Below are 55970 nucleotides of genomic sequence, written 5' to 3' on the forward strand. Positions count from 1 at the left end.
AAATAAAACGTAAGCAATAGTGTAACTACAAAGAATAATAGATAGTTTATAAAATATTCAAGTAAAAAAATCTGTAAAGACATAGAAGTATGCCAACCTTCACTAACCGAAATTAATGGAAAGCCATACATAAAAGATTTAGGAGCATCAACAGGAACAACATACCACCATTTATTAAAAATAGTAAAGCAAATTATACTAAGAGGTATTACTATTTTTAATTTATTCTTTCTGTAATTCAAAACTTATCCTTCAAAGTTTTCCTTAATATGAGCGCCATCACAATAAGGTTTATTCTGAGAAGCTCCACATCTACAAAATGCCGTTGTTCTATTCTTGGTTTCTTCACTACCATCCTTGTGTATTATCTTTAAGGTTCCAAATACCAGCAAAGGTCCATTCTCTAGGATTTCTACCTTTGTTTCTAACGATTGTGTTTCTTGGTCATCAGAAGCATTCATATAATAACTCAAAGCACCAGATGGACACTTTTTTACAGTATTAACCAAATCCTCAGTAGTTGCTGCATTTATTGTAATCCAAGGTCTATCCTTTGGTTTAAACACTTTAGGTAAGCCTCTTACACAAATACCTGAATGAATACACTTTTCTGGTTTCCAAACTATGGTAACCTCATCGTTAGAATACTCTTTTATATTTTCCATTTTATGCTGAATTTATTTCAGTAACAATTTCCCAAAAAAGCGGGAATCTTATTAATTAAACTTCATTTCCATTAAAGATAATTAAATTTTTAATAGCCAAATAAGACCTTTACTACTACATATTAAATCCCTATTTTTGTTAAGTATCATAATAATTCACAAATCCTCTAATGAATTTAAGTCTCGATTACGCCATAGAAATGGATCAGAAAGATCCTTTAAAATCTTATAGAGATTTGTTTCATATACCAAAAGATAAATTTGGCAACGACCTTATTTATTTCTGTGGAAATTCTTTAGGACTCCAGCCAAAAACTACTAAATCATATATAGAACAGGAGCTTAAAGATTGGGCAGAATTAGGTGTAGAAGGTCATATTGAAGCTAAAAATCCTTGGTTACCTTACCATGAGTTTTTAACAGAAAGTATGGCAAAAGTGGTTGGTGCAAAACCGATTGAGGTAGTGACTATGAATACGTTAACAGCAAACCTTCATTTTATGATGGTGTCGTTTTATCAACCTAATAAAAAACGCTATAAAATAGTCATAGAAAGCGATGCGTTTCCTTCAGATAAATATGCTGTAGAATCGCAACTAAGACATCATGGTTATGATGATAAGGAAGGGCTTATTCTTTGGAAACCAAGAAAAGGAGAAGAACTATTACGTTATGAAGATTTAGAACAAATCATGCAAGATCAAGGCAATGAAATTGCGCTTATAATGATTGGAGGTGTAAACTATTACACAGGTCAATATTTCGATTTAAAACGGATTACAGAACTTGGTCACAAACATGGTTGTAAAGTTGGTTTTGATTGTGCGCATGGAGGTGGAAACGTTCCTTTAAATCTGCACAACTCTGGAGCAGATTTTGCGATTTGGTGCTCTTACAAATACCTAAATTCTGGACCAGGAAGTTTGAGTGGCTGTTTTGTTCATGAACGCTATGCTTATGATAAAAATTTAAACCGATTTACGGGTTGGTGGAGTCATAATAAAGAAACACGTTTTAATATGCGACATGATTTTGATGTATTACCAGGTGCAGAAGGCTGGCAATTATCTAATCCTCCCATTTTATCTCTAGCAGCCATAAGAGCTTCTTTAGATATATTTAATGAAGCAGGTATGGATGCATTACGAGATAAATCCATAAAATTAACAGGTTACTTTGAATATTTAATGAATGGTCTTGGAGATGATGTGGTTAGAATAATAACACCATCAAACCCTAAAGAACGAGGTTGCCAATTATCAATTCAAGTAAAAAATGCTAATAAAGAGCTTCATGATAAACTTACAGATTCTGGAGTAATAACCGATTGGCGAGAACCAGATGTAATACGTTGTGCTCCTGTTCCACTCTATAATACCTTTCAAGATGTATATTTAATGGTTGAACGATTAAAAGGATTACTGTAATGTATATTCCAGAAATTTACAAAGAAGCAGATATAGATAAAGTAAAAGCTTTTATCTTAAAACACAGTTTCGGAATCATAGTAACGCATAACGAGGGCAAATCTTTAGCAACACATATACCGTTAGAGCTCGTTAATAAAAATGGTATAGATGTTATACAAGCTCATATCTCTAAAGCAAATCCTCAATGTGATCATTTAAAAAACAATTCTGAAGTATTGTGCATTTTTAATGGTCCTCATAGTTATATCTCATCCTCATGGTATGATTTTGAAGAGGTACCAACTTGGAATTATGTTGCTGTGCACATTTATGGCACACTCAAAATAATAGAAGGTGATGAATTAATGTCTGCAATGAAACATCTTATGGATAAATACGAAAAGGACTCTGAGAACCCTATAATCATAGAAGAATTATCTGAAAAAACCATGAGGCAAATGAATGGTATATTAGGTTTTGAAATTAATATAAATAGTATTGAAGCGGCCTATAAACTTTCTCAAAATAGAAATGACAAAAATCATCAGACCATTATTGATAAACTAAATCATAAAGAAAATTCAGGTTCTAATGCAATTGCAGATTACATGAAAAAAGAAAGAGAACATGGAAAATAAGAAGCAGAATATTCTCATTATTGGTGCAGGACTTTGTGGTAGTTTACTAGCTTTACGTCTAGGACAGCGTGGTTATAATGTAATAGTCTATGAAATGAGACCAGATTTAAGATCTACAGATATTTCTGCTGGTCGTTCCATCAACTTAGCTTTTTCAGACCGAGGTAATAAGGCCATGAAAATGGTAGGTATAGAAGATAAAGTAAAGGCTCTTTGCATTCCTATGAATGGACGTATGCTCCATGATAAAGAAGGGAATACATTTTTATCTAACTATAGTGGTCGAGAGTACGAGTACATCAACTCCATTTCTAGAAGTGAGCTAAATGCATTGCTTTTAACTGAAGCTGAAAAACATGATAATGTTACCATACATTTTAATAAGAGATGTCAATCCGTTGATTTTGAAAAAACAACAGCTTTATTTGAAGATTACAATACCAAAGATGAATTTATTGAAGATGCTGATTGTATTATAGCTACTGATGGTGCAGGTTCAGCACTGCGTAAAAGCTATTTCTTAGAACGAAAATTCTTGTTTAGTTTTTCGCAGCAATGGTTAACCCATGGCTATAAAGAATTAAGTATTCTACCATCAGAAAATGGCGATTATAAAACCTACAAAAACGCCTTACACATCTGGCCAAGAGGCGATTTTATGGTTATTGCATTACCTAATTTAGATGGCAGTTTTACTGTAACGCTCTTTTTAAGTTATACTGAAGGTGAATACAATTTTAATAATCTAACAACACCCAAAATTGTTACTGAATTCTTTGAAAAAGAATTCCCTGATGCTTTAGAACTCATGCCCAATTTAGTTGATGATTTTTTTGAAAACCCAACAGCGCCTTTAGGTACTGTAAAATGTTCACCATGGCATTACAAAGGCAACACACTTCTTATGGGAGACTCTGCTCATGCCATTGTACCATTCTATGGACAAGGCATGAATGCATCATTTGAAGATGTAGTAGAATTCGATAAAATTTTAGATCAAAATTTAGGGAGTTGGGAAACCATTTTCCTGACCTATGAAAAAATTAGAAAAAAAGATACAGATGCCATTGCAGATTTAGCCGTCGATAATTTTCATGAAATGAAAGACCATGTTGGGCAAGCTATATTTCAAGAAAAACGAAAAATTGAAATGGCTTTAGAACAAAATTTTCCTCAAGAGTATTCTTCCAAATATTCATTGGTAACCTTTAATGAACATATTGGATATAGAGAAGCTATGCTAAGAGGTAGAGCTCAAGACAAGGCCATTTTAAATATGTTAGCAGATAATGTCATTTCAACATCAGATGACATTGCAGCTATTTTAGATAAAGTAAAAACAGAAACCGAAGCCATTCTGGAAGATGATAGAATTGCTGGATTAAAATAACAATTATGAGTGATAAAGTAACACCAAGAGGTGCATATCCACACACCAAACGTGTAGGCGATTTTATACTCGTCTCAGGCACAAGCTCTCGCAGATCTGATAACACCATTGCTGGTGTAGATATTATTGATGAAATGGGTACCAAAAAGCTAAATGCTTACACACAAACTCAAGAAGTCTTAAAGAATATTGACAAAAATCTAGCTAAAGTTGGAGCAAGCTTAAAAGATGTGGTAGATGTAACGTCTTTTTTAGTAAACATGAATGACTTTGCAGATTATAATAAAGCCTATGCCGAGTTTTTTGATAAGGAAACAGGGCCAACTAGAACCACAGTTGCTGTGCACCAATTACCACATCCAGATTTAGTGATTGAGATAAAGGTTATGGCTTATAAAAAGCAATAATAACTTATCAATGATATCATACAAACAGAATATCACAATAACACTCATTTTATTTTTTATAATGAGCTATAGCTATGCACAAAACACAACACATAAAGTATTAGATAAATCTACTGAGCATAAAATAGACTCTTTATTATCAATTATGACTATCGAAGAGAAAGTCGGACAAATGAATCAACTCAATGGGTTTTGGGATGCAACTGGTCCTGTTCCAAAAGAGGGCTCTGCAGAAACTAAATATGAAGATCTCAAAAATGGCTGGGTAGGTGCCATGCTTAATGTTAGAGGTGTTAAACAAGTTAAAGCGCTTCAAAAAGTTGCAGTAGAACAAACTAGATTAGGTATTCCTTTACTATTTGGATATGATGTAATTCATGGATATAAAACAATCAGCCCTATACCTTTAGCTGAAGCCTCAAGTTGGGATTTAGAAATCATTGAAAAATCTGCGAGCATAGCAGCAGCTGAAGCTTCTTCATCAGGTATAAATTGGACCTTTGCTCCAATGGTTGATATTTCTCGAGATCCTCGTTGGGGACGCGTTATGGAAGGTGCTGGAGAAGATCCATTTCTTGGAAGCAAAATTGCTATAGCTAGAGTTAATGGTTTTCAAGGTACTAACTTAAAAGCTACTAATACCATTGCTGCATGTGCAAAACATTTTGCCGCTTATGGCTTTGTAGAATCAGGCAAAGAATATAATTCTGTAGACATTGGCTCTTCTACACTTCATAATATTGTATTACCACCATTTAAAGCCGCTGTTGATACCAACGTAAAAACGGTAATGAATTCTTTCAACGAACTCAACGGTATTCCAGTTACAGCAAGCAGTTATCTACAACGAGATATTTTAAAAGATCAATGGAATTTTAATGGTTTTGTGGTCTCTGATTGGGCTTCAATTAACGAGCTGATAAATTGGGGAATTGCAAAAAACAAAAAAGAAGCTGCCGAAATTGCCTCAAAAGCTGGTTCAGATATGGATATGGAAGGTAGTGTTTACATCAAAGAACTTTCTGAATTAGTCAGAAATGGCATAGTCCCTGAGAGTATAGTTGATGATGCAGCTAGACGAATTTTAAGAGTAAAATTTGAATTAGGATTATTTGATGATCCTTACAAATATTGTAATCTCGACAATGAAAAAAGCACCATTTACAATCCAAAATATCAAGAACAAGTATTAGATATTGCTAAAAAATCTATTGTACTATTAAAAAATGAAAATAGTATTCTTCCGCTTAAAAAAGAAAAACAACATATTGCAATTATAGGACCTTTAGCAAATGATAAAAATAGTCCTTTAGGCAGTTGGAGATTAGCTTCAGATGATCATTCTGCTGTATCTGTATTGGAAGGCATGCAAGAATATACTGGAAATAAACTAACCTTCAGTAAAGGAGTTGATTTAATCACAGAACCGACTCGGTTTATTAAAGAGGTTAAAATAAATACTATAGATACCTCAGGTTTTTCTGATGCTATAGAAATTGCAAAAATCGCTGATGTCGTGGTTATGGTTCTCGGAGAGCATGGCTATCAAAGTGGTGAGGCTAGAAGTAGAACAGAACTAAACCTTCCAGGTCTACAACAAAAATTATTAGAAGCCATATTTAAAGTCAACCAAAACATTGTACTAGTTTTAAACAACGGAAGACCACTTGCAATACCTTGGGCAGCAGCAAATGTTCCTGCCATTGTAGAGGCATGGCAATTGGGTTCACAAACTGGTAATGCTGTAGCTCAAGTGCTATATGGCGATTATAATCCGAGCGGAAAATTACCGATTACATTTCCTCGACATGTTGGTCAAATACCCATTTATTACAATTACAAAAACACAGGACGACCAAGTAATAACAACAACAATGTGTTTTGGTCACATTATATAGATAGTTCAAATTCACCATTGTATCCTTTCGGTTATGGTTTAAGTTACACCACATTTGAGTATAGTAATTTTAATATTAATGGTAGCACATTTAAAATTAATGATACCATTAAAGTATCAGTAGATATAACCAATACAGGAATTTGTAAAGGTAAAGAAGTAGTTCAGCTATATATAAGAGACATGGTTGGTAGTATTTCAAGACCAGTAAAAGAACTCAAAGGATTTGAACTAGTAGATTTAAAAAAAGGCGAAACAAAAACAGTACATTTTACACTAGATAAAACACAGTTAGGTTACTTTAACAATGATGGTGCTTTTGTGGTTGAACCAGGTGATTTTAAAGTCTTTGTTGGAGGAAACTCGCTTACTAGCTTAGAAATTAAATTTGAATTGATCGATTAACTAAGAGGAAATTGACACACATCTTTTTGTAACATTTTTTGTATACAGTATACTTATCTCTAGAATTACTTTATTTTTAGACCTATAACCTCAGGGACTACCATCAACCTAATTTGCTTGTTACTACTTGCAAATGATTAAATTTTTTCGTCGCGTTCGTCAACGCCTTCTCACTGACAATAAATTCAGTAAATACCTCATTTATGCCATTGGCGAAATTATTCTCGTGGTTATTGGTATTCTTTTAGCACTTTCCCTTAATAATTGGAAAGAAGACCTTGCAAATCAAGGAGAAGAAGAGCGAATACTTAGTGGCTTAAAGCAAGAATTTGAAATTAATCTTGCTGAAATTATTAGAAATATAAAATTAAATACTGGCACAAAAGAGTCTACTATTGCTCTTATCCTTCAGATACGTTCTGAGGATCCTTTTGCCAATTCAAGATATATTGATAGTCTTTTGAATGAAGTATATATGTTTGGATCCTTTGATGCGCAAACAGGACTTGTAAATGAAGTTATTAGTTCTGGAAAGTTATCAATTATTAGAGATTCTGAGTTACGAGATAGATTAACAGCGGTTTCTGGGCTTTTAGATAATCTTGAAGAAGATTATGTAATTCGTAGCGACTATTACATGTATCACATCATTCCATATACAAGCAAATATTTTTCGCTTGTTAACCAAAATAATTTTATGGATTTTTCAAGCTGGTCAGATACTTACGAAACCTTTAAACTCAATGAATCTCCATTTAAACCTAAATACGAAGAAATCGATTTACTGTTATTTGAAAATTTGATTGCAACACATAAATTGAATAATGATTTTGTAAATCTAGATGAGTATGATTTAAAAAAGTTTTATATGCAAACCTTAGAAATAATCAATGCTAATTTAGAGTCTGAAAAATAATTATTTTCAATGCTAAAATTCTTTAGACATATAAGAAAAGACCACATGGAGAAAAATAAGACTACCAAATACATTAAATACGCCATAGGTGAAATTATCCTTGTGGTTATTGGTATTCTAATTGCATTACAAATTAACAATTGGAATGAAAGCAGAAAGGACACTATAAAAGAACAACAAATATTAAGTCAACTTAAAGAAGAATACGCTGCAAATCTTTTACAATTAGAACAAAAAATTGCACATCGTAAAAAAATAATTACAGCAGCTACAAGAGTGTTACAATTTATAGATGAACCTATTACTATTAAAGGGGATAACCTTAGTTCTCAATTAAATGTGATGATTGGCAACCCAACATTTAAACCCATTGAAAACAACCTTGTAAATTCTGGGGATATTCTATTAATAAAGAATAAAAAATTAAACCAATTACTAACCACTTGGCCATCTAACGTTATGCATATAAAAGAGATAGAAAACATCTGGAATAAAGGAATGTGGGAATCCGTTATTCCTCTGTTTAATAGTTTTGGTTTACTACGAGAGAGTTTTTACAAATGGTGGAATGATGAACAAAATATAAAATGGGTTATGGAAGGCACTTTTATAAACCCATTTCAAAAACCTAAATTGAGTAACGCCTTTAATACAATTGAAATATTAGAGAATAAGGAGCTTGAAGGAATAGCCTCTATGGCTGTTTCTGTAAATTATGCGGCAAACCTGCAATCTCAGGTTTTACATAATCGGATTTTAGAAATTTTAGAATTATTAAATCAAGAAATTAAAGAATAGAGATGATTAAATTCTTCCGAAAAATACGATACAATCTTATGAGCGAAAACAAAACAGGTAAATACCTTAAATATGCTATTGGCGAGATTATCCTTGTAATGGTAGGTATACTTTTAGCTTTGCAAGTGAATAATTGGAACGAAGGAAGAAAGGATATTAAAAAGGCTCACGAAATTCTTATTGATGTAAAAGAAAATGCCGAGTTCAATATTATTCAATTTAAAAAAGACATAGAAGAAAACAAAAATGTTCTTAATTCTATAGACATTCTTTTAAATAACATAACTGTTACTAAAATTTATAATGACTCGCTTGACAGACACTTTCGTTTTGCTACATGGTGGTCTACAAGCAGATGGAAATCATCTGGTTATGAGGCACTCATTTTTAATGGTGTAGATATTATTAAATCAAAAAAGTTACGCAATGCTATAATTGATTTATATGAAATTTCTTATCCAGAGATAATAGAAAACACAAGGCTTAACGAAGGAAATTGGAGTTCAATTTTCCCTTCTTTTCTTGAGCTTATGTATAGAGAACCAAGTGACTTCAACACGGTTAATCAACACAAAGCAAAACCATTCAATTATCAAGAAATTATTGAATCAAGATTATATAAAAGCTTTTTATCCTTCAGTCGTTCACAAAGGTTTATAGATATTCAAATGAGAGAATATGCCATTGAAAAGAATGCAGAACTCATTGAGTTAATAGATGAAGAATTAAATAACAATTAGTATGATTAAATTCTTCCGAAAAATACGTCAAAACCTAATTATGGAAAATAAAACAGGAAAATATTTTAAATATGCTTTGGGCGAAATAATTCTTGTAGTTATAGGAATTCTTATAGCCATATGGATTAATAGCACCTACAACGATTACAAAGAAAAAGAAGTAGAAACAACCATTTTAAAAAAACTTATTACAGATCTAGAATCTGATTATAACCAACTTAAGGTTGCAGATTCTATAAACCAGGAATATCTAGAAAAGATAAGAACCTTTAAAAATGCTATAGTAAAAAATAATGAAGTTGTACTAAAAGAAATGATTAGCCAACAATATGGAGGCGCTCAATTTTTGGGTATAAATCCAAGAGCTACCACATTTGATGAAATGATCAACTCCGGCAAATTATATACCTTATCCAATGCAGAACTCACAGACTTCTGTATAGACTATTACGAATTAATAGATACATACAGCAACAGCCTTTCACAGATAAGAGGCGAATATAGAGCCTTGTTTTTTGGGCCAAATATGACCGATTATTGGCTCACTTATCTAGAGGAAACTAAAGATAAAGATGCTTATGTAGATAGATTTATAGAAAATAAACAATCAACAGCTTATAAAACCTTAAAACAAGGCACAGGTTGGGGCGAATTGATTATGCAAGGCACTGATGAACGTATCAAACAAATTAAACAATCTAACAGAAATCTGTATAATTTAATAGCTGAAGAAATAACTAAAAAAAGTAATGATTAAATTCTTCCGTCATATTCGCAAATCATTAATTGAACAAAACAAAATGGGAAAATACTTTAAATATGCTATTGGCGAAATTATCCTTGTGGTTATTGGTATTCTCATTGCATTACAGATTAATACTTGGAATGAAGACAGAAAAAATCGAGTAAAGGAAAAAGTCTATATCACAAATATCCAAAGAGATTTAAAAGCGCAATTAGTGATTTTAGATCGTGCTTCAAATGGGGAACTATCTAGTTTTACAAGTCTATCAAATGCTCAAAAATCATATCACCAACATAATAAGTTTATTGTAAACACGAAGAGCCTGGCCGAAATTTCTGCAATTAATGACCGCTTTACGTTCAACATTATTGATACCGCTTTAGAGGAAATAAAGTCATCAGGAAATCTAGATATCATACAAAATAGGACCGTAAAAGATAGTTTATTAAAATATTATGATGAGATTGGTTTATATGGCCAAATTATTTCTAGCAACAATCTTGGAAATGATTTAACAGCCATGGATAAGAGTATGGCTTTAACAAGTGTGATGGGTGATGATTCCAAAGCGTGGCTAGATTTCAATGCCGGAATTGCTGATACCTTTAAAAAGATGCCTGATAATATTTTAGAACTCGTTTCAAAGTCTATTAATATACCTGAAAACGCATTGGTACTTTATAACTTAATTAATTATAAAAAATCAGTTTCTTTTTTTCATTTTACAGTATATAAAGAGGTGAAAAAGAAGATCCATGATCTAAACAATTTATTACTAGAAAATTATTCTTTTCTTGAAAAATAACAAATGATTAAATTCTTTAGAAAAATAAGATATAACCTCATGGAAACAGGAAAAACAACAAAGTACTTCAAATACGCCATTGGCGAAATTATACTTGTAATGATTGGTATTCTATTGGCTTTACAAGTCAATAATTGGAATAACCAAAGGTTAGAAGTAAATAAAGAGCAAACTATATTGAAAAACTTACGTTCAGATTTTAGAGATAATCTCACCGAATTTAATAGGATTTATAATAGTTCTGCAGATAGCTACAAATCTTCAATAAAGCTATTAGAAATTATAAAAAATGATAACACCATAAATCCTGCTGAAGCGGAAATACTTTTAGACGACATTATCAATGGTTTTTATTCACTAGACCTTAATTCAGCTTCAATAGACGAAATAAAGAGTTCAGGCTCACTAAGTATTATTAAAGATCCTGAGCTAAGAAGACAACTATCTAATTGGTCATTTATAGAAGCGGATACTGAAGACGATATTGAAATATACTATAACTATATGTTCGATTTTCTTATTCCTTCTTTAACAAATAAAGCCATTTTAAGAAATATCGCAATACCAGACCGTTTAATGGAAAAAACGAATTTGCCAAAAATTTCCAGTTCAAGTTACACTCTAAATTATAGCACAACTATGAGAACTCTTGAGTTTGAAAATCAAATCTATAATAACGCCTTAAATATAGTTTACGTATTAACGGCTTATAAGAACGTAGAGATTTACTTAAATGACACTTTAAAACTTATAGACGCTAATATTAAATGATAAAATTCTTCAGACAAATAAGATTCAGATTAATGGAAACAGGAAAAACAGGAAAATACTTTAAATACGCTATTGGCGAAATTATCCTTGTTGTTATTGGTATTCTCATTGCACTACAAATTAATAATTGGAACGAAGGCAAAAAAGCTAAAGCAAAAGAACGTGAAGCACTTCTCGAAATTGTATCAGATCTAGAATACAGTCTCATAGATTTAGATGACGTTCTAAATACACAGAATAATAATTTAGCAAAAAATATTAACTCCATAAAAACCCTAATTAACGTCTTACAAACAGATCAGAAATACCATGACTCTCTAGGAAATCACTTCTACTCTACAAACTCATATGACGAACCTTATTTTAAAACAAGTGGCTATAATTCGCTTTCGTCAATTGGTATGGACTTGATAGAAGATTCAAAAATTCGTTCGGAAATAGGTCAGTTTTATAGCGCTACAGTTATTGATACTAAAGGAGCCTTTAGTGAATTAAGGCAAGATTTTCATGAGTATATGCTCGATTTTATAAGAAAAGATTTTACATTTTCAACTTCAAATAATGGACAAATAGTAATGCGTCCTAATAACTATGAAGCGCTAAAAGTCAATAAAGAATATATTCAATCTTTAAGAACTTTTTTATTCGTCAGTGAATATTATTATAATAATTTAAATGATATTAAGGCTGAAGCTATTCAATTAAAAAAAGATATTGAAACTTACATAAAAGAACATTAACTTGTCATTCCTGCGAAAGCAGGAATCTACAAAAAACATTAACCTCAAAATAGATTCCTGCTTTCGCAGGAATGACAAAACACACTAATACATGATTAAGTTCTTTAGAAAAATTAGATACGATCTTATGGAGAAAAACAAAACAGGAAAATATTTTAAATACGCCATAGGTGAGATCGTTCTTGTCGTCATTGGTATTCTCATTGCCTTACAGATTAATACTTGGAATGAAAATCGAAAAAATCATAAATATGAACGAGAAGTTCTACTACTTATTAATCAAAATTTAAAAAACGATTCTATTGCTTTGTCTAATGAATTATATAATTCTAATGAATCTAATGTCTTAACAGGCAAATTATTGGAACAATTGAGTTTGGGAAATCACAGTGATAGTTTAAATAACTGGTTAGGAAAGATTATTTCATTTGAAAGATTTAAATCACAATCCAGTGCATTTGAAATGTTAAAATCTAAAGGTATAGACGTAATTTCAGATAATGAGCTTCAATTAGCATTAATAACTTACTATGATCAAAGTGTTCATGCTGTTTATGTTGCTCTAAATGATGTAGAAGAATCTTTTAAAAAGGATTGGGAGCCATTGCTAAAAGAAGATTTTTTAGATTTCAAATGGCGCGAGTATGCTGTACCAATAGATTCTAAAGCTTTTTTTGAAAGGCAATCAACACTAAGTTTTTTAAAATTATATAGAGAAAATAGGGCTAGCTCTGCACCATTTATAAAAGCTGCATTAGATAAAATCTCTGAAATCAAAAGACTGTCCAAAAAATACATTAATGATTAAATTCTTTAGACATATTCGAAAATCCTTACTCATGGAAAACAAAACAGGCAAGTACTTTAAATACGCTATAGGCGAGATTATCCTTGTCGTTATTGGGATTCTCATCGCCTTACAGATTAATACTTGGAATGAGAACAGAAAAGAGGTTTTAGAAGAAAGTTCCATCCTTCAAAACCTAAATGATGAGTTTTCAGAAAACAAGAAAATGTATGACCAAAATATAGTCGAAACAGAAAATGCAAAACAAATAGGATATACCATAATGAATCTTATGGGAAAATCCGAGGAGCACTTAAAAAAACAAAATATAGATAGCCTTTTATTTATGCTTCTAGAACCAGGTGAGTATAGACCAAGCGAGAATACGATCAATGACCTCATACAGTCTGGTAGACTTAGGCTATTAAAAAATAAAGCTCTTAAACTATTACTCTATAATTGGCAAAGCCAACTCAAAGACTTTAAGGTTGCTATTGAACGCGCAGAACTCAAAATTGACAATGAATTGGTACCCTATTTATCCAAACATTATGCATTAAAAGATATAGACAAATATGGCGCATTAAATTGGAAAGAAAATACAAGTCTTAAAATAGATAAGTATGCTATTTTTAATGATATTGAGTTTGAAAACATTACGGACGACTATCTTTATAGAGTCGTTGCAGCTGAAAAGAGTTTAAAACGAATCGGAACTATTTTAGACGCTATTTTGGCAGAAACGAATAAATAAATCTTAGATTTATAGCTATATAATGGACATTCAAAATTACATAAACGGTAACTTTCAAAATCCAATACAAAATAATTGGATTGACAATTACAATCCATCTAATGGAGCGATATATAGTCAAATCCCAAACTCCACAACAGAAGATGTAGAAGAAGCCTATAAAGCGGCAAAGATTGCTTTTAAGCAATGGTGTACGACCACACTAGAAGAACGTAGTAGAATCATGCTCAAAATTTCAGAGTTGATAGAAGCAAATTTAGATCGCCTAGCAGAGGCCGAAAGTAAAGACAATGGCAAACCAGTAGCTCTTGCCAAAATGATAGATATTCCTAGAGCATCAAGCAACTTCCGCTTTTTTGCAAATGCTTTAACGCAGTTTGCAAGTGAAAGCCATGAGAGTGTTGGGCAAAATGCTATTAATTATACATTGCGTCAACCTATTGGTGTCGTAGGCTGTATATCGCCTTGGAATCTTCCACTGTATTTATTTAGTTGGAAAATAGCGCCAGCTATTGCAGCTGGTAATTGTGTGGTTGCAAAACCAAGTGAAGTTACGCCAATGACAGCTTATTTATTAGGTGAACTATGTAATGAGGCTGGATTACCAAAAGGTGTACTCAATATTGTTCATGGTTTAGGTACCACAACAGGTCAAGCCATTGTGGAGCATCCAGGCATTAAAGCCATAAGTTTTACAGGAGGTACAGCAACTGGAGCACATATCGCCAAAGTCGCTGCTCCAATGTTCAAGAAGCTCTCTTTAGAACTTGGTGGGAAAAACCCAAACATTATTTTTGCCGATTGCGATTATGACGATATGTTAAAGACCACAGTACGTTCGTCTTTTGCAAATCAAGGTCAGATTTGCCTTTGTGGAAGTCGAATTTTTATTGAAGAATCGATCTACGAAAAATTCAAAGTTGATTTTGTAGAGCGTATAAAAACATTAAAAGTTGGTCATCCATCTGAAGCAGATACTAAAGTTGGTGCTTTAGTTTCTAAACCACATTTAGAAAAAGTGATGCGTTATATCGACATCGCAAAAGAGGAGGGCGGAACTGTTTTATGTGGCGGAAATAAGGTGACTGTAGAAGGTTATGAAAATGGTTATTATTTAGAACCTACAGTTATAGAAGTTCCAACAGACGACTGTCGCGTAAACCAAGAAGAAATATTTGGTCCAGTCGTTACGATTATGCCTTTTAAAACAGAAGATGAAGTGTTACAAATGGCAAACAAAGTTAAATATGGACTTTCAGCAACACTCTGGACCAACGATTTAAAACGCACTATGAGAATGACTAAGCAGCTTGAAGCTGGAATTGTTTGGGTAAATACTTGGCTTATGCGAGATTTACGAACACCATTTGGAGGTGTTAAAAATTCTGGCGTTGGTCGTGAAGGTGGCTTTGAAGCCTTACGCTTTTTTACAGAAGCAAAAAATGTATGTATAAAATATTAGAATGGATTTAAAATTAAACAACAAATACGCCTTAGTTTGTGGAAGTACAGCTGGTATAGGGAAAGCCACAGCAATGGCATTAGCTGCAGAAGGTGTTCAAGTGACACTTATTGCTAGAAATGAAGCCAAGTTAAAAATTACTTTAGCTGAATTACCACAACAACGATCACATGATTATATCGTAGCAGATTTTTCAGACCCAGCAGATTTAGAAGCTAAAGTCTCTGAGTATATTAATACTAATCATGGCTTTCACATTTTAGTAAATAATACAGGTGGTCCAAAAGGAGGCCCAATATTTTATGCAGAAGTTAGTGAGTTTGAACAAGCATTTACACAGCATCTAAAGTGTAATCATGTACTAGCTCAAGCTGTCGTAACTTTTATGAAGAGTGAAAACTATGGTCGAATAATAAACGTAATCTCAACATCTGTAAAACAACCTCTAGACGGATTAGGTGTTAGTAATACTATTAGAGGTGCAGTTGCTAATTGGAGTAAAACCTTAGCAAATGAGCTTGGACAATTTGGCATTACTGTAAATAATGTATTACCAGGAGCAACTGGTACAGAACGTCTAGCTCAAATTATAAAAAATAAATCTGCTAAAACTGGTAAGACAGAAGAGGAAGCATCTAATGCCATGAAAAGTGCAGTGCCTGCAAAACGTTTTGCAAAACCAGAAGAGATTGCCAATGCTATTACGTTTTTAGCGAGCGAAGCTGCTGCCTATATTAACGGAATAAATCTACCAGTTGATGGTGGGCGAACAAAAAGTTTGTAATTTTATAACAACTAAAATTTGCGTGAAGGATTGAAGTGGTATCCTTTTTTTGTCTGGTTGAGCGCAGTCGAAACCTATTAGATAAAAAAAGATTTAACGGAAAGCCTGACCTGTAAGGGCACGCCAAAATAAAATAAACTCATGAGTAAATTAGTTTCACCCTTAAACTTCAAAGACTGGATAGAAGAAAACAGACATCTTCTAAAACCACCAGTAGGTAACAAAGTCGTATGGAAAGATGCTGATGTTATTGTTATGGTTGTTGGTGGTCCAAACAGTAGAAAAGATTATCATTATAATGAGACACCTGAGTTTTTCTATCAAATTGAAGGTGATATTGTACTCAAGGTTATAGAAGAAGGAATACCAAAGGATATACACATAAAAGAAGGCGAAATATTTGTATTACCACCAAAAATCCCTCATTCACCAAGGCGAGGTGCAAATACCGTAGGATTAGTTATAGAATATCCAAGACCAGTAGGTGTAAAGGATAAACTACAATGGTACTCTGAAGACAATGGAAACTTACTTTACGAAGAAGAATTCACTTTAGACAATATTGAGACAGATATGCCAGCAATTTTTGATAGATATTACAACACTATCCAAAAACAAAACTCAAAAGATTGAAAGACAAAAGAAAACTTAGAATAAACGGTCACTCGCACCTACTTCCCTATCCTGAGGAAATTCCTCAATTCATGAAGGATAAAGGTATTTTTTGGGTAGATAAGGACCGTAAATTTATGCTCCAAAAAGATTGGAATAGACCAATCACAGATTCTAGTTTTTTCTTAAACGAGAAACTGGCTTGGATGGAACATTTTAAGATAGATCATGCTGTAGTACTTAATCTTTCCCAACTCTATGGCAATGGATTACGTTTAGAAGAAATGAAGCAAGCTCTTCGTTTTCAGAACGATTTTAATGCTAGAGTACAACATGAGAATCCAAGCAAATTTACGTGTGGCTTTGTAGTACATCCAGGTTTTGTTCGAGGTGCTTGTTGGGAGATTGAGCGTTGTGTGGAAGTATTAGGCATGCGTTTATTATGTTTACCAACCCATTATATGGATACTATTGGTACTTGGCGCTGTATTTTTGATGAAGAAAATGAGCCTATTTTTGAATTAGCTGACAAATATAATTTAGCAGTTGAAGTACATCCTTACGATGGGGAGAAATTTATTAAACTTCAAAATACCTCGTGGCGTTTTCATTTGATATGGATGCTTGCACAATGTGCAGATGCTTATCATTTTTTAACACTAAACGGTTACTACGAAAAGTATAAGAATATGCGTATTTGTTTTGCACATGGTGGACAACTAGCACAAATTAATCTTGGACGACGTATACAAGGATTTGACGGAAGACCAGATTTATTTAAAGATAAAAGCCATCCAAGAAAAGCCGTTGGTCATAAAAACATATTCTTTGACACCTTAGTACATGATACTGGTGGTCTTGAATTACTGATTAAAAATCAAGGTTCTGATCAAGTGTTAATGGGCTTAGATGATCCTTATCCTCTTGGTGAAATGGAGAGTGAAAAGCAATCGTCTTATCCTGGCAAAATTCTTGATTTGGCTATTGAAAGAGATATTATTACCGAAACTGAGCGTGATTCAATTTGGGAGGATAATGTTATTCAATGGTTATGTGGTGATGATACTAATGCAAAGGAAAAACTGATAAATAGAATTTTAGGATAATGCAATTTATTTCTGAGACTTTAGATAACTACGTCGCTAATCACACCGAAGACGAGCCAGAATTATTACAACAACTCACCAGAGAAACCTACCAGAAAATTTTGCAACCACGAATGCTTAGTGGTCATTATCAAGGTAGGGTACTCAGTATCATTTCTAAATTGGTAAACCCTAAAACTATTCTAGAGATAGGTACCTATACTGGGTATTCGGCACTATGTTTAGCTGAAGGTCTTCAAAATAATGGAATGCTTCATACCATTGATATTAATGAGGAGCTTCATGATTTTTCTCAAAACTATTTTGATAAATCTGAATTCAAAAATCAAATAAAACAATACACTGGTAATGCACTAGATATTATACCAAAACTAAACACTAGTTTTGATTTAGTATTTATAGATGCAGATAAACCAAACTATTTAAACTATTTTAATCTAATCATAGATAAGCTTAACAAAGGAGGACTTATTTTATCTGATAATGTGTTATGGAGTGGTAAAATACTGGATACAGAATTTAAAAAAGAGGATCTCTCTACACCTGCACTTATTGCTTATAACAAACATCTTAAAGAAGATCCTAGAATAGAAACTGTGCTTTTACCTATAAGAGATGGGTTAACACTAAGTAGAAAGCTTTAAAGTATGTTAATTTCGTTTAAAAAACTATTAGTAATTGCTATTGGTATTGAAGTTATTATAGTCTCAATTTGCTACTGTATTACTTCAACTAACAATGAGCTTTTTATGTATGCTGCAAGATACTCTGGTCGGTTTTCTCTTCTCGTTTTTTTAATCACTTTTTTGAAGTATATAGAAAGTATACGAAATACTAAACTAATAAATCCAAGCTTTACAAAATTCATGTCAATTTTTGCAATTGTACATCTGATCCATTTTATGTTTTTGGCAACTAATGTTTGTCTCAATGAAATACCATTGGAGATTCCAAAAGTAATTGGTGGTGCTTTAGCTTATTTAATGATTGTAGTTGCACCTCTTAAGTTTAATCAATTATCTAAAACTTTACAAGTCATCTACTTTTACTATGTAAGTTTAGTAATGATATTAACCTATGTTGCTAGAATAAAAGGTGATTTTAAAGGTGCAGAACCTTTTTGGTTTCACTATGTAGCTTTTAGTATTTTACTACTATTTTGCATGAGTTTTGGTTTTGAATTATATCAACAATTCAAAAAAAAACCTCTTCACTAAGGAAGAGGCTATTTTTAAATTTATATTTTTTATTGAACAGCTTGTAACGCATCAATATTACCATAACCAAAATTACTGTTTTTGTAAGGGTAGAAATCTGAAGACTGCTTTAATCTATTCAACACCTGAGTTCTAGACCAACTAGGATATCTAGACCATACCAACGCTGCGATACCTGCTGTAGTTGCAGTTGCTACAGAAGAACCTCCTGTATAACGTCTCTGATTGTTGTAAAAACTTAGAACTGGTGGTGCCTTACTTGTATTATTATCACCTTCCATAATAATTGTAAAGTCAATTTTATTTCCACTATGACATGTATTACAACGCTCATAATTAGAACCATCATCAACACCAGTAACTGCTATAGTTTCACTCATAGTAGCAGGAAAAATAACACCGAATCCATTTGTAAAACTTGTGGATGTTCCGCCTGCAGCAAAAATCAGTTTTCCTCTACTGTGAGCATATCTAACTGCATCTCTAACGTTGCCTATAGACCATACATAACCAATAGACATTGATATAATCTTAACATCACTCCTATTACCTAATTGCACTAAGGCATCACTAACGCCTTTACGTTCATGATAATCATTTAACAAGACATCTTCGGTAGCTCTATACGCTACTAGATTAGAGTTATAGGCTACTCCAACAGGCATACCATTATCATTTCTTGGAGCTGCAATAGTTGAAGCCATAGCTGTACCATGACCACACTTATCATGTGGTCCATCATAATTATTAGACCACCACCACCAAGAATCTATAAACGTACCATACTTCTGAACGTAGCGTCCATTTGAATAGCCATCATTAAAACCAGAGGAATTAAGTAGCGATTGAGATAGTGAAACTCCAGTATCGATAAGCCCAACAGTAACTCCAGATCCTGTACTTACATTCCAAGCTGAAGGTATGTTGTGTTCATAAAAATTCCATGCTACTTGGGCATTGTTAGGTGCTATAGTTGAATAATGCGATGGATTTATATAATCGGCATTTTTATCACACCCAGAACTAGATCGCTGCATGTTAGCATTTGCTATTTCAAACTTATTATAACCATTTGGCTCAATATACCTCACATTAGGATTTTGTCTTAATGCAATTACTGTCTTAATATCTTTTACCTCTATATCAAAAACATTAATTACAGTATGAGATACGATTTTGATATCGTTTAAATCTAAGGCTTCGTTTTCACTTATTAGCTTAACTAAATCTTGCTTTTTAGTTTCTAAAGCTTCATCCCTAACCTCACTAAAACTCTCACCCTCATTTCCATAACCTACTGTAAGTATATAATCTCCATGTGTTAAAGCACTCCAAATAAAGTGTTCATCTGTATCTTCCCAATTAAACTCACCGTTATTAGAAAACGATTCATTAATCCTGGCATTTATTTCATCAACAGTAAGTGGATCTTTAGGGAAATCTAAAGTTTCTTCTATAAAGCTATTATCTTTTGTACAAGCATTAAAATTTAGGATAACTACTAATATAAGTAGTATCCTTACGAAAAGTTTTTTCATTAATAATTGATTTAGTTGGTTAATTTATTTTTCTAAATATATTAATTATCAATAAAATTTATAAAGTGAAAATGAAAAATATTCAATAAAGTTATTAAGAAATTACAGATTATTCAATCAGTGGATTATCGTTTTATAGATCCTGTAAAATCTCCTAAATCGTCTTTTACTTTATTAATCTCATCATTAATGTCTTTTGCGACATCTGTATCTATACCTTGTTGCTCGGCACTTTTTGTGATTTCGTGTTTAATATCGTTAGTAGCATTACGTAATGTTTTCATGCCTTTACCAAGACCTTTAGCTATTTCTGGTAATCTATCTGCACCAAATACCATAATCACAATAAAAAGGATAAAGACTATCTCTGTTCCGCCGATAAATAAAAATGTTGTTACCTGAATCACATTGCAAATATAATGAGAACCATATTGGAGATAAAAAAAGCCAGCATAAATTTGCTGGCTTTTAAAAATTATAAATTAATATTAATCTTTTACTTTGTTTTTGAATTGCTCAAACTCACTTTGCTTAATTTCTCTTGGCCAAGAATTGTTTGATGTATCAATGTCAGCTGTCTCCAAATCTGGATCAACAGTAATGGCTACAATTTCTTTATCAGAAGCTACAGATTTACTTACTTCCTTATCATTTAATCTCCAAATCTGAGCAGGATATGTTTCTTTTTTAGTTGTACCATCTGCATATGTATACTGTACAATAATTGGCATTACAAGTCCTCCAGGTTTTTCAAAAGTTACGTTATAAAAATACTTAGGCTCTTTCATTGCTTTTCGTTCTTCTTCAGAAAAGTTATCCATAATGTACTCTTTGAGAGGTTGTGAATTATCCAATAAACTCCCTTCTTTCATTTTCTCATTATATTCATCAGAACCTTCTTCTACCATATAAACTAAAGGTGGAAGGTCTTCCATTTTCATTCCTCTTTGTTTTACAATATTCTTTACATACTCATTAGGCTCAGAGGATACATAGTATTTTTTCACTTCTTTTAAGCCTACATCTACATAGTCTGTTGTGTAGAACCAACCTCTCCAGTACCAGTCTAAATCAAATGCCGATGCATCTTCCATTGTCCTGAAAAAATCTTCTGGTGTTGGGTGCTTAAACATCCATCGCTGTGCATATTCTTTAAAGGCATAATCAAAAAGCTCACGACCCATAACTGTTTCTCTAAGAATATTTAGTGCAGTAGCTGGTTTTCCGTAAGCGTTATTTCCAAATTGATACGTATTTAAACCCTTTGTCATGATTGGTGCAATATAATCTTGATCTCCTCCCATGTAAGGAACGATTTTGGCTGCTGGTCCACGACGAGAAGGATAAGTTTTATCAGATGCAGATAAAGCATCTGGATACCACTCTCCAAAATCTTGCTCAGCAACATATTGCATAAAAGTATTTAAGCCTTCATCCATCCATGTCCACTGACGTTCGTCACTATTAACAATCATTGGAAAGAAGTTATGACCAACTTCATGAATGATTACGCTCATCATACCATACTTGGTTCTATCGGAATAATTTCCTTCTTTGTCTGGTCTACCATAGTTCCAACAAATCATAGGATACTCCATACCTTGGCTTCTAGCGTGAACTGAAATTGCTTTGTGATAAGGATAATCAAAGGTCATCCTAGAGTAGGATTTTAATGTACTTGCTACTGCTTTAGTAGACCACTCTTCCCATAATGGATTTCCTTCTTTAGGATACATAGATACAGCCATAACATCTTTGTTACCAATTTTAACTGCCATCATATCCCAAATAAATTTTCTGGATGTTGCAAAACCGAAATCACGAACATTTTTGGCACTTAATTTCCAAGTTTTTTTAGCATCACTAAATCCTTTTTCAGCTGCTTCTGCTTCTGCTTGTGTAACAATTACAACAGGTTCGTTATATGATTTCTTTGCCTGTTCGTAACGCTTCATCATATCTTTTGTAAAAACTTCTTTTCTATTGGTAAGGACACCTGTTCCGTCTAAAATATGATCTGCTGGTACTGTAATATTTACATCAAAATCACCAAATGGTAAAGCAAATTCATCTCTTCCCCAAAATTGCGAATTTTGCCAACCTTCTACATCATTATAAACAGCCATCCTTGGGTAAAACTGTGCAATTACATATGCTTTATTACCATCTTCTGAGAAATATTCATATCCAGATCGACCTCCTTGATTTACGTGATCATTAATATTGTACCACCAAGCAATAGAAAACGAAAACTTATCTCCTGTTGCCATAGGCTTTGGTAGCTCAATACGCATCATGGTTCTATTAATCATGTGTGGCAGGGGCTTTCCATTGACATCAGTGACGCTTTGGATATTAAATCCTCCGTCAAATTTATCTTTCATAAAGGTACTTGTGAAACCTGAGGGTTGTTGCGCCTTTGGCACACCACTACCTTGAATTAATGGCGACTTAGAATCTTTTGCTCTTACGTTCTGATCTAACTGAACCCATAAATATTCTAAAACATCTGGTGAATTATTAGTATAAGTAATGGTTTCGTTACCTGTTAACATTGCATTTTTATCATCAAGTTCAAGATCCATTTTATAATCAGCTTGCTGCTGATAATATGCTGGTCCTGGTGCACCAGAGCCTGTTCTGTACATGTTTGGTGTAGAGAATTCATCATAAAGTTGTTTAAACTTATTCTGATTGGTATGTCCAGTTTTACGTTCTGGTTTTTCTTGATCTTGATCCTGTGCTAAAACAGCTCCAGAAAGAAACAGAAAGGAGAGAAAAAAATACTTAAAAGTCTTCATGGTTTAATTTTAAATTTTGAAGACGAAAATTACTTAAAAAATGAGGATTTATATGGGCTTACTAGAACTTTAACATTCCTTTATCATTTTGAGCAATTAGTATTAAACTTTTTCGTTTTGAGTAGATTTTAGTTCTTACAATGTTTTGCTGCTCTTCATACAACTCAAATAATACTTTATTAGAAATTTCAAAGGTTTTTAATTGCTTAATATTTTCAACTTCTAAGTAACATATAACAATATCATTATCATATTTTTTACCTATAAAGTTAAAGTTGACGTCTTGGTCATTAACTCTTAAAGAGAGTTTTGTTTTTAGATACTGCTCAATATACTTTATTGCATTATCTGTTTCTTCTTCATCTCCCAAAATAATTGAATCATCATATCGTTCTTGAAGGATACGCTCAAAATCATCAATGAAAATTCTAGAAATAATCTGAAGTGAGCTTTTGTCTTCTACATATTCTATTTGTGTAACACTAACATAATACTTATGAGCAGATGTAAAGGATATGAGGCTAAAACAAACTATTGCTACTAAGAGATATTTTATGTTTTTCATTTTAAGGTTTATATTAATGAAGTTTTCAAAAAGCGTTCCAAAAATAAATAATTTATGATCGATTATAATTAAAGTACAAGACTATAAATTATCAATTTTTTAGATTGTCTTTATAGATGGTTAATTTTTTCTGTAGTTTTTCAAAAACTTCTATATCACTTCTATTATTGCACCAAACAACAAACTCTGAATCGTCTCCACAGAAGTAGAAAAACTCTGCAATTTGCTGCTCTGAAAGTTTGGTGTCATCGAACAAAGCTTCTAAATGTAAATCTCTAATCCTAAGAATAAAACGATCTAAACGTTCTTCGGCTACAATTCGTTTTAAACGCTTGGTTCTTCCACTAATTTTATTAAGTATTTTATAAATATTAACACTCGCTGCGATTCCATAGAAATAAAAATATTTACCAGAATCTGCATCATAAAGTCGTCTCTCGTTTTGTGTCATTTGAGGACCTGTGTAGCCTGGAATACCAACATCATAAAAATTTATTTCATCTTTTACTTTGGTGTTTTTTATGTCAGAAGATAAATCTCCTGTTAAAACTTTACCAACAACAACCTCATCTAACTCGTTAATCTTGTCTTTGAGATTAATCTCTATACTTTTGTTTTTAATATGAGTGTTGTTTATGACAATAGATTCTATTTCATATTTAATAGAAGAAATTGAAATGGTATCATTTACCTTAACAGGTATAATAAATTCGCCTTTTAGGTCTGTAGTAGAATAAATAGATTGCGTAACATTAAGGATATGTATACCCTCAACGTCTCCTGACCCAATAACTTTACCTTTAAGTTCGGTATTTTGTGCATGTATAACATTCACAATAAACGTGAATATTAGACTAAAAAAAATTCTAGTTTTTATCACCCTGTGTTAATAAATAGACCTGACTTTTTTGATTAATAAACTCCAAGAACTGCATCTCTTTGCCTTGTCTTAGCAAATTATAATCAAGTCCGTTTTTCTCTAAAAAAACTACAAACTCATCAATCTCAGCTTTAGGTATTTTGAAGTTATTTGATATATAATCATCACTGTAATACGTTCTTAAATTATTAATAGGAACATCTGCTACTTGGTTATTTGATTTCTCTTTTTTCTTGAAGAAAAGTCCAATTAAATTTTTAACATTTAAACCGTTAGTAATTATTGGTTGAGACTGTGAATGCAAAGCAATATTATCTACACTAGATTTATAATCGTCTCTAAACTCATACTCATCTTGTTTTTTAATTCCAAAATAAATAGCATCCATATCTGGATTAAAAGTTTTTACATCCTCAACGTCTTTTTCTAAATAACCTGTTAGATCGTAAGGTAAAATAAGTACTTCATCAAGTTTATTTACTTCTTCTATAAGGTAAACTACCATGCGCTTGGATTCTAAAATCTCTTCAGTAATATTAGCTTCAAAGTCTTCAAACTGCAAGGCTCCAAAAACTAATATATCGTTGAGCCCAACAGTAATTTCAAAGTTTCCACTAGTATCTGTAGATGTTCCTTTCTTTGTAGATTTATTATAGACTGTAATCCCTTCTAATTCATCTGTTTTAACCACTACTTTACCAGTAATTGGCTTACGATCGGTATCTTGTGAAAAGACCGTAAAAGATGACACTAAAAACAGAAATGCAACAATTTTAATTTTCATAGTTTAAAATGATTGGTACTATAAATAACGTAGTTTATCTTCATAAATAAATTCTAAAAGGTGGTAAACTTTTGTTAAACACTACAATTACTTAAATTTACAAAAAAACTATTCATTTGAAAGATATAATAATTGCTAGTACTTCTACAGTTCATGGACAAGGCTCATTAGAATATTTACTAGACACTTTAAAAATACATTTTAAAAATACTGATTCTATATTGTTTATTCCTTACGCACGACCAAGTGGTATAACACACGATCAATATACAGATAAAGTGAGCATTCCTTTTACCAAAATAAATAAAACTGTTATTGGTATTCATGAATTTGATGACCCAAAGCAAGCCATTAGAGATGCTAAAGGCATTTTTGTTGGTGGAGGCAATACTTTTGTTTTAGTTAACCAATTGTATAAAAATGATATAATCCTAGAAATAACTAGTGCTGTTAACGATGGTACTCCATATTTAGGAACTAGTGCAGGAAGTAATATTTGTGGATTAACTATGAATACTACTAACGATATGCCAATTGTATATCCTCCTAGCTTTAAAACCTTTGGATTTGTTCCGTTTAATATTAATCCTCATTACTTAGATCCAGACCCAACAAGCACACATATGGGAGAAACACGTGAGACCAGAATTAATGAATTTCATAAATTTAACTCTCAGCCAGTCGTAGGTATACGTGAAGGTAGTTGGCTAAACGTTAAAGGAAAATCTATAACATTAAAAGGTGAATTAGATGCAAGAATTTTTGAGCTATCTAAACCACCTTATGAAGTTACTTCAGGTACTGACTTATCGGACTTAAAATAAAAATTTGTAAAGATTAAAGTGTCTTTAAAAAATGGTAGCCTAAAATTTCATAGCCTAAGTTGTAATAGAATTTATGAGACGGATAGTTTTGTACATAAGTATTTAACTCTATTGTCTTACAACCTTTATCTTTGGCATGGTTGTGGATCCAACCAAAAAAATCCTTTCCTATACCTTTACCTCTATTATTATCATCTATGTAAACATGATCTACTTCCATGGTCGTACCAGCGTAATGTCTTGTGCAATACCATAAGCCTGTGATGCCAATTAGTTTTTTGTTATCATAAACACCAGCACACTCGTAGTTTTCTTTAACCATTTGAAGACATCGTTTACTTAACGTATCCTCATTAATTTTATAATCGTTCAATTTTACTAATAGAGGAACAATAGTTAAAATATCTTTACTTGGGATTATTTTGAATGTAATTGAATCATGCATAAATTAAATACTATTGTAAACATAGTCATCAACATTTCTTTTTTTGATTTTTCTGAAAAAAAAGTCGATATTTAGATTTTAGTCAAATTTAATATTTACTCTTGAAACAACCAGAACCAAAACCAACTCATAAAAAAGACGATACAACTATAAAAAAGTCAACAGACTTAGCATTTCATTATTGGGGAAGTATTAATTATTTTGTGAGACTAATTAAATCTTCTGAGTTAAAAGCTGGATTAATTTTATCATTTTATGGTATTATTCTAAACTTTGTCTACAAGAATGTAGAGCTTACTCAAGAACATTTTTTAGGGCAAGTAGCTGATTATATTCTTTTGGGTTCGTGGTTACTATGCACGTTTATTTCTATATATTTTAGTATACGAACCTTTATTCCAAGAATAGAAAAGAGTTACGATACTAATGTGTTTTTCTTTGGAGATATTATCTCAAAATTTGGAACTATAAATGAGTTTTCGGAAACCTTTTATAATACAAGTATTAATGAAAAAGAACGTTATAACCAATTAGGGCAACAAATATTTATTAATGCTAAAATTGCAGCCACTAAATTTAAAAGTGTAAATAAGTCACTTAGGTATTTAGCTATTGGTTTAATTTTACTTTTGATTATTGTTCTAAACTATGTTATAACACCTTTAGTTTAGATTTAGACATGTAACATGAATACATCACTTACCTCTATTAAAGATATTTACAATACTCCAAAAGCAGATGTACACAGTCATTTGCATTTAAGTGGTACTAGGGTATTACTAAAAAAGTATTATCCAGATGCTGATTTGGTTTTTCCTAAATCTTATGATGGACTACCAGGTATGATTGACTTTATTTATGGTCATTTAAATACTATTATGCAAAAGGGAAAAGATGTAGAGTGTTTTATGGAAATGGCCATAATAGCGGCAATTGAAGACAATATAACACTTCTAGAGGCTAGTGTTGATGTTGGCTTAGCACGCTTTTTTGATAATTCTATTGACCATGTTATTGGTATTGTAGCTAAATTAAAAGCTAAGTACGACTCTAGAATTGACTTTAAACCAGATATTGGTGTAAATAAAGATCTTGATCTCGAAAAAATTTACTCTGATGGTGTAAAATGTATTAAAAGTGGTGTCTTTAGTAATATAGATTTTTATGGTAAAGAAGATAAGCAAGATCTTAAACCTTTTGTGAAATTTTACAATATGGCTAGGGATTACAATCTAAAAACCAAAGTTCATATTGGAGAATTTTCGGATTGTAACACTATAGAAAATACAATAAATCAGCTACAACCAAACGAAATACAGCATGGTATTAGAGCAGTAGATTCCAAAAAAGTTATGGATCTTATTTTAAAACATAACATTCGTTTAAACATATGTCCAGAAAGTAATGTTGCTCTTGGCGCTGTCAATTCATTAAAAGAACATCCTATAAAGCAACTATTTAACTATGGTATAAACGTTACAGTTAGTACTGATGATCTTTTACTTTTCAATACTACAGTTTCAAAACAATTTGAAGATTTGTACAACGAAGATGTATTTAATTTAGATGAAATCAATACCATTCGTTTAAACGGTTTTTAATATTAGTCTCTTAGTAATGGTAAGGTGGAACAGCGCAACAATCCTTCTTGTTTAGCTATTTCTGCATAAGGTACTTCTTCTACTGTTATACCATGAGAACGTAACCATGCATTTAGTCTGGTAAAGTTTGTTTCAGAAATAACAACGTTCTCAGAAATTGAAAAAATATTACTATTCATATTATACATTTCCTCTTTAGAAATTTCAAATACATTGTCTTTACCAAAGTAGTTAACGAGCCAGTTATAATCATCTTCAATCAAAAATCCGTTTTTATGAATAATAGCTTTGTTTTTTCCAACAGGCTGAAAACAACAATCTAAGTGTAGAGCGTTTTCTTTTGGGTTAGTATTAGATTTTCTTAACTCAAAGGATTTTACAGTTTTATTTGGAAATAATCTTTGAATGGCTTCAACAGCTTCTATATTGGTTCGTGCTGTGATATAGTCTGGATAATCCTTACCATAATAAGTACCAATAAATATATAATCATTCCAAGGCATAATATCACCACCTTCAACATGGCATTCTTCTGGTAACGTAATTCTATTCTCTTTAGGAACTAGTGACCAAACATGCTCTATGGCTTGGAACTCGCGATCACGATCTGGTAATATATTAGCCTTTATCATTTTATCCTCAATAACAAATGCAATATCTCTCGAAAAGATTTGGTTATAATCTTTGATAGCTTTTGGTCTAAACACCTTAACACTATACTTTTCAAAAACAGCAGCTACAGCATCCATTTCTTTAGTCATATCTTCTTCTTTTGGATAAGTACCAGCTAAAACATGTTGTCTACTCTTAGGATCGTAGCATTCCTTTGGATTTGGACTAGGTCCATTACTATCTGCAATACCAAGAACAACTGCTCTTAACCTTGAAGTTTCGTTTTTTACGTTTAATTTAAGCATAGATTAAAAAAAATGCCATTCTAAAATTAATGAAGAAGATGGTTAATAGTTCTTCCTTAATCCTGAATGACATTATCAATTGTTACCTTAAAAGTCAATTATCTTTTGTCTATAGATTTAAATGCTCTGTAAGTTTCGCCTATATATAACTGTCTTGGTCTTCCGATCGGTTCTTTGCGCAAACGCATTTCGCGCCATTGTGCAATCCATCCAGGTAAACGACCTAAGGCAAACATTACTGTAAACATTTCAACAGGAATTCCCATTGCTCTATAAATAATTCCTGAGTAAAAATCTACATTTGGATATAATTTTCTATCGACGAAGTATTGGTCTTCTAAAGCTTCTTTTTCTAAACCTTTTGCAATATCTAAGATTGGATCTTCAACACCTAAGTCACCTAATACCTCATCTGCAGCCACTTTAATAATCTTTGCTCTAGGATCAAAATTCTTATAAACTCTATGACCAAAGCCCATAAGTCTAAATGGATCGCTCTTATCTTTTGCTTTAGACATATATTTTTTAGTATCTCCACCATCGTCTTTAATGGCTTCTAGCATTTCTAATACAGCTTGGTTTGCACCACCATGCAATGGTCCCCAAAGTGCAGAGATACCAGCTGCTAATGACACAAATAATCCAGCATGTGAAGATCCTGTAATTCTAACTGTTGATGTAGAACAGTTTTGCTCATGATCTGCATGAAGGATTAACAATTTATCTAATGCATTAACTAAAATTTTATTTTGCTCGTAATCTTCATCTGGTCTTTTAAACATCATTTGTAAGACATTCTCAACATAGCCTAAAGAACTACTACCATAATTAAGTGGCATTCCATGTTTTTTGCGCATAGTCCAGGCAACAAGCACAGGGAATTTACCTAAAATTCTCACAATGGCGTTATACATATCTTCTTCTGAATCTACGTTAACTGAAGAAGGGTTGAATGCTGTAAGCGCACTAGTTAAAGACGATAAAACTCCCATTGGATGCGCTGACTTGGGAAAAGCATCTAATATTTTTTTAACATCGTCATCAACAACGGCATGCGATTTTATATCTGTATGAAATTTATCTAGTTGTTTTTGATTAGGTAAATCTCCAAAAATTAATAAATAAGCAACCTCTAAGAAATCTGCTTTTTCGGCAAGCTCTTCAATAGAATACCCTCTATATCTTAAAATTCCTTTTTCACCGTCTAGAAAAGTAATTTCACTTTCGCAACTTCCAGTGTTTTTATATCCAGGATCAATGGTAATTATTCCATTGGTAGATCCTCTTAAAGCTTTAACATCTATTGCAACTTCATTCTCTGTTCCCTTTACTAATGGAAACTCATACTTTTCACCGTTTATCTCTAAGGTCGCTTTATCTGACATATATTCTTAATTTAGATTTCTTAATCGAATTTTGGATCACGAATTTACGAAATATATAAGGATTTATAAAGTCATAAAAAAAGTAAATATTTATTATGATATATTAAAAATCTATAATAGAAAAGGCTTCACTTTTAAGAAATCAACAAAGAGGTCTTTTAAAAAGAACAACCTAAACATGTTGGCTTATTTCTAAAACTGAATACTTAAAACTAAATGAATTTTACAACGTCTGGTTGTGGCATATAAAGTTCTATTAAAAATACTAAACTATCTTTAGAAATTAAAGTGATAGAAATTAAAATCGTTGATAGTAAAATTGCTACTGCTAAATTATTACGTTTTAATTCATCAACTTCTTTTACATATTTTGTCATAGTCTTTATCAATACAAAAGCGCTAAATTGGATCATAGATGCCATTAAAAACCCAAAAAATAATGCTAAAGATGAATACTTTATTATCTTAACATACATATCATCTCCATTATTAATTTTTAACAATTCTATGGCGCTTATTATTGATGGTATTATACCACTTAACAAATATCCTGTACTAAAAATAATACCTGAAAAGAATATGCTTAATGCAAGATTATCGTTATTTAGTTTTTGATCCTTAACACCAAACAGTTTTAATAAAATCTTGTAAGAAATAAAAAACACTACTACAGATAGTAGGATAGACATAATGATTTGTAATATGGCTAAATAAAGTACATTCATGCTTTTACTAAATTATTAATTAAAACAAAATCCCAGTTATCTATTCTTGAAAAACTTTTTGGTAAAAACCCAATAGGACAGTGCTTCGATGTGGTTTCTATAAAGTAATATTTATTAGTTTTATGCTTAATAAATTTACCTGTTGAAGGTAAATTAATCCCTAACATAGAGTGGCTGTAGACTTTACTATTTAGTATTGCAACATCAAAATTAAATTTACTTAAAAGCGTAAAAAGCAATACTGTTCTAGAGTCACAATCGCCCTGAAGATTAGACACATACTCGGCTGGTGCAAAAAGACCAAACTTAATATTTGCAACACAAGGTTTAATGTCAGATATTTTACAAGAATCTGAACGAATCAAAACATAAGGGATATCCTGTATAGCAGTAATCATTAATTCTGCAAATTGTTTTCTATTAAACTTATTTTTCACTCGATAATTATCAAACTCGTTTGCTAAAGTTTCAACTAAAGGCTTATCATTTTCAATAAGTTCATTGTACAATTGACTCCAAAAAAAAGTGTAATATCGTTTTTCTATGTTGTCTTTAACTTTTGAATACTTAAAATTTGAATAATCCGCTTTAAACGATTCTCTATTCTCTTTAGACTTTAGAACATCATCATAATTTACTATAAACTTTAAGCTATGCTTTTGACGAGAAAAATCATACCAAGTCTGTCTGCTTTGATAGTATTGATTTACAGTTTGCTCTGTACTATCTGTATACAGAACTACTCTTTCAGATTGTTGCTCTTCTTCAAAATCAATAATAGTAGGATTAGGAAAGCTAATATTAGTTATAAAAAATCCTAAAAAAAATAACCCAAACGTAATATTAAAAATCTCTTTCAAAAATATTGATGAGGTATTTTCTTTATGATAGGTTCTTAGCTTTTTATTTTTAAATAAATAGACTACTATAGCAATAGCTGCTACCAATAACACTAGGGTTTTAATATTAATATCATTTAAAGACAATAGTATGGAAGCACCAACGATTAAAAATAAGATGATGGCTAAAAAAACAAGTATTCCAGAGAGAATCCTATAAACTAATTGCAGAAATTTATTAAACCCTTTTTTATAACTCATTAGCTAAATGTACAAAAAAGTAAAAGTCTTCCATTTTATAATGAAAGACTTTAGATATTAAATTTAAAATTAGTTTAACCTATCTTAAAGGCATTTGTACCTGGATAATATGCTGTATGCGCCAATTCTTCTTCAATACGTAATAGTTGATTGTACTTTGCCATACGATCACTTCGAGAAGCAGATCCTGTTTTAATTTGACCAGTATTTAAAGCAACAGCTAAATCTGCAATGGTATTATCTTCGGTCTCTCCAGATCTATGTGACATTACTGACGTGTAACCTGCATTGTGAGCCATATTTACAGCAGCAATAGTTTCTGTTAACGTACCTATTTGGTTTACTTTAATAAGAATAGAATTTGCCGTATTGTTATCAATTCCTCTAGATAATCGCTCAACATTAGTTACAAATAAATCATCTCCTACTAATTGTACGTTGTCGCCAATTTTTTCGGTTAGATATTTCCAGCCATCCCAATCATTTTCATCCATACCATCTTCAATGGAAATAATTGGATATTTAGATGCTAAATCTGCTAAATAATCTGCTTGCTCTTTACTCGTTCTTACGCTACCAGATTCACCTTCAAAAATAGTATAGTCGTACTTTCCATCTTTATAAAACTCTGCAGCAGCACAATCTAATGCAATCATAATATCATCTCCTAGCTTATAACCTGCGTTAGTAACAGCTTTACCAATAGTATCTAAAGCATCTTCTGTTCCACCTTCTAAATTTGGTGCAAAGCCACCTTCATCGCCAACAGCAGTACTCAAGCCTCTATCGTGCAATACCTTTTTAAGGTTATGGAATATTTCTGTTCCCATTTGCATAGCCTGAGAAAAGTCTTTTGCCTTAACAGGCATTACCATGAATTCCTGAAATGCAATCGGTGCATCGCTATGTGAGCCTCCATTAATAATATTCATCATGGGAACTGGAAGTGTATTTGCAGAAACACCACCAACATATCTGTACAAAGGTAAATTAAGTTCGTTTGCTGCTGCTTTAGCTACTGCTAGGGATACACCCAGAATAGCATTAGCTCCTAATTTAGATTTGTTTGTTGTACCATCTAAATCAATCATTAATTGATCGATAGCATTTTGTTCAAATACAGAAACTCCGAGTAACTCATTTGCGATGGTTTCATTCACATTTTTAACGGCTTTAGAAACCCCTTTTCCCATAAACGTATCGCCTCCATCTCTAAGCTCTACGGCTTCGTGCTCTCCTGTTGATGCACCAGAGGGCACAGCAGCTCTTCCTAAAACACCATTTTCTGTAATGACATCTACTTCTACAGTTGGGTTTCCTCTTGAATCTAAAATTTGTCTGGCGTGAACGTTAATGATAATACTCATGCTAATTTTTTTTGATTGTTAAAATTTGAAAAGCAAATTTACGAAATACATTGCCTATATTTCATATTACAGAATAGATTTACATTAAAAACTAACTATAGCGTTTTAGTAAAATAAAAATGGCAAAGAATCTTTAATTTCTTTGCCATTACTGTAATTAGTTTTTACTAATATTTTCTATAAACTGATCAAACAGATAAGAAGAATCATGTGGCCCTGGACTTGCTTCTGGATGATACTGAACTGAAAAACAGTTTTTGTCTTTTATTCTTATACCAGCAACAGTATTATCATTAAGATGCAAATGTGTAATTTCAATATCAGAATTTGCTTCTGTTTCTTCTCTATTGATAGCAAAACCATGATTTTGAGACGTTATCTCGCCTTTTCCAGTAATTAGGTTTTTAACAGGATGATTAATGCCTCTATGACCATGATGCATTTTATATGAAGATATACCTTGTGATAAGGCAATCACTTGATGTCCTAAACAAATACCAAATAATGGTAAATCTCTTTTAATAATTTCCTTAGCTACGTCTTGAGCTTCTTTTAACGGTTCTGGATCACCAGGTCCATTAGATAAAAAATAACCATCTGGTTTAAAAGCTTCTAAATCTTCAAAAGAAGCATTATATGGAAATACTTTAATGTATGCATCTCTCTTCGCCAGATTCTTTAAAATATTAGTCTTAATACCAATATCTAAAGCAGAGATTTTGTACTTAGCATTTTCATTACCAAAATAATAGGGTTCTTTAGTTGAAACTTGTGAAGCCAACTCTAAGCCTTCCATTGAAGGGACTTCATCTAGTTGCTTTTTTAAACCTTCAATATTATTAATATCTGTAGAAATAACTGCATTCATTGCTCCATTATCTCTTATGTAACTTACTAATGCTCTGGTATCAACATCAGATATTGCTAGAATATTATTGGCTTCTAAAAAGTTTTCTAAGGATTCGGTAGCACTAGCTCTAGAATATTCAAAACAAAAATTTCTACAGATTAATCCTGATATTTTAACAGAGTTAGACTCTACTTCATCTTTATGTGCTCCATAGTTTCCAATATGAACATTGGTGGTGACCATAAGTTGGCCATAATATGAAGGATCGGTAAAAATTTCTTGATATCCTGTGGCTCCAGTATTAAAACAAACCTCACCAAATGCAGTACCTTCTTTACCTATAGATTTACCATAGAAAATGGTACCATCTGCAAGTAAAACAAGGGCTTTATTACGTTTTTTATATTTCATGTTTAAAAAAGTTTTACAAAATTGCACAAAAAAAAGGATAAACTAAAATAGTTTATCCTTTGAGTTATTAATGCTTATTAACATTATTCTTCTTCGTTAGTAGCTTTAGTTTCTACAGGTGGTGTAGCAGCTTTGCTTCCTCCTCTTCTACTTCTACGAGTTGTTTTCTTCTTAGGCTTATCAGCATTATAAAGCTCGTTATAATCTACTAGCTCTATCATTGCCATATCTGCGTTATCACCAAGTCGATTTCCTAATTTAATGATACGAGTATAACCACCTGGTCGATCTCCAACCTTTGCTGCAACATCTCTAAATAATTCTGCTACAGCTTCCTTTTGTCTTAATTTAGAAAATACAATACGTCTATTGTGTGTTGTATCTTCTTTAGACTTAGTAATCATTGGTTCAACAAATTGCTTTAACGCTTTTGCTTTGGCAACAGTTGTATTAATACGCTTGTGTTCAATCAATGAACAAGCCATATTTGCTAACATTGCTTTTCTATGCGCTGTTTTTCTTCCTAAATGATTAATTTTTTTTCCGTGTCTCATGACATTTGTTTTATCATCTTGCTACCAAATCCCGAAGCTTCGGGAGAGCAAAATATGATTATTAATATTACTTATTTGAATGAGATTCCTGCCTTCACTTCGACTACGCTCAGTGAAAACACAAGAATGACAATCGTTAGTCTTTATCTAATTTGTATTTACTTAAATCCATTCCGAAGTTTAATCCTTTTACATTTACTAGTTCTTCTAGCTCAGTTAAAGACTTCTTACCGAAATTACGGAACTTCATTAAGTCATTTTTATTAAAAGATACTAAATCACCTAACGTATCTACTTCAGCTGCTTTTAAACAGTTAAGTGCACGTACAGAAAGATCCATATCTACTAATTTAGTTTTTAACAGCTGTCTCATGTGAAGCGATTCTTCATCATAAGTTTCAGTCTGAGCAATCTCATCTGCCTCTAAAGTGATACGCTCATCAGAGAATAACATGAAGTGATGGATTAAGATTTTAGCAGCTTCTGTTAAAGCTTCTTTTGGATGAATTGAGCCATCTGTGATGATTTCAAAAACTAATTTTTCGTAATCTGTTTTTTGCTCCACACGGAAATTCTCAATACTGTATTTTACATTTTTTATTGGTGTATAAACTGAATCCGTGAAGATGGTTCCCATTGGTGCTGAAGACTTCTTATTTTCTTCTGCAGGAACATAACCTCTACCTTTTTCAATAGTAATTTCCATATTAATGCTTACCTTAGGGTCTAGGTTACAGATTACTAAATCTGAATTTAACACTTGAAATCCTGAGATAAACTTTTGAAAATCACCAGCTGTAATTTGCTCTTGTCCAGAAATTGAAATTGAAACAGACTCATTGTCTATTTCATCAATTTGTCTCTTAAAACGAACTTGCTTTAAGTTTAAAATCATTTCTGTTACATCTTCTACTACACCTGAAATTGTTGAAAATTCATGATCAACACCTTCAATTCTAATAGATGTAATTGCAAAACCTTCTAATGAAGACAACAACACTCGTCTAAGTGCATTACCTACTGTTAAACCATATCCTGGTTCTAATGGTCTGAATTCGAATTTACCTTCGAAATCATTAGAATCAATCATGATTACTTTGTCTGGTTTCTGAAAATTTAATATTGCCATAGTTTCTTCGTTTTAATTGTTATTTAGTTGCGCGGTTTAAAAGTTTGAAGAAGACCAATAGACCCTTTGGCTAAATACCAATATGATTAATTATTATTTTGAGTAAAGTTCAACGATGTATTGCTCATTGATTTGTTCTGGAATTTGGATTCTTGCAGGTACAGAAACATATGTTCCTTCCTTTTTATCATTGTTCCATGTAATCCACTCATAAACTTGAGTAGAATTAGTCAATGAATTTTGAATCACCTCAAGAGATTTAGATTTTTCTCTTACACCTACAACATCACCAGCTTTTAGTTGATAAGAAGGTATATTAACCTTTTCACCGTTTACTGTAATGTGTCTGTGAGATACTAACTGTCTTGCACCACTTCTAGATGGAGCAATACCCATTCTGAAAACGACGTTATCTAAACGCGATTCACACAATTGTAATAAAACTTCACCTGTGATACCTTGAGCAGCAGTTGCTTTTTTGAACATGTTTCTGAATTGCTTTTCTAATACACCATATGTGTATTTAGCTTTTTGCTTTTCCATTAACTGGATAGCATATTCAGATTTCTTTCCACGACGACGGTTATTTCCGTGTTGCCCTGGAGGATAGTTTCTTTTTTCGAAGGCTTTATCGTCTCCAAAAATAGCTTGCCCGAATTTACGAGCGATTTTTGTTTTAGGACCAGTATATCTTGCCATTTTAATTTGATTTTAGAGTGATTATAAAATTAAGGTCTTAATCTTATCCTTCTATAATCGTTGATCTCTAGTTGATACTTGTTATTATTCTATTTTTCAGTTTGCAAATTTACATATAAAAATCAATAACAATAGATTAAAAAATTGATATTAATTTCTAAATATTGCAAATTATACACGACGTCTTTTTGGTGGACGACATCCATTGTGCGGCATTGGTGTTACATCAATAATTTCTGATACTTCAATACCAGCATTATGAATTGATCTTATTGCAGATTCTCTACCATTACCAGGACCTTTAACGTATACTTTTACTTTTTTCAATCCTGCTTCTTTTGCTACTCCTGCAGCATCTTCAGCAGCTAATTGAGCAGCGTAAGGTGTATTCTTTTTAGATCCTCTGAATCCCATTTTACCAGCAGATGACCAAGAAATAACATCACCTTTCTTGTTTGTTAAAGAAATAATGATATTGTTAAATGAAGCTGTAATATGCGCTTCACCTATTGCATCTACAATGACTTTACGTTTTTTTGTACTTGACTTTGCCATATTTTTTTAGTTTCTAGTTGTTAGCTTTTAGTTATTGGAATCCTAAACTTTTACATTTCAAACAGATTCTTCTAACGTCCAAATACTAATGACTAATGTCTATTTTAGTTTGCAGTCTTTAGTTGATAGTTGCTAGAAAATTAAATTGTAATAAATGAATCTAATCACTAACGACTATGTACTAATTACTATTGATTATTTAGTTACTTTCTTTTTATTAGCAACTGTTTTACGTCTTCCTTTTCTTGTTCTAGAGTTGTTTTTAGTACGTTGACCTCTTAATGGTAAACCAGCTCTATGACGAATACCTCTGTAACAACCTATATCCATTAATCGCTTAATGTTTAGTTGTGTTTCAGAACGTAATTCACCTTCAATAGTGAACGATCCAACAGCTTCACGGATTTTTCCGATTTCATCATCTGTCCAATCTTGAACTTTTGTACTTTCATCTACTTTTGCTACTGCTAAAATATCTTTAGCTCTACTTCTACCTATTCCATAGATATAAGTTAAAGAGATTACTCCTCTTTTTTGTTTTGGTATGTCTACACCTGCAATTCTTGCCATATTAATTTAGTGTTTAGTGTTAGTGTTTAGTTGTTAGAATCCTAAACCTTTCGATTTCGAACAGATTCGTCTAACTACTAATTACTAATGACTTTTCTTTTATCCTTGTCTTTGTTTGAATCTAGGATTCTTTTTGTTAATTACGTAAAGTCTACCTTTTCTACGAACTAATTTGCAGTCCGCACTTCTTTTCTTTACTGATGCTCTTACTTTCATCGTATTAGTATCTATATGTTATACGAGCCTTTGTTAAATCATAAGGACTCATTTCTAATTTAACTTTATCTCCTGGTAATAATTTAATATAATGCATACGCATTTTACCAGATATATGCGCAGTCACAATGTGACCGTTCTCTAACTCTACACGAAACATAGCATTAGATAATGCTTCTATAATTGTTCCATCTTGTTCTATTGCTGCTTGTTTAGCCATAGTTTAAAATTAAGCGTTAGCTTTTCTGTTTTTACCAGTTTTCATCAAACCATCATAATGTCTATTCAACAAATAAGAATTTACTTGCTGCATTGTATCGATTGCAACACCGACCATAATTAATAGAGAGGTACCACCAAAGAATAGTGCCCAACCTTGCTGAACATTCATAATCTTAACCACAATAGCAGGAAATATAGCAACTAATGCTAAGAATAAAGATCCTGGAAATGTAATTTGAGACATAATTTTATCTAAATACTCAGCAGTTTCTGTTCCTGGTCTAATACCTGGAATAAATCCACCGCTTCGTTTTAAATCGTCTGCCATTTTGTTTGTTGGCACTGTAATAGCAGTATAAAAATATGTAAATACAATAATTAATAGAGCAAAAACAATATTATACCATAATCCAAAAATATCACTAAACTCTGCTTGCATCCATTGACCAACTGTGGAGTCTTTTAGCATTGAAGAACCACCTATTAAACTTGGTACAAACATGATGGCTTGTGCAAAGATAATTGGCATTACACCAGAGGCATTTAATTTTAATGGTAAAAACTGTCTTGATCCTCCAAATACATTTTTCTCGTAACCACCAGAAGCATTACGTCTTGCGTATTGTACTGCAATTTTTCTTACGGCCATAACAAGCATTACAGAGGCTAAGATGATAATGAACCATATTACTAATTCTATTAATATCATCATGAAACCACCATTACCAGCACCACTTAATCTTGAAGCAGCATTCTGGATAAATGATTGTGGTAACGTAGCAATAATACCTACCATAATTAACAATGAAATACCATTACCAATACCTTTATCAGTAATCTTCTCACCTAACCACATAGCAAATATACAGCCAGTAACTAAGATAATTACAGAGGAAAAATAGAACGTAAATGTTTGCCCTAATAAGAATGCTTCACCAGGAATACCTAAACTGGGTAAACTTGCTAAATATCCTGGAGCTTGAAATAAACAAATCACTATAGTTAACCAACGAGTGATTTGAGTAATCTTCTTTTGCCCACTTGCACCTTCTTTCTGAAGTTTTTGTAAATAAGGAATTGCAATTCCCATTAACTGTACTACAATAGAGGCTGATATATAAGGCATAATACCTAATGCAAAAACTGAGGCATTAGCAAATGCTCCACCTGTAAAGGCATTAAGTAATCCTAAGATACCTCCATCTGTAGTTTCTGCAAGTTTACCTAATTGAGACGCATCAATACCTGGTAATACTACTTGTGCACCAAAACGGTATACTAATAATAAACCAAGCGTAAGAATGATACGATCCTTAAGCTCTGTAATCTTCCAAACGTTTTTTAATGTTTCTATTAATTTCATTGTCTATAAAATCTTATAAAGTTACAGCTTCTCCTCCTGCAGCTTCGATTGCAGCTTTTGCCGAAGCAGTAAATTTATGAGCAGACACTTTTAATTTAGCTTTTAATTCTCCGCGACCTAAAATTTTAACTAGTTCGTTCTTACCAGCTAATCTTAGTTCTACCATAGTATTAAAATCTACAGTACCCTTTATTTTTTTATCATCTACCAATTGTTGTAATGTATCAAGATTTACACCTTGGTATTCAACACGGTTAATGTTTTTAAATCCAAACTTAGGAACACGTCTTTGTAATGGCATTTGACCACCTTCAAATCCTAATTTCTTAGAATAACCTGAACGCGACTTAGCTCCTTTGTGACCACGAGTTGCGGTACCACCTTTTCCAGAACCTTGTCCACGACCAACGCGTTTCCCTTTATTTTTCACCGAACCTTCTGCAGGTTTTAAATTACTTAAATCCATTGTTTAGTAAATATTATTTTGTTTCTTCTACAGAAACTAAATGTGAAACTTTTCTAACCATACCAAGGATATTTGGTGTGGCATTATGCTCTACAACCTGACCAATTCTTTTTAAGCCTAAAGCTTCTAATGTAAGCTTTTGTCTTTTAGTGCGGTTGATTGCACTTTTTACTTTTGTTACTTTAATCTTTGCCATCTTATCCTAGATTATCCGTTAAATACTTTTTCTAAAGAAATTCCTCTCTCTTTTGCAATAGTATTTGCATCTCTTAGTTGCAATAAAGCATCAAAAGTTGCTTTTACAACATTGTGAGGGTTAGAAGATCCTTGAGATTTTGATAGTACATCATGAACACCAACTGCCTCTAATACTGTTCTTACAGCACCACCAGCAATAACTCCTGTACCAGGGGCTGCAGGAATAATGTTTACTCTTGCACCACCATACTTACCTTTTTGTTCGTGTGGTAATGTTCCTTTTATAATTGGAATGCGTACAAGATTCTTCTTAGCATCTTCTACTGCTTTAGCAATTGCTGTAGCCACGTCTTTAGATTTACCTAGTCCTTGACCTACAACACCTGCTTCATCTCCAACAACTACAATAGCTGAAAATCCGAAAGCTCTACCACCTTTTGTTACTTTAGTAACACGCTGCACACCAACAAGACGATCTTTTAATTCTAATCCTCCTGGTTTTACTAATTGTGCATTTTTATATTTCTGATACATAATGTCTTAAAATTTTAGTCCAGCTTCTCTTGCGCCTTCAGCTAATGATTTAACTCTTCCATGATATAAATAACCACCTCTATCAAAAGAGATTGTTTCTACTCCAGCTTTCACAGCTTTCTCTCCTACTGATTTACCTACTAATGCAGCTACTTCAGTTTTATTTCCTTTAGCAGAACTTATGTCTTTATCTCTAGATGATGCAGCAGCAATAGTTTTTCCTGTAACGTCATCCACGATTTGAGCATAAATTTCTTTATTGCTTCTAAAAACAGATAATCTTGGTCTAGATTCAGTACCAGATACTACTTTACGTATTCTGCTTTTTATTCTTAGTCTTCTTTCGTTCTTTGTTAATGCCATAACTTAACTATTAAGCTGATTTACCTGCTTTTCTTCTTATTTGCTCACCGATAAACTTAATTCCTTTTCCTTTGTAAGGTTCTGGCTTACGGAAGCCACGGATTTTAGCAGCAACTTGTCCTACTAATTGCTTATCGTGAGATGTTAATTTAACTATTGGATTTTTTCCTTTTTCAGATATAGTCTCAACCTTTACTTCTGGAGCAATGTCTAAAACTATGTTATGAGAAAAACCTAATGCTAAATCTAATTTTTGTCCTTGGTTAGAAGCTCTGTAACCTACACCAACTAATTCTAATTCCTTAGTCCAGCCTTTAGATACGCCTTCTACCATATTTGCAATTAATGATCTGTAAAGACCATGCTTTGCTTTATGTTCTTTCTTTTCTGTTAGACGACTAACGGTTGCATTAGCATCTTCTACTTTAATTTCAACTCCTGAGAATTCTTGAGTTAATTCACCTAATTTACCTTTTACAGTAATTACGTTATCCTTAACATCAATTGTTACACCTTCAGGAATTGCTACTGGATTATTTCCTATTCTTGACATCTTTATTCCTTTTTAGTAAACGTAACATAATAATTCTCCACCAACGTTTTCTCTATGCGCTTGTTTACCTGTCATTACTCCATGAGAGGTAGAAACAATTGCAATTCCAAGACCATTAAGGATTCTTGGCATCTCGTTAGCACCAGCATACTTACGTAAACCTGGTTTACTTATTCTCTGAATCTTTTTGATTACTGATTCTTTGGTCTCTTTATTGTACTTAAGAGCTATCTTAATAGTACCTTGAGTTGATGAATCATCGAATTTGTAACTTAAGATATATCCTTGATCGAATAAAATCTTAGTTACTTCTTTTTTAAGGTTAGATGCAGGAATCTCCACTACTCTGTGGTTTGCTTTTACTGCATTCCTAACTCTTGTTAGATAATCCGCTATTGGATCTGTATACATAACTATTTAGTTTGTGGTTTTGGTTTTCGAACCAATGCTCGAACTTCAAACCAATTTATAATTCATATTATTTTGAGATGCGATTAATCACATCTATAATTCTTACTACGAGGTATATTCTACCAAGATGCCTTTTTAACACCTGGGATTAAACCTTGGTTAGCCATCTCTCTAAACGTAACACGCGAAATACCAAACTGTCTCATGTAACCTTTTGGTCTTCCTGTTAATTTACAACGATTGTGCATTCGTATTGGCGAAGCATTTTTAGGTAACTTTTGTAATGCTTCATAATCTCCAGCTTCTTTTAAAGCTTTTCGTTTAGCAGCATATTTAGCAACCGTTTTAGCTCTTTTTACCTCGCGGGCTTTCATTGATTCTTTAGCCATATTTAATTCTTTTTAAAAGGTAAACCTAGTTCTGACAATAAAGATTTTGCTTCTTTGTCTGTAGCAGCCGAAGTCACAAAACTAATGTCCATACCAGATATCTTATTAATCTTATCAATATCAATCTCAGGGAAAATGATTTGCTCAGTTACACCTAAGTTGTAATTTCCTCTACCATCAAAACCTGTTGCTTTGATACCACTGAAATCTCTAACTCGTGGTAAAGCAGAAGTTACTAAACGATCTAAAAACTCATACATTTGTTCTCCTCTTAAAGTTACTTTGGCACCAATTGGCATTCCTTTACGTAACTTAAATGATGCAACATCTTTCTTAGAAATAGTAGCTACAGCTTTTTGACCTGATATCTTGGATAACTCCTCGATAGCATGATCAATTAATTTTTTATCAGCAACAGCAGCACCAACTCCTTTAGAGATAACTATTTTCTCTAACTTAGGTACTTGCATTACATTTTGATATCCAAATTCTTCTGTAAGAGCAGTAACAACTCTGTCCTTGTACTCTTGTTTTAATCTTGGTGTGTAAGCCATAACTAAATTACTTCATTAGATTTTTTAGAAAATCTTACTTTTTTATCACCTTCCATTTTATATCCAACTCGTGTTGTCTCACCTTTTCCTGTTAATAGGGAAAGATTTGATATGTGTATAGAGGCTTCTTTTTCTACTATACCACCTTGTGGGTTTTGTGCACTTGGTTTAGTATGTTTCTTAACCATGTTTACACCTTCCACGATGGCTCTGTTCTTATCTCTTAATACTTTAAGCACTTTACCTTCAGACCCTTTATTGTCTCCAGCTATAACTTGTACTGTATCTCCTGACTTAATTTTAAGCTTTGTCATCTTAATATCTGTATTAAAGCACCTCTGGTGCTAATGATACAATTTTCATGAATTGTTTATCACGAAGTTCTCTTGCTACTGGTCCAAAAACACGAGTACCTCTCATTTCTCCTTGCGGATTTAAAAGTACACATGCATTGTCATCGAATCTGATGTAAGATCCATCTGGACGTCTTACTTCTTTTACAGTACGAACAACAACTGCTGTAGACACAGCACCTTTTTTTATACTTCCGTTTGGAGTAGCATCTTTGACTGATACTACTATTTTATCTCCAACTGAAGCGTAACGTCTTTTTGTTCCACCAAGTACACGGATCGTTAAAACTTCCTTTGCACCAGTGTTATCAGCTACTTTTAATCTTGATTCTTGTTGTAACATAATTACTTCGCTCTTTCAATTATTTCTACTAATCTCCAGCACTTAGACTTACTCATTGGTCGTGTTTCCATGATCTTTACAGTATCGCCTTCGTTGCAGTCGTTTTTCTCGTCGTGTGCTACGTACTTCTTCGTTTTTAATACGAATTTTCCATACATAGGATGTTTTACTTTTTTAACTTCAGAAACAACAATTGATTTCTGCATTTTGTTACTTGTAACAACTCCTATACGTTCTTTTCTTAAATTTCTTTTTTCCATCTTTAAAGCAGAATTATTGTTCTCTTTTAGTTAATTCAGTAGCCAATCTTGCTACAGTGCGTCTAACAGCACGTAACTGTATTGGATTGTCTAAAGGAGAAATTGCATGTGCCATTTTAAGGTCAGCGTAACTCTTTTTGATTTCACCAAGTTTTTCTTGTAACTCAGCTGTAGATAATTCTTTAATTTCTGTTTGCTTCATAATTCTTTCTATTAAGCTTCGTAATCTCTAGCTATAATAAACTTAGTTTTTACTGGAAGTTTTTGAGCGGCTAAACGCAATGCTTCTTTGGCAACATCCATTGGCACTCCTGCTACTTCAAATAAAACTCTACCTGGTTTTACAACAGCTGCCCAATATTCTACAGCACCTTTACCTTTACCCATACGTACTTCTAAAGGCTTCTTTGTAATAGGCTTATCTGGAAAAATTTTAATCCAAAGTTGACCTTCCCTTTTCATGTAACGTGTAGCAGCAATACGTGCAGCTTCAATTTGACGCGATGTTAAGAAATTAGAGTCTAATGATTTTATACCAAACATACCATTAGAAAGTTGGTGACCTCTTCCAGAGTTACCTTTCATTCTTCCTTTCTGTTGTTTGCGAAATTTTGTTCTTTTCGGCTGTAACATGTTCTTTTTTCTTTAAAAAATTACTTTCTACGACGTTGGTTACCACCTTTTCTGGCTCCACCACGTCCACCTTTTCCTTGCTTCTTAGATAATCCAACAAGCGGAGAAAGTTCTCTTTTTCCGTATACTTCGCCTTTCATGATCCATACTTTAACTCCTAATCTACCATAAGTAGTATGAGATTCTACTAAAGCATAATCAATATCAGCTCTAAATGTTGATAAAGGAATACGTCCTTCTTTATAGTGCTCTGATCGTGCCATCTCGGCACCATTTAAACGACCACTAATTTGAATTTTTATTCCTTCAGCATTCATACGCATAGCTGCTGCAATTGCCATTTTAATTGCACGTCTGTATGAAATTCGGCTTTCAATCTGACGAGCAACACTTGAAGCTACTAAATACGCATCAAGTTCAGGTCTTTTAATTTCAAAAATATTTAACTGAACTTCTTTACCTGTAATTTTCTTAAGCTCTTCTTTTAACTTGTCTACTTCTTGTCCTCCTTTACCAATAATGATACCTGGACGAGCTGTAGTAATTGTAACGGTTACAAGTTTAAGCGTACGCTCAATAATTACTCTAGACACACTAGCTTTAGATAAACGAGCGTGGATATACTTTCTAATCTTATCGTCTTCTGCAAGCTTATCGCCATAGTCATTACCACCATACCAATTGGATTCCCATCCTCTGATGATACCTAAACGATTTCCGATTGGATTTGTTTTTTGTCCCATATCTCTATCTTAGCTTTGTGTATTATTTAATGCATCTACCACTAATGTGACGTGGTTAGATCTTTTTCTAATTCTGTGTGCTCTACCTTGAGGAGCAGGACGTAAACGCTTAAGCATTGAACCTCCATCTACTCTAATTTCTTTTACAAATAAATTTGCTTCTTCAATATCAGCATCTTCGTTTTTAGCTTGCCAGTTTGCAATAGCAGACAGTAACAACTTCTCTAAACGACGTGATGCTTCTTTAGAGCTGAATCTTAAAATTTGTAATGCTTTATCAGCCTTTTCTCCTCTTACTAAATCCGCAACTAAACGCATTTTTCTTGGAGAGGTAGGACAGTTATTTAGCTTTGCGAAAGCAATTTGCTTTTTCTCAGCTTTAATAGCATCTGCCATTTGTTTTTTACGACTTCCCATAGCTATTATTTTTTACCTTTATTTTTAGCACCTGCATGTCCACGGAATGAACGTGTTGGTGAAAATTCTCCTAATTTATGACCTACCATGTTCTCAGTAACATATACTGGAACAAATTGACGACCATTATGAACAGCTATTGTCTGACCTACAAAATCTGGTGAGATCATTGAAGCTCTAGACCATGTTTTGATTACAGTCTTTTTATTAGCTTCAACATTAGAAGCTACTTTTCTTTCTAATTTATAATGGATGTAAGGTCCTTTTTTTAATGAACGTGCCATATTATCTCAGTTATTTATTTCTACGTTCTACAATATATTTATTACTCGCTTTTGTTTTAGAACGGGTTCTATAACCTTTAGCAGGTATACCTTTTCTAGAACGTGGATGTCCACCAGAAGATTTACCTTCACCACCACCCATTGGATGATCCACAGGATTCATAACAACTGGCCTTGTACGTGGACGTCTTCCTAACCATCTGCTTCGTCCTGCTTTACCAGAAACTATTAATTGATGATCAGAATTGGATATTACACCAATTGTTGCCATACAATTTGCAAGAATTAAACGTGTTTCACCAGAAGGTAATTTTACTGTAGCGAACTTACCATCTCTTGCCATTAATTGAGCAAATGTACCTGCACTTCGTGCCATAACAGCACCTTGACCTGGACGTAACTCTATACAAGAAATTATTGTTCCTAATGGAATCTCACTTAATGGCATTGCATTTCCAATTTCTGGAGCAACTCCACTTTCACCAGACACTACATTTTGCCCAACTTGTAATCCATTTTGTGCAATGATGTAACGTTTCTCTCCATCTTGATAATTCAATAATGCGATAAACGCAGTTCTGTTTGGATCGTATTCTATAGATGTGACTTCTGCAGGAATTCCTGTTTTATTTCGCTTAAAATCTACAACACGATACTTTTTCTTATGACCACCACCTTTGTAGCGCATGGTCATCTTTCCTTGACTGTTTCTACCACCAGACCTTTTTTTCGGTTCGAGCAAGCTCTTTTCCGGCTTATCAGTAGTAATGGCGTCAAATCCATTAACTACTCTAAATCGCTGGGCTGATGTGATTGGTTTTAACTTTCTTACTGACATTTGTCTTTAATTACATGTTAGCATATAAATCTATAGTTTCACCTTCCGCCAGTTGTACAATTGCTTTTTTAATAGCATTTGTTTTACCATGTTGAACACCTGTCTTTGTAAAACGTGTTCTTCTATCTGGACGAACGTTTATTGTGCGAACTTTTTCAACAGAAACGCCATAAGCAGATTCTACTGCTTTTTTAATTTCTACCTTATTCGCCTTTGTATTCACTTGAAAGCTAAAGCAGTTTCTCAACTCGCTATCCATTGTAGCTTTTTCAGTAATAATAGGTTTAATTAAGATACTCATGACCGTTCTTATTTACTTAAATTCGTTTCAATTCCTTCTAAAGCGCTTTCTAAAAGCACTACTTTGTTTGCATTCATAATTTTGTAAGTGCTTAATTCTGAGCTTGTTAAAACCTCAGAGCCTTTCAAATTGCGCGACGACAAATATACGTTATTATTCGAGCCACCCAACACAAACAGTGATTTTTTGTTTTCTATCTCTAAGGCTTTTAATAAAGCTGTAAAGTTTTTTGTCTTTGGAGCATCAAAATTAAAGTCCTCTAAAACTACGATTGACTTTTCGTTAGCTTTGATTGATAAAGCCGATTTACGAGCTAATCGTTTTAAATTTTTATTCAATTTAAAACCATAGTTTCTTGGTCTTGGGCCAAACATACGACCACCACCTTTAAATACACCAGACTTTATAGAACCTGCACGAGCTGTACCAGTTCCCTTCTGTTTTTTAATTTTACGTGTACTTCCAGTAATTTCTGCTCTTTCCTTAGCCTTGTGTGTTCCTTGTCTTTGGTTAGCTAAATATTGTTTAACATCCAAATATACAGCGTGATCGTTAGGCTCAATAGCATACACATCTTTAGAAAGCTCAACCTTTCTGCCTGTGTCTTTTCCTTTTATATCTAAAACTGCTACCTTCATTACTTCTGAATTGTTACATAAGAGTTTTTATGACCAGGAACGCATCCTTTAACAACAATTAGGTTTTTTTCAGGAACCACTTTGTAAACTCTTAAATTTTGAACTTTTACTGTTTCTCCACCCATTCTTCCGGCCATCTTCATTCCTTTAAATACTCTTGCAGGATAAGAAGCTGCACCAATAGAACCAGGAGCTCTTAAACGGTTGTGCTGTCCATGTGTTGCTTGTCCAACACCAGCGAATCCGTGACGTTTTACTACACCTTGAAAACCTTTACCTTTAGAAGTTCCTGCAATATCTACAAATTCTCCTTCAATAAAATGATCTACTGTAATAGCATCACCTAATTTGTACTCCTCACCAAAACCTTTAAATTCAACAACTTTGCGTTTTACAGAAGTACCTGCTTTTTTAGCATGACCTAGATCAGCTTTAGTAGCACTTTTTTCTGTCGCGTCATCGAAACCAAGTTGAAGTGCATTATAACCATCAACTTCTTCGGTTCTGACTTGGGTAACGATACATGGACCTGCTTCTATAACTGTACATGGAATATTCTTTCCATTCTCGTCAAAGATGCTGGTCATACCGATTTTTTTTCCAATTAACCCAGACATAATTATTATTTATTTATTATTTACTTATTTAAAAAATTCAGGGACAAAATACTTTTCGTCCCTGAAATGTATTTATCCGTTTTTCCTTCGCTCGCAGCTCAGGACATGTTATTTTTTCTTACACCTTAATCTCAACTTCAACTCCACTTGGTAATTCAAGCTTCATTAATGCGTCTATTGTTTTTGAAGACGACGAGTAAATATCTAATAATCTCTTGTAAGAGCTTAATTGAAATTGTTCTCTTGACTTCTTATTTACGTGAGGTGAACGTAATACAGTGAAAATTTTCTTGTGTGTTGGTAATGGAATTGGTCCGGTTACAACAGCACCTGTACTCTTTACTGTTTTTACAATCTTATCAGCAGACTTATCAACTAAATTATGATCGTAAGACTTTAATTTTATTCTAATTTTCTGACTCATTTTCTTTTAGTTTTAAGCTTCTATGCCTTTAGCTGCTGCAATTACTTCTTCTGATATATTTTTAGGAGTTTCAGCATAATGTGAAAATTCCATTGTTGAGGTTGCACGACCTGAAGATAATGTTCTTAACGTTGTTACATAGCCGAACATTTCAGATAATGGTACAGTAGCTTTCACAGTTTTTGCACCAGCTCTGTCTCCCATATCACTTACTTGACCTCTTCTTCTATTTAAATCTCCTACAATATCACCCATGTTTTCTTCTGGAGTAATTACTTCCAATTTCATAATTGGTTCCATAATTACTGCCTTAGCTGCTTTTGCTGAATTTTTAAATCCAAGCTTGGCCGCTAATTCGAATGATAATTGATCAGAATCTACATCATGGTAAGAACCATCAGTTAAAGTTACTTTCATAGAATCTACTTCATAACCAGCTAATGGACCATTAATCATTGCCATTTTAAATCCTTTCTCAATTGAAGGGATAAATTCTTTTGGAACGTTACCACCTTTAATTTGAGAAACAAACTCTAATCCTGTTTTACCTTCTTCAGCTGGTTCCAAAGTAAATACGATATCTGCAAATTTACCACGTCCACCAGATTGCTTTTTATAAACTTCTCTGTGTTCTGCACGTTGCGTAATTGCTTCTTTGTACTCTACTTGAGGCTGTCCTTGGTTTACTTCAACCTTAAACTCACGCTTTAAACGGTCAACAATAATATCTAAGTGAAGCTCACCCATTCCAGATATAATAGTCTGTCCTGAAGCTTCATCTGTTCTTGCTGTAAATGTTGGATCCTCTTCAGATAACTTAGATAATGCCATACCTAATTTGTCAACATCTGCTTTAGTCTTAGGCTCCACAGCAATACCAATTACTGGATCTGGGAAGTCCATAGATTCTAAAACAATAGGATTCTTTTCATCAGATAATGTATCACCTGTTTTAATATCCTTAAATCCTACTGCTGCTCCAATATCTCCTGCTTCAATAAAATCGATAGCGTTTTGCTTATTAGAATGCATTTGGTAAATACGTGAGATACGCTCTTTTTTACCTGAACGATTATTCAAGATATAAGAACCTGCATCTAAACGACCAGAATAAGCACGGAAAAATGCTAAACGACCCACAAAAGGATCTGTTGCAATTTTGAATGCTAATGCAGAAAATGGCTCTTTAACATCTGGCTTGCGAATTATTTCTTCATCTGTATCGGGATTTGTACCTACAATACCTTCTTTATCTGTTGGAGAAGGTAAATAACGACATACAGCATCTAATAAAAATTGTACACCCTTATTTTTAAATGCAGAACCACATATCATAGGAATGATAGACATATCCATAACAGCAGCTCTAAGTGCAGCATGCACTTCGTCTTCTGTGATAGAATCTTCATCTTCCATAAATTTCTCTAGAAGATTTTCATCGTAACCAGCTACCTCTTCTATAAGTAAAGCTCTGTATTTACGTGCTTCTTCTTTCATATCTTCTGGAATATCGATAACATCAAAAGTTGCCCCTTGAGTTTCGTCATGCCAAACGATAGCTCTATTTTTTACTAAATCTACAATACCTTTAAAATCTGCTTCATCACCAATGTTTAAAACAATTGGTACTGCATTAGACTTTAGCATATCTTTTACTTGCTGACATACAGCCATGAAGTTAGATCCTTGACGGTCCATTTTGTTAACGAAACCTATTCTTGGAACTTTATAGTTATCAGCTAGTCTCCAGTTAGTTTCTGATTGTGGCTCAACACCATCCACAGCACTAAATAAGAATACTAAACCATCTAGCACACGTAATGAACGGTTTACTTCTACCGTAAAGTCAACGTGACCAGGAGTGTCTATTATATTAAAATGGTATCCTTTTGTATCTGCTATAGGATTACCATTTTCAGTAGGGAATTTCCATTCACAAGTTGTAGCAGCAGAAGTAATTGTAATACCTCTTTCCTGCTCTTGCTCCATCCAATCCATTGTTGCAGCACCATCATGTACTTCACCAATTTTGTGAGAAACACCTGTATAATAAAGAATACGCTCTGTAGTGGTAGTTTTTCCAGCATCAATATGTGCTGCAATACCTATATTTCTTGTATATTTTAAATCTCTTGCCATCTTAAATTAAAATCTAAAGTGTGAGAATGCTTTATTTGCTTCTGCCATTTTGTGAGTGTCAACTCTCTTCTTAACAGCTGCACCTTCTTCTTTAGAAGCTGCTAATATTTCTGCTGCCAATTTCTGAGCCATTGATTTTTCGTTTCTCTTACGAGCATAACCAATTAACCATTTCATTGCAGTAGATACTTTACGATCTGGACGAATTTGCATAGGGATTTGGAATGTTGCTCCACCTACTCTTCGGCTACGAACTTCTACATGAGGCATTACATTAGATAATGCATCTTTCCAAGTTTCTAAAGCTGATTTTTCTTCGTCAGTTTTCTTTTCTTCTACAATGTCAATTGCATCGTAAAATACTTTGAATGCCACAGACTTTTTTCCGTCCCACATCATCATATTAACAAAACGAGTTACTAACTGATCGTTAAAACGTGGATCTGGTAAAAGCGGTCTTTTTTTCGCTGCTCTTTTTCTCATGTCTTCTTCTTAAAGTTTTTTAAAAATTTACTTCTTTGGGCGTTTTGCACCATACTTAGATCTACGTTGCGTACGTCCTTCAACACCTGCTGTGTCTAAAGCACCACGTACAATGTGGTATCTAACTCCTGGTAAATCTTTTACCCTTCCACCTCTAACTAATACTATCGAGTGCTCTTGTAAATTATGTCCTTCTCCTGGAATGTATGCGTTTACTTCGTTACCATTTGTTAATCTAACCCTTGCTACTTTACGCATAGCTGAATTAGGTTTCTTAGGTGTTGTAGTATAAACACGCGTACAAACTCCACGTCTCTGAGGACAAGAATCTAAAGCAGCCGATTTACTCTTCTTAGTTATTTTGGCTCTTCCTTTTCTTACTAATTGTGAAATTGTTGGCATATATGTTTATATATAATTTTAATAATCCCTTTATAAAAGGGCTGCAAAGGTAGAAATTATATTCAATTATTCAAACACTAAGAGGTTAATTTTAAAAACAATATTTTTTTATTATTCTACTCACATATTTTAAGCCAATTTTTTCCGTTAGATTTGAAGTTTATTCTTTAGAATTAATATGTCTAAGAGACCAAAATACATTGTATTAATTTTTATCTTTTCTATACTTACTATAGATAGTTTTTCACAATCTATTTACCTTGAAACGGTTGGAGCATCCTCTGAGGAAACTAAAGTCATAGATTCAATTGGCTATAAAAATAATTTTAAGGACTATAAATCTCTAGATACTGAATTAAACGCTTTGACTCTAAAATTGCAATATTCTGGTTACTTAGAAGCCATTATTTCGGAAACTTCAAAACTAAATGATTCAACCTATCTAGCCAGCTTTAGTATTGGAAAACGATATAAAAAAATAAGTGTCTCAATCTCAGATGATTTTGATACCTCATTACTTAAGGATCTGCCATTAGATATTAACAACAATAGTATTGAAATAAAAATTAGTGACCTGGAATTTGTACTTTCTACTTTAAATAAAAGATTATCTGATCAAGGTGACCCTTTCTCTACCATACAGCTTACCAATATTTCAAAGAGATCTTCAACAGATATTAATGCTGATTTAAAAACAGTATCTAATTCTAAAAGAAGAATTGACTCTATAATCATTAAGGGTTATGAAAAATTCCCAAAAAGCTTTGTTCGGCGTTTTCTAAAAATTAATAAAGGGAACACCTTTAGCATTGAAGATATAAATACTAAAGCAGAAGGACTAGGTTCTTTAGTATTTGCAAATCAGATTAAAGATCCTGAGGTACTATTTACAAGAGACTCTACCATATTATATATGTATATTGAGAAAACTAAAAGTAACAGCTTTGATGGCTTTTTAGGTTTTGGTACTAATGAAGAAACAAATAAACTTGAGTTTGATGGCTATCTCAACTTAATATTAACTAATAATTTAAATTTTGGAGAATCCTTAAAATTACTTTACAAAAGTGATGAAAATGAACAACGAACTTTTGATGTAAAAGCCAATCTACCTTATTTGTTTGGGTCTCCAATTGATGTGGATCTTGGATTAAATATTTTTAGAAAAGATTCTACCTTCTTAACCACAACCCAAATTGTACGTCTTGGTTACAACATAAATCAAAATAATAAAATTGGTTTAGGTATTGATGCTATAAACTCCAGTAATCTTTTAGAAAATACCACAACAACTTTAGATGATTTTAACTCTAACTTTTATAATCTCTATTACGATTATATTAAACCTCAACGTTACGATAAATTATTTCCTATAAATACTACTATTAATTTTTCTATTGGTATTGGTAATAGAACACTACAAAACACCGAATTCAATCAAAATAGAGTTACATTTTCTGGTTTTAAAATATTTAATCTCAATGATCGGAATAGTATTTACACTAAAATAAGTGGTGCTTACTTAGAATCTGATAATTATCTAGAAAACGAGCTCTTTAGGTTTGGAGGTATAAATTCTATAAGAGGGTTTGAAGAAAACAGCCTTATTGCTAACTTATTTAGTGTTTTAAATACAGAGTACAGATATAAAGTTAGTAATACATTATATGTTCACTCTGTTGTTGATGCATCTTATAGTGAGAACGATATCATTAATTCAAAAACCAAGTTATTTGGATTTGGTTTTGGTTTTGGTTTGTTAACTAATGCAGGGCTTTTTAGATTTAACTATGCTAGTGCTAAAACAGAAAACCAACGATTTAGCCTCTCTGACTCTAAAATCCACATTAGTCTAACTGCACAATTCTAATCTTAATCGTTAAAAATTTGACATCAAATTCAAATTATAATTAGATTTGCAGCATTGTAATTTACATGCTATGAAAAAAAAATTACTTCTTATATGTTGCTTTTTAGTTAACATACCATTTACTACATCACAAAATACTGTTGGAACTATATCTATAACCAATGCAGTTGAAGAGGGTTATACGCTTTTCACAAATCATACTGAAGTATTTCTTATCAATAACTGTGGACAAGTTGTAAAGCAATGGACTAGTGATTTCCCTCCAGGGAATGCTGTGTATTTATTAGAAAATGGGAATATTCTCAGAGCTGGTAGAACGAGCAGTACTGACATAACCTTTGGAGGCCAAGGTGGTGTCATTGAATTATTTGATTGGGATGGGATTTTACTTTGGCGATATTTTTATGATACTCCTCAACATAGACAACATCATGATGTTTTTCCTATGCCTAATGGAAATATCTTAATACTTGCAGCAACTGTAATGACTGATACTGAAGCTATACAGGCTGGAAGAGATCCAAATAGTCTTCCAGATTCTGAATTATATAATGAGCGAATTATTGAAGTAGAAATAGTTGGATTTAACCAAGCAAATATTGTTTGGGAGTGGAATATTAATGATCATCTTGTACAAGACTTTGACAATACAAAAGATAATTTTGGAGATGTGTCTGCAAGTCCAGAAAAATTAGATATTAATTTTTTAAATGGTGGATCTGGAGGTGCAAACTGGTTACATATAAACTCTATTCAGTACTATCCAAATTTAGATCAGATTGTTTTAAGCTCACGTAATCTAAGTGAAATATGGATTATAGACCACTCAACTACCACAGCTGAAGCAGCTACGAGTTCTGGTGGAACTTATGGCAAAGGTGGAGACTTATTATACAGATGGGGAAACCCTCAATCGTACAGGCAAGGTACCGAAATTGACAGACGACTTTACGGACAACATTATCCACATTTTATTGACGATGGATTAAATGATGCAGGAAAGATTATTCTATTCAATAATGGAAATGGTAGAAATCCATCATTCTCGGAGGCTTTTATCATAAATCCACCAACAGATGCTCCTGGTGTTTATTCTTATACTCCAGATACAGCGTATGGACCACTTTCCACAGATTATAATTATTTAGACCCAATAAATCCTCAAGATTTTTTCTCAAATATCCTAAGTAGTGCTCAAAGGCTCCCAA

The 55970-nt window shown here is 32.8% G+C and carries 72 protein-coding genes (2 of these 72 cut by a window edge); 25 read left to right on the plus strand and 47 right to left on the minus strand.

Annotation, left to right across the window (positions count from 1 at the left end):
• Positions 1-242: the 5' portion of a hypothetical protein gene (locus RM697_RS06690; RefSeq protein ID WP_311427098.1), read on the minus strand. It extends 202 nt beyond the left edge of the window; only the first 242 of its 444 coding nucleotides appear in the window; it begins with the start codon at positions 240-242; its stop codon lies off the left edge, out of view.
• 3 nt (positions 243-245) lie between these two features.
• The gene (locus tag RM697_RS06695; protein ID WP_311427099.1) at positions 246-665 is read right to left on the minus strand and encodes a (4Fe-4S)-binding protein; all 420 of its coding nucleotides are present in this window, start codon (positions 663-665) and stop codon (positions 246-248) included.
• Between the two features lie 170 nt (positions 666-835).
• Between RM697_RS06695 and kynU the strand changes: the two genes are divergently transcribed.
• The 20 genes from kynU to RM697_RS06795 all read left to right on the plus strand — a co-directional run bounded on the left by kynU (position 836) and on the right by RM697_RS06795 (position 19048).
• A complete protein-coding gene (gene kynU / locus RM697_RS06700) occupies positions 836-2092 on the plus strand; it encodes a kynureninase (RefSeq protein ID WP_311427100.1) in 1257 nt (418 codons plus the stop codon).
• On the plus strand, positions 2092-2712 hold the full coding sequence (locus RM697_RS06705; protein ID WP_311427101.1) for an FMN-binding negative transcriptional regulator: 621 nt from the start codon (positions 2092-2094) through the stop codon (positions 2710-2712). Before kynU ends, RM697_RS06705 begins: the two co-directional genes overlap by 1 nt.
• Positions 2702-4102, plus strand: a complete 1401-nt coding sequence (locus RM697_RS06710) for an FAD-dependent oxidoreductase (RefSeq protein ID WP_311427102.1) — start codon at positions 2702-2704, stop codon at positions 4100-4102. Before RM697_RS06705 ends, RM697_RS06710 begins: the two co-directional genes overlap by 11 nt.
• A 5-nt stretch (positions 4103-4107) precedes the next feature.
• A complete protein-coding gene (locus RM697_RS06715; RefSeq protein ID WP_311427103.1) occupies positions 4108-4509 on the plus strand; it encodes a RidA family protein in 402 nt (133 codons plus the stop codon).
• Positions 4510-4519: 10 nt separating this feature from the next.
• On the plus strand, positions 4520-6811 hold the full coding sequence (bglX, locus tag RM697_RS06720; RefSeq protein ID WP_311427104.1) for a beta-glucosidase BglX: 2292 nt from the start codon (positions 4520-4522) through the stop codon (positions 6809-6811).
• A 133-nt stretch (positions 6812-6944) separates the two neighbouring features.
• Complete coding sequence (locus tag RM697_RS06725; protein ID WP_311427105.1) at positions 6945-7727, plus strand: DUF6090 family protein; 783 nt, start codon at positions 6945-6947, stop codon at positions 7725-7727.
• 9 nt (positions 7728-7736) lie between these two features.
• Positions 7737-8525 carry a DUF6090 family protein gene (locus RM697_RS06730; protein ID WP_311427106.1) on the plus strand — a complete coding sequence of 263 codons (789 nt, stop codon included), beginning with the start codon at positions 7737-7739 and terminating at the stop codon, positions 8523-8525.
• Positions 8526-8527: 2 nt separating this feature from the next.
• Entirely contained in the window at positions 8528-9265 is a 738-nt protein-coding gene (locus RM697_RS06735; protein ID WP_311427107.1) for a DUF6090 family protein, read from the plus strand.
• A gap of 1 nt (position 9266) precedes the next feature.
• Positions 9267-10022, plus strand: coding sequence for a DUF6090 family protein (locus tag RM697_RS06740; protein ID WP_311427108.1), 756 nt, complete (start codon positions 9267-9269; stop codon positions 10020-10022).
• Positions 10015-10815, plus strand: a complete 801-nt coding sequence (locus tag RM697_RS06745) for a DUF6090 family protein (RefSeq protein WP_311427109.1) — start codon at positions 10015-10017, stop codon at positions 10813-10815. Before RM697_RS06740 ends, RM697_RS06745 begins: the two co-directional genes overlap by 8 nt.
• Before the next feature lie 3 nt (positions 10816-10818).
• On the plus strand, positions 10819-11586 hold the full coding sequence (locus tag RM697_RS06750) for a DUF6090 family protein (RefSeq protein ID WP_311427110.1): 768 nt from the start codon (positions 10819-10821) through the stop codon (positions 11584-11586).
• Positions 11583-12326: a DUF6090 family protein gene (locus RM697_RS06755; RefSeq protein ID WP_311427111.1), complete on the plus strand. Its 744-nt coding sequence runs from the start codon at positions 11583-11585 to the stop codon at positions 12324-12326. The genes RM697_RS06750 and RM697_RS06755 overlap by 4 nt, the downstream gene beginning before the upstream one ends.
• A 91-nt stretch (positions 12327-12417) precedes the next feature.
• A complete protein-coding gene (locus RM697_RS06760; RefSeq protein ID WP_311427112.1) occupies positions 12418-13134 on the plus strand; it encodes a DUF6090 family protein in 717 nt (238 codons plus the stop codon).
• Positions 13127-13867: a DUF6090 family protein gene (locus tag RM697_RS06765; protein ID WP_311427113.1), complete on the plus strand. Its 741-nt coding sequence runs from the start codon at positions 13127-13129 to the stop codon at positions 13865-13867. The genes RM697_RS06760 and RM697_RS06765 overlap by 8 nt, the downstream gene beginning before the upstream one ends.
• A gap of 22 nt (positions 13868-13889) precedes the next feature.
• Positions 13890-15329: an aldehyde dehydrogenase gene (locus RM697_RS06770; RefSeq protein WP_311427114.1), complete on the plus strand. Its 1440-nt coding sequence runs from the start codon at positions 13890-13892 to the stop codon at positions 15327-15329.
• Between the two features lies 1 nt (position 15330).
• Positions 15331-16113, plus strand: coding sequence for an SDR family oxidoreductase (locus RM697_RS06775; protein ID WP_311427115.1), 783 nt, complete (start codon positions 15331-15333; stop codon positions 16111-16113).
• Between the two features lie 141 nt (positions 16114-16254).
• On the plus strand, positions 16255-16746 hold the full coding sequence (locus RM697_RS06780; RefSeq protein ID WP_311427116.1) for a 3-hydroxyanthranilate 3,4-dioxygenase: 492 nt from the start codon (positions 16255-16257) through the stop codon (positions 16744-16746).
• On the plus strand, positions 16743-17831 hold the full coding sequence (locus RM697_RS06785) for an amidohydrolase family protein (protein ID WP_311427117.1): 1089 nt from the start codon (positions 16743-16745) through the stop codon (positions 17829-17831). Before RM697_RS06780 ends, RM697_RS06785 begins: the two co-directional genes overlap by 4 nt.
• The gene (locus RM697_RS06790; protein ID WP_311427118.1) at positions 17831-18475 is read left to right on the plus strand and encodes an O-methyltransferase; all 645 of its coding nucleotides are present in this window, start codon (positions 17831-17833) and stop codon (positions 18473-18475) included. Before RM697_RS06785 ends, RM697_RS06790 begins: the two co-directional genes overlap by 1 nt.
• Positions 18476-18697: 222 nt before the next feature.
• Positions 18698-19048, plus strand: coding sequence for a hypothetical protein (locus RM697_RS06795; protein ID WP_311427119.1), 351 nt, complete (start codon positions 18698-18700; stop codon positions 19046-19048).
• A gap of 29 nt (positions 19049-19077) precedes the next feature.
• On the opposite strand, the gene RM697_RS06800 is transcribed toward RM697_RS06795, so the two are convergent.
• The 6 genes from RM697_RS06800 to RM697_RS06825 all read right to left on the minus strand — a co-directional run bounded on the left by RM697_RS06800 (position 19078) and on the right by RM697_RS06825 (position 25616).
• Positions 19078-20586, minus strand: a complete 1509-nt coding sequence (locus RM697_RS06800; protein WP_311427120.1) for a S8 family peptidase — start codon at positions 20584-20586, stop codon at positions 19078-19080.
• A gap of 125 nt (positions 20587-20711) precedes the next feature.
• The gene (locus RM697_RS06805) at positions 20712-20993 is read right to left on the minus strand and encodes a Sec-independent protein translocase subunit TatA/TatB (RefSeq protein WP_311427121.1); all 282 of its coding nucleotides are present in this window, start codon (positions 20991-20993) and stop codon (positions 20712-20714) included.
• Between the two features lie 81 nt (positions 20994-21074).
• Positions 21075-23387, minus strand: coding sequence for a M1 family metallopeptidase (locus tag RM697_RS06810; RefSeq protein ID WP_311427122.1), 2313 nt, complete (start codon positions 23385-23387; stop codon positions 21075-21077).
• 61 nt (positions 23388-23448) lie between these two features.
• Positions 23449-23952, minus strand: a complete 504-nt coding sequence (locus tag RM697_RS06815; RefSeq protein ID WP_311427123.1) for a DUF6702 family protein — start codon at positions 23950-23952, stop codon at positions 23449-23451.
• Positions 23953-24043: 91 nt separating this feature from the next.
• Positions 24044-24787, minus strand: coding sequence for a carboxypeptidase-like regulatory domain-containing protein (locus RM697_RS06820; protein ID WP_311427124.1), 744 nt, complete (start codon positions 24785-24787; stop codon positions 24044-24046).
• A gap of 31 nt (positions 24788-24818) precedes the next feature.
• On the minus strand, positions 24819-25616 hold the full coding sequence (locus tag RM697_RS06825) for a carboxypeptidase-like regulatory domain-containing protein (RefSeq protein ID WP_311427125.1): 798 nt from the start codon (positions 25614-25616) through the stop codon (positions 24819-24821).
• A gap of 116 nt (positions 25617-25732) precedes the next feature.
• Between RM697_RS06825 and pepE the strand changes: the two genes are divergently transcribed.
• Positions 25733-26440: a dipeptidase PepE gene (pepE, locus tag RM697_RS06830; RefSeq protein ID WP_311427126.1), complete on the plus strand. Its 708-nt coding sequence runs from the start codon at positions 25733-25735 to the stop codon at positions 26438-26440.
• Between the two features lie 13 nt (positions 26441-26453).
• On the opposite strand, the gene RM697_RS06835 is transcribed toward pepE, so the two are convergent.
• The gene (locus RM697_RS06835) at positions 26454-26885 is read right to left on the minus strand and encodes a GNAT family N-acetyltransferase (RefSeq protein ID WP_311427127.1); all 432 of its coding nucleotides are present in this window, start codon (positions 26883-26885) and stop codon (positions 26454-26456) included.
• Positions 26886-26986: 101 nt separating this feature from the next.
• Here RM697_RS06835 and RM697_RS06840 point away from each other — a divergent pair, with 101 nt between their 5' ends.
• A complete protein-coding gene (locus RM697_RS06840; protein ID WP_311427128.1) occupies positions 26987-27556 on the plus strand; it encodes a Pycsar system effector family protein in 570 nt (189 codons plus the stop codon).
• A 15-nt stretch (positions 27557-27571) separates the two neighbouring features.
• The gene (locus RM697_RS06845) at positions 27572-28486 is read left to right on the plus strand and encodes an amidohydrolase family protein (RefSeq protein ID WP_311427129.1); all 915 of its coding nucleotides are present in this window, start codon (positions 27572-27574) and stop codon (positions 28484-28486) included.
• 2 nt (positions 28487-28488) lie between these two features.
• Here RM697_RS06845 and RM697_RS06850 read toward each other — a convergent pair whose 3' ends face one another.
• From RM697_RS06850 to rpsL, 38 genes are all read right to left on the minus strand, one after another.
• Complete coding sequence (locus RM697_RS06850) at positions 28489-29403, minus strand: dimethylarginine dimethylaminohydrolase family protein (RefSeq protein ID WP_311427130.1); 915 nt, start codon at positions 29401-29403, stop codon at positions 28489-28491.
• A gap of 98 nt (positions 29404-29501) precedes the next feature.
• Positions 29502-30788, minus strand: coding sequence for a citrate synthase (locus RM697_RS06855; protein ID WP_311427131.1), 1287 nt, complete (start codon positions 30786-30788; stop codon positions 29502-29504).
• Between the two features lie 212 nt (positions 30789-31000).
• On the minus strand, positions 31001-31513 hold the full coding sequence (locus tag RM697_RS06860; RefSeq protein ID WP_311427132.1) for a DUF350 domain-containing protein: 513 nt from the start codon (positions 31511-31513) through the stop codon (positions 31001-31003).
• Positions 31510-32613 (minus strand): hypothetical protein, encoded by a 1104-nt coding sequence (locus RM697_RS06865; protein WP_311427133.1) that lies wholly within the window; start codon positions 32611-32613, stop codon positions 31510-31512. Before RM697_RS06865 ends, RM697_RS06860 begins: the two co-directional genes overlap by 4 nt.
• A 74-nt stretch (positions 32614-32687) precedes the next feature.
• Entirely contained in the window at positions 32688-33980 is a 1293-nt protein-coding gene (gene eno / locus RM697_RS06870; RefSeq protein ID WP_311427134.1) for a phosphopyruvate hydratase, read from the minus strand.
• A gap of 157 nt (positions 33981-34137) precedes the next feature.
• The gene (carA, locus tag RM697_RS06875) at positions 34138-35241 is read right to left on the minus strand and encodes a glutamine-hydrolyzing carbamoyl-phosphate synthase small subunit (RefSeq protein WP_311427135.1); all 1104 of its coding nucleotides are present in this window, start codon (positions 35239-35241) and stop codon (positions 34138-34140) included.
• Positions 35242-35324: 83 nt separating this feature from the next.
• On the minus strand, positions 35325-35795 hold the full coding sequence (gene rplQ, locus RM697_RS06880) for a 50S ribosomal protein L17 (protein ID WP_311427136.1): 471 nt from the start codon (positions 35793-35795) through the stop codon (positions 35325-35327).
• 136 nt (positions 35796-35931) lie between these two features.
• Positions 35932-36924, minus strand: a complete 993-nt coding sequence (locus RM697_RS06885) for a DNA-directed RNA polymerase subunit alpha (protein WP_311427137.1) — start codon at positions 36922-36924, stop codon at positions 35932-35934.
• 93 nt (positions 36925-37017) lie between these two features.
• Positions 37018-37623, minus strand: coding sequence for a 30S ribosomal protein S4 (rpsD, locus tag RM697_RS06890; RefSeq protein ID WP_311427138.1), 606 nt, complete (start codon positions 37621-37623; stop codon positions 37018-37020).
• Positions 37624-37794: 171 nt separating this feature from the next.
• Positions 37795-38178: a 30S ribosomal protein S11 gene (rpsK, locus tag RM697_RS06895; RefSeq protein WP_282044241.1), complete on the minus strand. Its 384-nt coding sequence runs from the start codon at positions 38176-38178 to the stop codon at positions 37795-37797.
• A 195-nt stretch (positions 38179-38373) separates the two neighbouring features.
• Positions 38374-38748, minus strand: a complete 375-nt coding sequence (gene rpsM, locus RM697_RS06900; protein WP_311427139.1) for a 30S ribosomal protein S13 — start codon at positions 38746-38748, stop codon at positions 38374-38376.
• A gap of 99 nt (positions 38749-38847) precedes the next feature.
• The gene (ykgO, locus tag RM697_RS06905; protein WP_008269159.1) at positions 38848-38964 is read right to left on the minus strand and encodes a type B 50S ribosomal protein L36; all 117 of its coding nucleotides are present in this window, start codon (positions 38962-38964) and stop codon (positions 38848-38850) included.
• 4 nt (positions 38965-38968) lie between these two features.
• Positions 38969-39184, minus strand: a complete 216-nt coding sequence (gene infA / locus RM697_RS06910) for a translation initiation factor IF-1 (RefSeq protein WP_007094967.1) — start codon at positions 39182-39184, stop codon at positions 38969-38971.
• Positions 39185-39193: 9 nt separating this feature from the next.
• Positions 39194-40549, minus strand: a complete 1356-nt coding sequence (gene secY / locus RM697_RS06915; RefSeq protein WP_311427140.1) for a preprotein translocase subunit SecY — start codon at positions 40547-40549, stop codon at positions 39194-39196.
• A 13-nt stretch (positions 40550-40562) separates the two neighbouring features.
• The gene (rplO, locus tag RM697_RS06920; protein ID WP_311427141.1) at positions 40563-41015 is read right to left on the minus strand and encodes a 50S ribosomal protein L15; all 453 of its coding nucleotides are present in this window, start codon (positions 41013-41015) and stop codon (positions 40563-40565) included.
• Positions 41016-41028: 13 nt separating this feature from the next.
• Positions 41029-41211, minus strand: a complete 183-nt coding sequence (rpmD, locus tag RM697_RS06925; protein ID WP_311427142.1) for a 50S ribosomal protein L30 — start codon at positions 41209-41211, stop codon at positions 41029-41031.
• Between the two features lie 11 nt (positions 41212-41222).
• Positions 41223-41747, minus strand: a complete 525-nt coding sequence (rpsE, locus tag RM697_RS06930; RefSeq protein ID WP_311427143.1) for a 30S ribosomal protein S5 — start codon at positions 41745-41747, stop codon at positions 41223-41225.
• A gap of 6 nt (positions 41748-41753) precedes the next feature.
• Positions 41754-42110 (minus strand): 50S ribosomal protein L18, encoded by a 357-nt coding sequence (gene rplR / locus RM697_RS06935; RefSeq protein WP_311427144.1) that lies wholly within the window; start codon positions 42108-42110, stop codon positions 41754-41756.
• A gap of 10 nt (positions 42111-42120) precedes the next feature.
• Entirely contained in the window at positions 42121-42663 is a 543-nt protein-coding gene (rplF, locus tag RM697_RS06940; protein WP_311427145.1) for a 50S ribosomal protein L6, read from the minus strand.
• Between the two features lie 12 nt (positions 42664-42675).
• Positions 42676-43074 carry a 30S ribosomal protein S8 gene (gene rpsH, locus RM697_RS06945; protein ID WP_311427146.1) on the minus strand — a complete coding sequence of 133 codons (399 nt, stop codon included), beginning with the start codon at positions 43072-43074 and terminating at the stop codon, positions 42676-42678.
• Positions 43075-43193: 119 nt separating this feature from the next.
• Complete coding sequence (gene rpsN, locus RM697_RS06950) at positions 43194-43463, minus strand: 30S ribosomal protein S14 (RefSeq protein ID WP_115463222.1); 270 nt, start codon at positions 43461-43463, stop codon at positions 43194-43196.
• A 2-nt stretch (positions 43464-43465) separates the two neighbouring features.
• Positions 43466-44017 (minus strand): 50S ribosomal protein L5, encoded by a 552-nt coding sequence (gene rplE, locus RM697_RS06955; protein ID WP_311427147.1) that lies wholly within the window; start codon positions 44015-44017, stop codon positions 43466-43468.
• A gap of 2 nt (positions 44018-44019) precedes the next feature.
• Positions 44020-44331 carry a 50S ribosomal protein L24 gene (gene rplX / locus RM697_RS06960; RefSeq protein WP_311427148.1) on the minus strand — a complete coding sequence of 104 codons (312 nt, stop codon included), beginning with the start codon at positions 44329-44331 and terminating at the stop codon, positions 44020-44022.
• A 13-nt stretch (positions 44332-44344) separates the two neighbouring features.
• Positions 44345-44713, minus strand: a complete 369-nt coding sequence (rplN, locus tag RM697_RS06965; RefSeq protein ID WP_311427149.1) for a 50S ribosomal protein L14 — start codon at positions 44711-44713, stop codon at positions 44345-44347.
• Between the two features lie 2 nt (positions 44714-44715).
• Entirely contained in the window at positions 44716-44973 is a 258-nt protein-coding gene (gene rpsQ, locus RM697_RS06970; protein WP_311427150.1) for a 30S ribosomal protein S17, read from the minus strand.
• Positions 44974-44986: 13 nt separating this feature from the next.
• Positions 44987-45175 carry a 50S ribosomal protein L29 gene (rpmC, locus tag RM697_RS06975; RefSeq protein ID WP_311427151.1) on the minus strand — a complete coding sequence of 63 codons (189 nt, stop codon included), beginning with the start codon at positions 45173-45175 and terminating at the stop codon, positions 44987-44989.
• Between the two features lie 11 nt (positions 45176-45186).
• On the minus strand, positions 45187-45606 hold the full coding sequence (gene rplP / locus RM697_RS06980) for a 50S ribosomal protein L16 (RefSeq protein ID WP_311427152.1): 420 nt from the start codon (positions 45604-45606) through the stop codon (positions 45187-45189).
• 20 nt (positions 45607-45626) lie between these two features.
• On the minus strand, positions 45627-46349 hold the full coding sequence (gene rpsC / locus RM697_RS06985; RefSeq protein ID WP_311427153.1) for a 30S ribosomal protein S3: 723 nt from the start codon (positions 46347-46349) through the stop codon (positions 45627-45629).
• 9 nt (positions 46350-46358) lie between these two features.
• Entirely contained in the window at positions 46359-46766 is a 408-nt protein-coding gene (gene rplV / locus RM697_RS06990) for a 50S ribosomal protein L22 (protein WP_311427154.1), read from the minus strand.
• A gap of 5 nt (positions 46767-46771) precedes the next feature.
• Complete coding sequence (gene rpsS, locus RM697_RS06995; protein WP_311427155.1) at positions 46772-47050, minus strand: 30S ribosomal protein S19; 279 nt, start codon at positions 47048-47050, stop codon at positions 46772-46774.
• Between the two features lie 10 nt (positions 47051-47060).
• A complete protein-coding gene (gene rplB / locus RM697_RS07000; protein WP_311427156.1) occupies positions 47061-47888 on the minus strand; it encodes a 50S ribosomal protein L2 in 828 nt (275 codons plus the stop codon).
• 10 nt (positions 47889-47898) lie between these two features.
• Positions 47899-48189: a 50S ribosomal protein L23 gene (gene rplW, locus RM697_RS07005; protein ID WP_311427157.1), complete on the minus strand. Its 291-nt coding sequence runs from the start codon at positions 48187-48189 to the stop codon at positions 47899-47901.
• Between the two features lie 8 nt (positions 48190-48197).
• Complete coding sequence (rplD, locus tag RM697_RS07010; RefSeq protein ID WP_311427158.1) at positions 48198-48827, minus strand: 50S ribosomal protein L4; 630 nt, start codon at positions 48825-48827, stop codon at positions 48198-48200.
• On the minus strand, positions 48827-49444 hold the full coding sequence (gene rplC / locus RM697_RS07015) for a 50S ribosomal protein L3 (protein ID WP_311427159.1): 618 nt from the start codon (positions 49442-49444) through the stop codon (positions 48827-48829). Before rplC ends, rplD begins: the two co-directional genes overlap by 1 nt.
• A 118-nt stretch (positions 49445-49562) precedes the next feature.
• The gene (gene rpsJ / locus RM697_RS07020; RefSeq protein WP_007650482.1) at positions 49563-49868 is read right to left on the minus strand and encodes a 30S ribosomal protein S10; all 306 of its coding nucleotides are present in this window, start codon (positions 49866-49868) and stop codon (positions 49563-49565) included.
• 12 nt (positions 49869-49880) lie between these two features.
• The gene (gene fusA / locus RM697_RS07025; protein ID WP_311427160.1) at positions 49881-52007 is read right to left on the minus strand and encodes an elongation factor G; all 2127 of its coding nucleotides are present in this window, start codon (positions 52005-52007) and stop codon (positions 49881-49883) included.
• Between the two features lie 6 nt (positions 52008-52013).
• The gene (gene rpsG, locus RM697_RS07030) at positions 52014-52490 is read right to left on the minus strand and encodes a 30S ribosomal protein S7 (protein WP_311427161.1); all 477 of its coding nucleotides are present in this window, start codon (positions 52488-52490) and stop codon (positions 52014-52016) included.
• Positions 52491-52517: 27 nt separating this feature from the next.
• Positions 52518-52892, minus strand: coding sequence for a 30S ribosomal protein S12 (rpsL, locus tag RM697_RS07035; protein ID WP_007094992.1), 375 nt, complete (start codon positions 52890-52892; stop codon positions 52518-52520).
• Between the two features lie 178 nt (positions 52893-53070).
• On the opposite strand from rpsL, the gene RM697_RS07040 reads away from it, so the two are divergent.
• Positions 53071-54762, plus strand: coding sequence for a POTRA domain-containing protein (locus RM697_RS07040; RefSeq protein WP_311427162.1), 1692 nt, complete (start codon positions 53071-53073; stop codon positions 54760-54762).
• 70 nt (positions 54763-54832) lie between these two features.
• A protein-coding gene (locus RM697_RS07045) for an aryl-sulfate sulfotransferase (protein ID WP_311427163.1) crosses the window boundary here: on the plus strand, positions 54833-55970 show its 5' portion. It continues 506 nt past the right edge of the window; only the first 1138 of its 1644 coding nucleotides appear in the window; it begins with the start codon at positions 54833-54835; its stop codon lies off the right edge, out of view.

Origin of the sequence: Microcosmobacter mediterraneus (genome assembly GCF_031846265.1) — a bacterium.
GTDB lineage: Bacteria > Bacteroidota > Bacteroidia > Flavobacteriales > Flavobacteriaceae > Microcosmobacter > Microcosmobacter mediterraneus.

What these genes read in the sequence shown, in the direction of transcription:
- RM697_RS06695 (WP_311427099.1), bottom strand. Translation starts at nt 665, where the DNA reads ATGGAAAATATAAAAGAGTATTCTAACGATGAGGTTACCATAGTTTGG.
- kynU (WP_311427100.1), top strand. Translation starts at nt 836, where the DNA reads ATGAATTTAAGTCTCGATTACGCCATAGAAATGGATCAGAAAGATCCT.
- RM697_RS06705 (WP_311427101.1), top strand. Translation starts at nt 2,092, where the DNA reads ATGTATATTCCAGAAATTTACAAAGAAGCAGATATAGATAAAGTAAAA.
- RM697_RS06710 (WP_311427102.1), top strand. Translation starts at nt 2,702, where the DNA reads ATGGAAAATAAGAAGCAGAATATTCTCATTATTGGTGCAGGACTTTGT.
- RM697_RS06715 (WP_311427103.1), top strand. Translation starts at nt 4,108, where the DNA reads ATGAGTGATAAAGTAACACCAAGAGGTGCATATCCACACACCAAACGT.
- bglX (WP_311427104.1), top strand. Translation starts at nt 4,520, where the DNA reads ATGATATCATACAAACAGAATATCACAATAACACTCATTTTATTTTTT.
- RM697_RS06725 (WP_311427105.1), top strand. Translation starts at nt 6,945, where the DNA reads ATGATTAAATTTTTTCGTCGCGTTCGTCAACGCCTTCTCACTGACAAT.
- RM697_RS06730 (WP_311427106.1), top strand. Translation starts at nt 7,737, where the DNA reads ATGCTAAAATTCTTTAGACATATAAGAAAAGACCACATGGAGAAAAAT.
- RM697_RS06735 (WP_311427107.1), top strand. Translation starts at nt 8,528, where the DNA reads ATGATTAAATTCTTCCGAAAAATACGATACAATCTTATGAGCGAAAAC.
- RM697_RS06740 (WP_311427108.1), top strand. Translation starts at nt 9,267, where the DNA reads ATGATTAAATTCTTCCGAAAAATACGTCAAAACCTAATTATGGAAAAT.
- RM697_RS06745 (WP_311427109.1), top strand. Translation starts at nt 10,015, where the DNA reads ATGATTAAATTCTTCCGTCATATTCGCAAATCATTAATTGAACAAAAC.
- RM697_RS06750 (WP_311427110.1), top strand. Translation starts at nt 10,819, where the DNA reads ATGATTAAATTCTTTAGAAAAATAAGATATAACCTCATGGAAACAGGA.
- RM697_RS06755 (WP_311427111.1), top strand. Translation starts at nt 11,583, where the DNA reads ATGATAAAATTCTTCAGACAAATAAGATTCAGATTAATGGAAACAGGA.
- RM697_RS06760 (WP_311427112.1), top strand. Translation starts at nt 12,418, where the DNA reads ATGATTAAGTTCTTTAGAAAAATTAGATACGATCTTATGGAGAAAAAC.
- RM697_RS06765 (WP_311427113.1), top strand. Translation starts at nt 13,127, where the DNA reads ATGATTAAATTCTTTAGACATATTCGAAAATCCTTACTCATGGAAAAC.
- RM697_RS06770 (WP_311427114.1), top strand. Translation starts at nt 13,890, where the DNA reads ATGGACATTCAAAATTACATAAACGGTAACTTTCAAAATCCAATACAA.
- RM697_RS06775 (WP_311427115.1), top strand. Translation starts at nt 15,331, where the DNA reads ATGGATTTAAAATTAAACAACAAATACGCCTTAGTTTGTGGAAGTACA.
- RM697_RS06780 (WP_311427116.1), top strand. Translation starts at nt 16,255, where the DNA reads ATGAGTAAATTAGTTTCACCCTTAAACTTCAAAGACTGGATAGAAGAA.
- RM697_RS06790 (WP_311427118.1), top strand. Translation starts at nt 17,831, where the DNA reads ATGCAATTTATTTCTGAGACTTTAGATAACTACGTCGCTAATCACACC.
- RM697_RS06795 (WP_311427119.1), top strand. Translation starts at nt 18,698, where the DNA reads ATGTCAATTTTTGCAATTGTACATCTGATCCATTTTATGTTTTTGGCA.
- RM697_RS06800 (WP_311427120.1), bottom strand. Translation starts at nt 20,586, where the DNA reads ATGAAAAAACTTTTCGTAAGGATACTACTTATATTAGTAGTTATCCTA.
- RM697_RS06810 (WP_311427122.1), bottom strand. Translation starts at nt 23,387, where the DNA reads ATGAAGACTTTTAAGTATTTTTTTCTCTCCTTTCTGTTTCTTTCTGGA.
- RM697_RS06815 (WP_311427123.1), bottom strand. Translation starts at nt 23,952, where the DNA reads ATGAAAAACATAAAATATCTCTTAGTAGCAATAGTTTGTTTTAGCCTC.
- RM697_RS06825 (WP_311427125.1), bottom strand. Translation starts at nt 25,616, where the DNA reads ATGAAAATTAAAATTGTTGCATTTCTGTTTTTAGTGTCATCTTTTACG.
- RM697_RS06835 (WP_311427127.1), bottom strand. Translation starts at nt 26,885, where the DNA reads ATGCATGATTCAATTACATTCAAAATAATCCCAAGTAAAGATATTTTA.
- RM697_RS06845 (WP_311427129.1), top strand. Translation starts at nt 27,572, where the DNA reads ATGAATACATCACTTACCTCTATTAAAGATATTTACAATACTCCAAAA.
- RM697_RS06850 (WP_311427130.1), bottom strand. Translation starts at nt 29,403, where the DNA reads ATGCTTAAATTAAACGTAAAAAACGAAACTTCAAGGTTAAGAGCAGTT.
- RM697_RS06855 (WP_311427131.1), bottom strand. Translation starts at nt 30,788, where the DNA reads ATGTCAGATAAAGCGACCTTAGAGATAAACGGTGAAAAGTATGAGTTT.
- RM697_RS06860 (WP_311427132.1), bottom strand. Translation starts at nt 31,513, where the DNA reads ATGAATGTACTTTATTTAGCCATATTACAAATCATTATGTCTATCCTA.
- RM697_RS06865 (WP_311427133.1), bottom strand. Translation starts at nt 32,613, where the DNA reads ATGAGTTATAAAAAAGGGTTTAATAAATTTCTGCAATTAGTTTATAGG.
- eno (WP_311427134.1), bottom strand. Translation starts at nt 33,980, where the DNA reads ATGAGTATTATCATTAACGTTCACGCCAGACAAATTTTAGATTCAAGA.
- carA (WP_311427135.1), bottom strand. Translation starts at nt 35,241, where the DNA reads ATGAAATATAAAAAACGTAATAAAGCCCTTGTTTTACTTGCAGATGGT.
- rplQ (WP_311427136.1), bottom strand. Translation starts at nt 35,795, where the DNA reads ATGAGACACGGAAAAAAAATTAATCATTTAGGAAGAAAAACAGCGCAT.
- RM697_RS06885 (WP_311427137.1), bottom strand. Translation starts at nt 36,924, where the DNA reads ATGGCAATATTAAATTTTCAGAAACCAGACAAAGTAATCATGATTGAT.
- rpsD (WP_311427138.1), bottom strand. Translation starts at nt 37,623, where the DNA reads ATGGCAAGATATACTGGTCCTAAAACAAAAATCGCTCGTAAATTCGGG.
- rpsK (WP_282044241.1), bottom strand. Translation starts at nt 38,178, where the DNA reads ATGGCAAAGTCAAGTACAAAAAAACGTAAAGTCATTGTAGATGCAATA.
- rpsM (WP_311427139.1), bottom strand. Translation starts at nt 38,748, where the DNA reads ATGGCAAGAATTGCAGGTGTAGACATACCAAAACAAAAAAGAGGAGTA.
- ykgO (WP_008269159.1), bottom strand. Translation starts at nt 38,964, where the DNA reads ATGAAAGTAAGAGCATCAGTAAAGAAAAGAAGTGCGGACTGCAAATTA.
- infA (WP_007094967.1), bottom strand. Translation starts at nt 39,184, where the DNA reads ATGGCTAAACAAGCAGCAATAGAACAAGATGGAACAATTATAGAAGCA.
- secY (WP_311427140.1), bottom strand. Translation starts at nt 40,549, where the DNA reads ATGAAATTAATAGAAACATTAAAAAACGTTTGGAAGATTACAGAGCTT.
- rplO (WP_311427141.1), bottom strand. Translation starts at nt 41,015, where the DNA reads ATGGATTTAAGTAATTTAAAACCTGCAGAAGGTTCGGTGAAAAATAAA.
- rpmD (WP_311427142.1), bottom strand. Translation starts at nt 41,211, where the DNA reads ATGGCAAAGATTAAAGTAACAAAAGTAAAAAGTGCAATCAACCGCACT.
- rpsE (WP_311427143.1), bottom strand. Translation starts at nt 41,747, where the DNA reads ATGTATCAGAAATATAAAAATGCACAATTAGTAAAACCAGGAGGATTA.
- rplR (WP_311427144.1), bottom strand. Translation starts at nt 42,110, where the DNA reads ATGGCATTAACAAAGAACGAAAGAAGACTAAGAATAAAAAGCAGAATA.
- rplF (WP_311427145.1), bottom strand. Translation starts at nt 42,663, where the DNA reads ATGTCAAGAATAGGAAATAATCCAGTAGCAATTCCTGAAGGTGTAACA.
- rpsH (WP_311427146.1), bottom strand. Translation starts at nt 43,074, where the DNA reads ATGTATACAGATCCAATAGCGGATTATCTAACAAGAGTTAGGAATGCA.
- rpsN (WP_115463222.1), bottom strand. Translation starts at nt 43,463, where the DNA reads ATGGCTAAAGAATCAATGAAAGCCCGCGAGGTAAAAAGAGCTAAAACG.
- rplE (WP_311427147.1), bottom strand. Translation starts at nt 44,017, where the DNA reads ATGGCTTACACACCAAGATTAAAACAAGAGTACAAGGACAGAGTTGTT.
- rplX (WP_311427148.1), bottom strand. Translation starts at nt 44,331, where the DNA reads ATGACAAAGCTTAAAATTAAGTCAGGAGATACAGTACAAGTTATAGCT.
- rplN (WP_311427149.1), bottom strand. Translation starts at nt 44,713, where the DNA reads ATGTTACAACAAGAATCAAGATTAAAAGTAGCTGATAACACTGGTGCA.
- rpsQ (WP_311427150.1), bottom strand. Translation starts at nt 44,973, where the DNA reads ATGGAAAAAAGAAATTTAAGAAAAGAACGTATAGGAGTTGTTACAAGT.
- rpmC (WP_311427151.1), bottom strand. Translation starts at nt 45,175, where the DNA reads ATGAAGCAAACAGAAATTAAAGAATTATCTACAGCTGAGTTACAAGAA.
- rplP (WP_311427152.1), bottom strand. Translation starts at nt 45,606, where the DNA reads ATGTTACAGCCGAAAAGAACAAAATTTCGCAAACAACAGAAAGGAAGA.
- rpsC (WP_311427153.1), bottom strand. Translation starts at nt 46,349, where the DNA reads ATGGGACAAAAAACAAATCCAATCGGAAATCGTTTAGGTATCATCAGA.
- rplV (WP_311427154.1), bottom strand. Translation starts at nt 46,766, where the DNA reads ATGGGAAGTCGTAAAAAACAAATGGCAGATGCTATTAAAGCTGAGAAA.
- rpsS (WP_311427155.1), bottom strand. Translation starts at nt 47,050, where the DNA reads ATGGCACGTTCATTAAAAAAAGGACCTTACATCCATTATAAATTAGAA.
- rplB (WP_311427156.1), bottom strand. Translation starts at nt 47,888, where the DNA reads ATGTCAGTAAGAAAGTTAAAACCAATCACATCAGCCCAGCGATTTAGA.
- rplW (WP_311427157.1), bottom strand. Translation starts at nt 48,189, where the DNA reads ATGAGTATCTTAATTAAACCTATTATTACTGAAAAAGCTACAATGGAT.
- rplD (WP_311427158.1), bottom strand. Translation starts at nt 48,827, where the DNA reads ATGAAGGTAGCAGTTTTAGATATAAAAGGAAAAGACACAGGCAGAAAG.
- rplC (WP_311427159.1), bottom strand. Translation starts at nt 49,444, where the DNA reads ATGTCTGGGTTAATTGGAAAAAAAATCGGTATGACCAGCATCTTTGAC.
- rpsJ (WP_007650482.1), bottom strand. Translation starts at nt 49,868, where the DNA reads ATGAGTCAGAAAATTAGAATAAAATTAAAGTCTTACGATCATAATTTA.
- fusA (WP_311427160.1), bottom strand. Translation starts at nt 52,007, where the DNA reads ATGGCAAGAGATTTAAAATATACAAGAAATATAGGTATTGCAGCACAT.
- rpsG (WP_311427161.1), bottom strand. Translation starts at nt 52,490, where the DNA reads ATGAGAAAAAGAGCAGCGAAAAAAAGACCGCTTTTACCAGATCCACGT.
- rpsL (WP_007094992.1), bottom strand. Translation starts at nt 52,892, where the DNA reads ATGCCAACAATTTCACAATTAGTAAGAAAAGGAAGAGCCAAAATAACT.
- RM697_RS07040 (WP_311427162.1), top strand. Translation starts at nt 53,071, where the DNA reads ATGTCTAAGAGACCAAAATACATTGTATTAATTTTTATCTTTTCTATA.